Origin of the sequence: Acinetobacter sp. YH12231, assembly GCF_013417755.1 — a bacterium.
Classification (GTDB): Bacteria; Pseudomonadota; Gammaproteobacteria; order Pseudomonadales; family Moraxellaceae; genus Acinetobacter; species Acinetobacter amyesii.
This window is the reverse complement of the sequence record NZ_VPDJ01000011.1, coordinates 57672-115342: the sequence shown is the minus strand read 5'-3', so window position 1 is coordinate 115342 and position 57671 is coordinate 57672. Positions and strand designations below refer to the sequence as shown.

Annotated in this window: 50 protein-coding genes (2 of these 50 cut by a window edge); 35 read left to right on the top strand and 15 right to left on the bottom strand. The window is 41.5% G+C overall.

The features are described from left to right. The 18 genes from FTV11_RS08645 to FTV11_RS08560 all read left to right on the top strand — a co-directional run. Positions 1–81: the 3' portion of an MFS transporter gene (locus FTV11_RS08645; RefSeq protein WP_180009439.1), read on the top strand. The gene continues 1269 nt to the left of window position 1, outside the view; 81 of the gene's 1350 nt are visible here — the last part of the coding sequence; its start codon lies beyond the left edge, outside the window; it ends in the stop codon at positions 79–81. Between the two features lie 66 nt (positions 82–147). After that, positions 148–2694: a nitrite reductase large subunit NirB gene (gene nirB / locus FTV11_RS08640; protein WP_218950117.1), complete on the top strand. Its 2547-nt coding sequence runs from the start codon at positions 148–150 to the stop codon at positions 2692–2694. Positions 2695–2807: 113 nt separating this feature from the next. Beyond that, complete coding sequence (gene nirD, locus FTV11_RS08635; protein WP_180027000.1) at positions 2808–4418, top strand: nitrite reductase small subunit NirD; 1611 nt, start codon at positions 2808–2810, stop codon at positions 4416–4418. 291 nt (positions 4419–4709) lie between these two features. Next, complete coding sequence (locus FTV11_RS08630) at positions 4710–7502, top strand: nitrate reductase (RefSeq protein ID WP_180073832.1); 2793 nt, start codon at positions 4710–4712, stop codon at positions 7500–7502. Beyond that, complete coding sequence (locus FTV11_RS08625) at positions 7502–8125, top strand: molybdenum cofactor guanylyltransferase (RefSeq protein ID WP_373683881.1); 624 nt, start codon at positions 7502–7504, stop codon at positions 8123–8125. The genes FTV11_RS08630 and FTV11_RS08625 overlap by 1 nt, the downstream gene beginning before the upstream one ends. Before the next feature lie 356 nt (positions 8126–8481). Beyond that, the gene (gene moaA, locus FTV11_RS08620; protein WP_180073831.1) at positions 8482–9519 is read left to right on the top strand and encodes a GTP 3',8-cyclase MoaA; all 1038 of its coding nucleotides are present in this window, start codon (positions 8482–8484) and stop codon (positions 9517–9519) included. 2 nt (positions 9520–9521) lie between these two features. Next, complete coding sequence (locus FTV11_RS08615; RefSeq protein ID WP_180073830.1) at positions 9522–9773, top strand: MoaD/ThiS family protein; 252 nt, start codon at positions 9522–9524, stop codon at positions 9771–9773. A 2-nt stretch (positions 9774–9775) separates the two neighbouring features. Next, positions 9776–10342, top strand: a complete 567-nt coding sequence (locus FTV11_RS08610; RefSeq protein WP_180073829.1) for a molybdenum cofactor biosynthesis protein MoaE — start codon at positions 9776–9778, stop codon at positions 10340–10342. Positions 10343–10393: 51 nt separating this feature from the next. Beyond that, positions 10394–11317 carry a bifunctional molybdenum cofactor biosynthesis protein MoaC/MoaB gene (gene moaCB / locus FTV11_RS08605; protein ID WP_180073828.1) on the top strand — a complete coding sequence of 308 codons (924 nt, stop codon included), beginning with the start codon at positions 10394–10396 and terminating at the stop codon, positions 11315–11317. Next, positions 11314–12564 (top strand): molybdopterin molybdotransferase MoeA, encoded by a 1251-nt coding sequence (locus tag FTV11_RS08600; protein ID WP_180073827.1) that lies wholly within the window; start codon positions 11314–11316, stop codon positions 12562–12564. Before moaCB ends, FTV11_RS08600 begins: the two co-directional genes overlap by 4 nt. 9 nt (positions 12565–12573) lie before the next feature. Next, positions 12574–13335, top strand: a complete 762-nt coding sequence (gene modA / locus FTV11_RS08595) for a molybdate ABC transporter substrate-binding protein (protein WP_180073826.1) — start codon at positions 12574–12576, stop codon at positions 13333–13335. A gap of 3 nt (positions 13336–13338) precedes the next feature. Further along, positions 13339–14037: a molybdate ABC transporter permease subunit gene (modB, locus tag FTV11_RS08590; RefSeq protein WP_180073825.1), complete on the top strand. Its 699-nt coding sequence runs from the start codon at positions 13339–13341 to the stop codon at positions 14035–14037. Beyond that, positions 14024–14662 (top strand): ATP-binding cassette domain-containing protein, encoded by a 639-nt coding sequence (locus FTV11_RS08585; RefSeq protein WP_180073824.1) that lies wholly within the window; start codon positions 14024–14026, stop codon positions 14660–14662. Before modB ends, FTV11_RS08585 begins: the two co-directional genes overlap by 14 nt. A gap of 213 nt (positions 14663–14875) precedes the next feature. Then, positions 14876–16279, top strand: a complete 1404-nt coding sequence (locus tag FTV11_RS08580) for an amino acid permease (RefSeq protein WP_078190870.1) — start codon at positions 14876–14878, stop codon at positions 16277–16279. 198 nt (positions 16280–16477) lie between these two features. After that, positions 16478–16906 (top strand): cation efflux protein, CzcI-like, encoded by a 429-nt coding sequence (locus tag FTV11_RS08575; protein WP_218945786.1) that lies wholly within the window; start codon positions 16478–16480, stop codon positions 16904–16906. A 47-nt stretch (positions 16907–16953) separates the two neighbouring features. Then, the gene (locus tag FTV11_RS08570; RefSeq protein ID WP_180073823.1) at positions 16954–18276 is read left to right on the top strand and encodes a TolC family protein; all 1323 of its coding nucleotides are present in this window, start codon (positions 16954–16956) and stop codon (positions 18274–18276) included. Positions 18277–18289: 13 nt separating this feature from the next. Further along, on the top strand, positions 18290–19516 hold the full coding sequence (locus FTV11_RS08565; RefSeq protein WP_180004434.1) for an efflux RND transporter periplasmic adaptor subunit: 1227 nt from the start codon (positions 18290–18292) through the stop codon (positions 19514–19516). Next, positions 19506–22661: an efflux RND transporter permease subunit gene (locus FTV11_RS08560; protein WP_180073822.1), complete on the top strand. Its 3156-nt coding sequence runs from the start codon at positions 19506–19508 to the stop codon at positions 22659–22661. Before FTV11_RS08565 ends, FTV11_RS08560 begins: the two co-directional genes overlap by 11 nt. A gap of 114 nt (positions 22662–22775) precedes the next feature. Here the strand turns inward: FTV11_RS08560 and FTV11_RS08555 are convergent, their stop codons facing one another. Both FTV11_RS08555 and FTV11_RS08550 read right to left on the bottom strand, forming a co-directional pair. Beyond that, positions 22776–23474 carry a DUF1826 domain-containing protein gene (locus FTV11_RS08555; RefSeq protein ID WP_180073821.1) on the bottom strand — a complete coding sequence of 233 codons (699 nt, stop codon included), beginning with the start codon at positions 23472–23474 and terminating at the stop codon, positions 22776–22778. 128 nt (positions 23475–23602) lie between these two features. Continuing rightward, positions 23603–23839, bottom strand: a complete 237-nt coding sequence (locus FTV11_RS08550) for a VF530 family DNA-binding protein (protein WP_078193741.1) — start codon at positions 23837–23839, stop codon at positions 23603–23605. A 516-nt stretch (positions 23840–24355) separates the two neighbouring features. Between FTV11_RS08550 and FTV11_RS08545 the strand changes: the two genes are divergently transcribed. Genes FTV11_RS08545 through FTV11_RS08510 form a run of 8 tightly spaced genes read left to right on the top strand, consistent with a single transcriptional unit; the run spans position 24356 to position 31637 of the window. Then, entirely contained in the window at positions 24356–25096 is a 741-nt protein-coding gene (locus FTV11_RS08545) for a GntR family transcriptional regulator (RefSeq protein WP_180073820.1), read from the top strand. A gap of 19 nt (positions 25097–25115) precedes the next feature. Then, the gene (locus FTV11_RS08540; RefSeq protein WP_180073819.1) at positions 25116–26852 is read left to right on the top strand and encodes a fumarate reductase/succinate dehydrogenase flavoprotein subunit; all 1737 of its coding nucleotides are present in this window, start codon (positions 25116–25118) and stop codon (positions 26850–26852) included. Positions 26853–26885: 33 nt separating this feature from the next. Beyond that, on the top strand, positions 26886–27131 hold the full coding sequence (locus FTV11_RS08535; protein ID WP_180073818.1) for a ferredoxin family protein: 246 nt from the start codon (positions 26886–26888) through the stop codon (positions 27129–27131). 13 nt (positions 27132–27144) lie between these two features. Then, positions 27145–28608 carry an ABC transporter substrate-binding protein gene (locus tag FTV11_RS08530; RefSeq protein ID WP_180073817.1) on the top strand — a complete coding sequence of 488 codons (1464 nt, stop codon included), beginning with the start codon at positions 27145–27147 and terminating at the stop codon, positions 28606–28608. A gap of 48 nt (positions 28609–28656) precedes the next feature. Then, on the top strand, positions 28657–29505 hold the full coding sequence (locus tag FTV11_RS08525; RefSeq protein WP_180073816.1) for an ABC transporter permease: 849 nt from the start codon (positions 28657–28659) through the stop codon (positions 29503–29505). Continuing rightward, positions 29505–30356 carry an ABC transporter ATP-binding protein gene (locus tag FTV11_RS08520; RefSeq protein ID WP_180073815.1) on the top strand — a complete coding sequence of 284 codons (852 nt, stop codon included), beginning with the start codon at positions 29505–29507 and terminating at the stop codon, positions 30354–30356. Before FTV11_RS08525 ends, FTV11_RS08520 begins: the two co-directional genes overlap by 1 nt. A gap of 5 nt (positions 30357–30361) precedes the next feature. Then, positions 30362–31354 carry a HEAT repeat domain-containing protein gene (locus FTV11_RS08515; protein ID WP_180073814.1) on the top strand — a complete coding sequence of 331 codons (993 nt, stop codon included), beginning with the start codon at positions 30362–30364 and terminating at the stop codon, positions 31352–31354. A 1-nt stretch (position 31355) separates the two neighbouring features. Beyond that, positions 31356–31637: a DUF971 domain-containing protein gene (locus tag FTV11_RS08510; protein WP_078190861.1), complete on the top strand. Its 282-nt coding sequence runs from the start codon at positions 31356–31358 to the stop codon at positions 31635–31637. Between the two features lie 737 nt (positions 31638–32374). Here FTV11_RS08510 and FTV11_RS08505 read toward each other — a convergent pair. The 7 genes from FTV11_RS08505 to FTV11_RS08475 all read right to left on the bottom strand — a co-directional run bounded on the left by FTV11_RS08505 (position 32375) and on the right by FTV11_RS08475 (position 41238). Then, positions 32375–33712 carry an MFS transporter gene (locus FTV11_RS08505; RefSeq protein WP_180008152.1) on the bottom strand — a complete coding sequence of 446 codons (1338 nt, stop codon included), beginning with the start codon at positions 33710–33712 and terminating at the stop codon, positions 32375–32377. A gap of 202 nt (positions 33713–33914) precedes the next feature. Continuing rightward, positions 33915–34940, bottom strand: a complete 1026-nt coding sequence (locus FTV11_RS08500; protein ID WP_180073813.1) for an enoyl-CoA hydratase/isomerase family protein — start codon at positions 34938–34940, stop codon at positions 33915–33917. 23 nt (positions 34941–34963) lie between these two features. Then, positions 34964–35737 carry an enoyl-CoA hydratase gene (locus FTV11_RS08495; protein WP_180073812.1) on the bottom strand — a complete coding sequence of 258 codons (774 nt, stop codon included), beginning with the start codon at positions 35735–35737 and terminating at the stop codon, positions 34964–34966. A gap of 81 nt (positions 35738–35818) precedes the next feature. Further along, a complete protein-coding gene (locus FTV11_RS08490) occupies positions 35819–36946 on the bottom strand; it encodes an acyl-CoA dehydrogenase family protein (protein ID WP_180059943.1) in 1128 nt (375 codons plus the stop codon). A gap of 120 nt (positions 36947–37066) precedes the next feature. Then, positions 37067–38722, bottom strand: a complete 1656-nt coding sequence (locus tag FTV11_RS08485) for an AMP-binding protein (RefSeq protein WP_180073811.1) — start codon at positions 38720–38722, stop codon at positions 37067–37069. Positions 38723–38811: 89 nt separating this feature from the next. Beyond that, positions 38812–39705, bottom strand: coding sequence for a 3-hydroxyisobutyrate dehydrogenase (mmsB, locus tag FTV11_RS08480; RefSeq protein WP_180051036.1), 894 nt, complete (start codon positions 39703–39705; stop codon positions 38812–38814). Positions 39706–39720: 15 nt separating this feature from the next. Then, positions 39721–41238, bottom strand: coding sequence for a CoA-acylating methylmalonate-semialdehyde dehydrogenase (locus FTV11_RS08475; protein ID WP_180073810.1), 1518 nt, complete (start codon positions 41236–41238; stop codon positions 39721–39723). 163 nt (positions 41239–41401) lie between these two features. On the opposite strand from FTV11_RS08475, the gene FTV11_RS08470 reads away from it, so the two are divergent. Both FTV11_RS08470 and FTV11_RS08465 read left to right on the top strand, forming a co-directional pair. Continuing rightward, positions 41402–42283, top strand: a complete 882-nt coding sequence (locus FTV11_RS08470) for a LysR family transcriptional regulator (RefSeq protein ID WP_078190721.1) — start codon at positions 41402–41404, stop codon at positions 42281–42283. 121 nt (positions 42284–42404) lie between these two features. Beyond that, a complete protein-coding gene (locus FTV11_RS08465) occupies positions 42405–42563 on the top strand; it encodes a hypothetical protein (RefSeq protein ID WP_180073809.1) in 159 nt (52 codons plus the stop codon). 215 nt (positions 42564–42778) lie between these two features. Here the strand turns inward: FTV11_RS08465 and FTV11_RS08460 are convergent, their stop codons facing one another. Continuing rightward, entirely contained in the window at positions 42779–43594 is an 816-nt protein-coding gene (locus tag FTV11_RS08460; RefSeq protein ID WP_180073808.1) for a hypothetical protein, read from the bottom strand. A gap of 197 nt (positions 43595–43791) precedes the next feature. On the opposite strand from FTV11_RS08460, the gene FTV11_RS08455 reads away from it, so the two are divergent. Then, a complete protein-coding gene (locus tag FTV11_RS08455; RefSeq protein WP_180073844.1) occupies positions 43792–45216 on the top strand; it encodes a PLP-dependent aminotransferase family protein in 1425 nt (474 codons plus the stop codon). A 120-nt stretch (positions 45217–45336) separates the two neighbouring features. Further along, on the top strand, positions 45337–46773 hold the full coding sequence (locus FTV11_RS08450) for an amidase (protein ID WP_180073807.1): 1437 nt from the start codon (positions 45337–45339) through the stop codon (positions 46771–46773). Between the two features lie 108 nt (positions 46774–46881). On the opposite strand, the gene FTV11_RS17105 is transcribed toward FTV11_RS08450, so the two are convergent. The 5 genes from FTV11_RS17105 to FTV11_RS08430 form a co-directional block, all read right to left on the bottom strand. Then, a complete protein-coding gene (locus FTV11_RS17105; RefSeq protein ID WP_373685423.1) occupies positions 46882–48585 on the bottom strand; it encodes a TonB-dependent receptor family protein in 1704 nt (567 codons plus the stop codon). Beyond that, positions 48543–49010, bottom strand: coding sequence for a Plug domain-containing protein (locus FTV11_RS17100; RefSeq protein WP_257223212.1), 468 nt, complete (start codon positions 49008–49010; stop codon positions 48543–48545). Before FTV11_RS17100 ends, FTV11_RS17105 begins: the two co-directional genes overlap by 43 nt. A gap of 369 nt (positions 49011–49379) precedes the next feature. After that, a complete protein-coding gene (locus FTV11_RS08440; protein ID WP_180073806.1) occupies positions 49380–50693 on the bottom strand; it encodes a DcaP family trimeric outer membrane transporter in 1314 nt (437 codons plus the stop codon). Between the two features lie 126 nt (positions 50694–50819). Next, the gene (locus FTV11_RS08435) at positions 50820–52193 is read right to left on the bottom strand and encodes an MFS transporter (protein ID WP_180073805.1); all 1374 of its coding nucleotides are present in this window, start codon (positions 52191–52193) and stop codon (positions 50820–50822) included. A 191-nt stretch (positions 52194–52384) separates the two neighbouring features. Then, a complete protein-coding gene (locus tag FTV11_RS08430) occupies positions 52385–53299 on the bottom strand; it encodes a LysR family transcriptional regulator (protein WP_180073804.1) in 915 nt (304 codons plus the stop codon). Positions 53300–53580: 281 nt separating this feature from the next. Here FTV11_RS08430 and catA point away from each other — a divergent pair, with 281 nt between their 5' ends. The 5 genes from catA to benD form a co-directional block, all read left to right on the top strand. Continuing rightward, positions 53581–54501: a catechol 1,2-dioxygenase gene (gene catA / locus FTV11_RS08425; RefSeq protein ID WP_078193335.1), complete on the top strand. Its 921-nt coding sequence runs from the start codon at positions 53581–53583 to the stop codon at positions 54499–54501. Between the two features lie 85 nt (positions 54502–54586). Further along, positions 54587–55984, top strand: a complete 1398-nt coding sequence (gene benA, locus FTV11_RS08420) for a benzoate 1,2-dioxygenase large subunit (protein ID WP_180073803.1) — start codon at positions 54587–54589, stop codon at positions 55982–55984. Beyond that, positions 55981–56490 (top strand): benzoate 1,2-dioxygenase small subunit, encoded by a 510-nt coding sequence (benB, locus tag FTV11_RS08415; RefSeq protein WP_180022864.1) that lies wholly within the window; start codon positions 55981–55983, stop codon positions 56488–56490. The genes benA and benB overlap by 4 nt, the downstream gene beginning before the upstream one ends. A 94-nt stretch (positions 56491–56584) precedes the next feature. Further along, the gene (gene benC, locus FTV11_RS08410) at positions 56585–57601 is read left to right on the top strand and encodes a benzoate 1,2-dioxygenase electron transfer component BenC (protein ID WP_180073802.1); all 1017 of its coding nucleotides are present in this window, start codon (positions 56585–56587) and stop codon (positions 57599–57601) included. 14 nt (positions 57602–57615) lie between these two features. Continuing rightward, positions 57616–57671: the 5' end (the start) of a benzoate diol dehydrogenase BenD gene (benD, locus tag FTV11_RS08405; RefSeq protein ID WP_180073801.1), read on the top strand. 730 nt of this gene lie beyond the right edge of the window; the window shows 56 of its 786 coding nt (coding positions 1–56); it begins with the start codon at positions 57616–57618; the stop codon falls past the right edge of the window.

Below are 57671 nucleotides of genomic sequence, written 5' to 3'. Positions count from 1 at the left end.
TCTGTAGAGCATAAAGAAAAAGAACAGCGCCTATTTGAACAAGCTGTAAATGAACGAAATTTAGCTGAAGCTCAAAACTAATACTGAAAAGTTGCCTCTAAACATCGCGATTTAGGGGTAAATAAAAAAATCTTGCGGAGAAAGAATATGAAAATCATCATGATTGGACATGGCATGGTTGGCCATAAATTTATCGAATCTGTACTGGAACACGCAGGTGATGATGTTGAATTAACCATTTTGGCTGAAGAGCCGCGTTTAGCCTATGACCGTGTGCATTTAACTGAATATTTCAGCGGTAAATCGGCTAAAGATTTAACCCTATGCCGCAGCGACTTTGCCGATGCATACGGTATAGATTTACGCCTTAGCACCAAAGCGGTTGAAATTGATCAGCGCAATAAAACGGTCACAACCAATCACGGTGATATTCTTTCTTTTGACAAGCTAGTGCTCGCAACAGGTTCATACGCTTTTGTGCCACCAATTCCAGGCAATGAACGTGAAAACTGCTTTGTGTACCGTACCATTGAAGACTTGGATGCCATCCGTGCCGCAAGCTTGAATGCTAAAACAGGTGTGGTGATCGGCGGCGGTTTATTGGGTCTGGAAGCAGCAAAAGCGCTGCGTGATTTAAACTTAGAAACCCATGTTGTTGAATTTGCACCACGCTTAATGGCAGTTCAGATTGATGATCTAGGCGGTAAAGTTTTACGCTCAAAAATTGAAAATCTAGGTGTTAAAGTCCATACGCAAAAAGCAACATCTTGCATTGAAGACGGTGCAAATACGAAGCATGTAATGAAGTTTGGTGATGGTTCTGAACTGGAAACCGACATCATCTTATTCTCTGCAGGTATCCGCCCACGCGATGAATTAGCGCGCCAAAGCGGTTTAGCCATTGGTGAGCGTGGCGGAATTGCGATTAATGACTATTGCCAAACTTCAAACCCTGACATTTATGCCATTGGTGAATGTGCGCTTTGGCAAAATAAAATTTATGGCCTGGTTGCGCCGGGCTATGACATGGCGCGTATTGCAGCAAAGCATGTGATGGAACAAAACTGCACGCTTTTCGCTGGTGCAGATATGAGCACCAAGCTGAAACTGATGGGAGTTGATGTTGCATCTGTAGGCGATGCGCATGCAATGACACCAAATTCTTTAAGCTATTTCTATGCAGATGAAGCAGCTCAGGTTTATAAAAAAATTGTCGTGAATGCAGAGAAAACTAAGCTGCTAGGTGCAGTATTGGTGGGCTGTGCTAAAGAATACAATGACCTGCTGCAAATGATGCTGAATGGCTTAGACGTTCCTGAAAGCCCAGAAAGCCTAATCATGCCTGGCTATGCACAATCTGCAGGTAAATCGGGCGGCAGCGGTGTCGATCTGTTGCCAGACAGCGCAACGATTTGTTCATGTAACAACGTCTCTAAAGCAGACATTTGTTCAGCCATTGCTGACGGATCGACTTCTTTAGGCGCATTGAAAAAATGCACCAAAGCTGCAACAGCTTGCGGCGGCTGTGCACCATTAGTCACTCAAGTACTTAAATCGGAGCTTCAGCGTCAAGGTGTAACTGTAAATAACCATTTATGTGAACACTTTGCTTATTCACGCCAAGAGCTCTATCACTTGGTACGTGTGAACGAAATCAAAACCTTTGATGACCTGATTCAACAGCATGGCCATGGTTTAGGCTGTGACATCTGTAAACCGACGGCAGCCAATATCCTAGCGTCATGCTGGAATGACTTTGTACTTAAACCAAGCCATGCGGGCCTGCAAGACAGTAATGACTACTACCTCGGCAATATCCAAAAAGATGGTTCATATTCAGTAGTACCGCGTATGGCTGGCGGTGAAGTTACTCCGGACGGATTAATTGCCGTGGGTCAAATTGCTAAAGAATATGGTCTATATACCAAACTTACAGGCGGTCAGCGTGTTGATATGTTTGGTGCACAAGTGCATCAACTGCCTGAAATTTGGGAAAAATTGATTGCTGCTGGTTTTGAGTCTGGCCATGCCTACGGCAAATCACTGCGTACGGTGAAATCTTGTGTCGGCAGTACTTGGTGCCGTTATGGCGTGGACGATTCAGTCGGCTTGGCGATTTTTTTAGAGAACCGCTACAAAGGCCTTCGCTCACCGCACAAACTGAAAATGGCTGTGTCGGGCTGTACCCGTGAATGTGCTGAGGCGCAAAGTAAAGATGTAGGCGTGATTGCGACAGAAAAAGGCTGGAACCTTTATGTATGCGGCAATGGCGGCATGAAGCCGCGTCACGCAGAGCTTTTGGCATCAGACCTAGATACCCATACTTTGATTAAATACATTGACCGTTTCTTTATGTTCTACATTCAAACAGCTGACCGTTTGCAGCGTACTTCTGTATGGCGTGACAACATGGAAGGTGGTTTAGATTACCTGAAAGATGTCGTTGTGAATGATTCGCTTGGCGTAGCTGCTGAACTTGAACGCCGTATGAGCCATGTTGTGGGTACATATCAAGATGAATGGCGTACCGCTGTAGAAGATCCTGAAGTACGTAAACGCTTTGTCACTTTCGTGAATGCAAAAGCAGAACAGCAAAATGATCCGCATATTCAGTTTGCATCCGTTCGCGGTCAAATCAGACCCAAAACAGAAGCTGAACGCGATACGACACGCATTCCAGTGGTTGAAGCTTAAGAGAATAACGAATTTAAAACTTCTTTTATTTGATTTACATCCTTATTCGGTTTCTCGCTAAGGCGAAAATGAAAAGATAGTGATCTAAAAGAAGTTTAAAAAGGATCAAGAATATGACAATTTTAAAAGAAATAAATGATTTAGACTGGTTTGATGTTTGTGCATTAGATGATATTACGCCAAATACAGGTGTGGGCGCACTGATTGAAAATCAGCAAATTGCGATATTCCGTGTCGGTGAAGAAAAGCGGGTTTATGCGCTGAGCAATCAGGACCCATTTAGCCAAGCCTATGTTATGTCCCGCGGTATTATTGGTGATTTGCAGGGTGAGCGTGTTGTGGCATCACCCATTTATAAACAGCATTTCAGCCTTGCTACTGGACGCTGCTTAGAAGATAAAGACCAAAAACTCTTGGTTTTTCCAAGCAAAATTGAAAATGGTCGTGTGCTGATTAGTCCAACTGCTCAAAAAACCTATATTACCAATAACGCGCCATCGTCTGAGTTGATGAAACTGGTTTTGGTCGGCAATGGCTTAGCAGGTATGCGTTGCTTAGAAGATCTGCTGGATATGGCGCCAGAGCGTTATGAAATTACGGTCATTGGTGAAGAACCTTGGGGTAATTACAACCGAATTATGCTTTCACCTGTGCTTTCAGGTGATAAAACCATTGAAGATATCATGCTGCATTCACATGCTTGGTATAAAGACAAAAATATCCGTTTTGTAGCAGGTGATGCGGCGGTACGCATAGACCGTCCGCGCAAGCAGGTATACACAGAAAAAGGCTTGGTCATCGATTATGACCGTCTGATTTTAGCAACAGGTTCTAAGCCGTTTATTCCACCAATACCGGGAACTGACTTCAAAGGCGTTTTAAGCTTCCGTGATATTTATGATGTCAACAAAATGCTGGACTACTGCAAAACGAAGAAAAATGCAGTGGTGATTGGCGGCGGTTTATTAGGGCTAGAAGCAGCTTATGGCCTGAAACAGCGTGGCATGAATGTTACTGTACTGCATTTGATGGACCGTATTATGGACCGTCAGCTGGATGAAAAAGCCAGCCTGATGCTGAAATCAGCGATTGAGCAAAAAGGCATTCGTATTTTGACTGCAGCGAATACCCAAGAGTTGATTGGGCAAGATGGTCATGTGACACAATTACGTTTGCAGGATGGCACGGTATTAGCTGCAGATCTTGTCGTGTTTGCAGTCGGTATTCGCCCAAATATTGCATTGGCACAAAGTGCAGGACTGCGCTGCGGCCGCGGTGTGATGGTGAATGACACCATGCAAACCTTTGACCCGAGTATTTATGCGGTGGGTGAATGCATAGAACACCGCAGCCAAACTTTCGGTTTAGTTGAACCGCTTTGGGGACAGGCATTCATTTGTGCATCGCATCTGGCCGAACATGGCAGTTTAACCTTCAAAGCGCCCACGGTTCCGACGCAGTTAAAAGTCAGCGGCTGTGATGTATTTTCAGCTGGCAACTTTGAACCGCAGGATGATTTTGAAGACATTATTTTGAATGATGAAAAGCGTCAGATTTATAAACGCATTATTATTCAAAAAGATAGAGTGATTGGCGCTGTGCTGTTTGGCGATACTGAAGACGGTGCATGGTATGCAGAATTGATTTCAGATCAAACTCCAATTTCAAGCATCCGAAACAAATTGCTGTTTGGTAAGGATTTTGCATTAAAGAAAGCAGGGTAACGGAATCGCCCTGATAAAAAAAGATACAAGATTTAAATCGTCATTGGATACGCGATAACGTCATCCGCTGTTGTTTAAGGCAGGATTGCAGATGAATAGTCATGTATTTGCAATACATCTGTTAGAAGCCGGTAGTGGACGAGTTCAGCGGATGACAATGGTTTTGCCTACTTTTCCCGAAAGAAAAGTAGGTCGAACCGAATGTTGACCTTTAAATATAAACGTAAATGAAAAGACACCGATTCGAGCGTGTTAAGTGTTTAAAAAAGTTTGGAAAAGGAGCCAGCAGAAGTGAATAGCATCCCGATAGTGGAACTGCATAGCTCCACAGAAAATAAAATTAAAACAACGCAAACCACTTGTCCATATTGCGGTGTCGGCTGCGGCGTGAGCGCAACAGTTGAACAGACAGCTTTAGGGCAAAAAGTGAGCGTGACTGGCGATGCGAACCATCCATCAAACTATGGCAAGCTGTGCATTAAAGGCAGTAACTTAGCCGATACGATTGGATTAGAAACACGTGTTTTACAGCCAATGCTTGGGCGTCAAACATCACCATTTCATACTCGTCAGGCTACAGATTGGAACACAGCAACAGCACTGATTGCCGAAAAATTTCAGCAATGTATAGATCTTTACGGACGTGAAAGCATCGCTTTTTATGTGTCGGGCCAACTGCTGACGGAGGATTACTATGCCGTTAACAAATTTGTCAAAGGCTATTTAGGTACTGCAAATATTGACACCAATTCACGGCTTTGCATGTCATCGGCTGTGGCGGCACATAAGCGTGCATTTGGTGAAGACCTTGTACCAGCAAGCTATGAAGACTTTGAGCATACAGATATGGTGGTGCTGGTCGGATCCAATACAGCATGGTGCCATCCCGTGCTGTATCAGCGCATTATGAAAGCCAAAGAAGAACGTGATTTGTTCGTGGTGGTCATTGATCCGCGCTTTACCAGTACCTGTGAGGCTGCAGATTTGCATTTGCCAATTTTACCGGGGCAAGATGTCGCACTGTTCAACGGTTTGCTGCAGTATTTAGTACAAAATAATCATAGTGATGTAGATTTTATCACCAAACATACTCAAGGTTTGGCGCAAGCGCTGGAGCAAAGTAAAACAGAAGCTTCTATGACAGCAGTTGCTGAGCGTACAGGTATTTCTTTAGAAAAATTACAGCTATTTTTTGAAAAATTTGCGCAAACTGACAAAGTTATGTCGCTATTTTCGATGGGGGTTAATCAGTCTTCGCGCGGTGTAGACAAAGCCAACAGTATTATTAACTGCCATTTGCTGACTGGCAAAATCGGAAAATTAGGCGCAGCGCCTTTTTCTATGACAGGTCAGCCCAATGCAATGGGTGGCCGCGAGGTTGGCGGCTTAGCCAATATGCTGGCTGCGCACTTAGATGTCGATAACACAGCGCATCAGGCATTAGTACAAGAGTTTTGGCAAAGTCCATTTATTGCCAATAAAGCGGGATTAAAAGCGGTTGATCTGTTTCAGGCGGTTGAAAGCGGCAAAATAAAAGTCATCTGGATTATGGCTACTAATCCTGTAGTTAGCTTGCCAGATGCAGATCAAGTCAAACGTGCCTTAGAGCAATGCGAGTTTGTAGTGGTGTCGGATATTTGCAAAGACACAGACACAGCAATATATGCAGATGTGCTTTTACCTGCATTGGGCTGGGGTGAAAAAGACGGAACCGTTACCAATTCTGAACGCCGTATTTCACGTCAAACTGCTTTTTTAGATGCACCGGGTGAAGCCAGAGCAGACTGGTGGTCTATTGCACAAGTTGCGAAAAAGATGGGTTATAGCGGTTTTGACTACAGCAGCAGCTATGACATATTTATTGAACATGCAAAATTATCTGCTTATCAAAATGCGCCTTTAGATCAACGTGATACCACTGAGTCTTTTCGCTACTTTAACTTGCAGGGTTTAAGTAAGTTATCTGCACAAGATTATGCTGAATTAAAGCCCGTGCAATGGCCAGTTTGGCAGTTAGATCAGAGCGCTGATGCAGTCAGCCGTTTGTTTGCAGCAGGCCAATTCAGCCATGCCGATGCCAAAGCTAAGTTTGTAGCAACAACCGCTATTGACCCTTTGAACAAGATTTGCGGCGAATATCCGCTGGTTTTAAATACTGGCCGTATCCGTGATCAATGGCACACCATGAGCCGTACGGGTTTATCTGCAAACTTGAGTACACATATCGCCGAACCATTTTGTGAAATACACCCGCAAGATGCACTGAAGTTTGGTGTTAAAGATGGTGAACTGGTTGAGGTGAAATCTAACTGGGGCTTATGTATTTTACGTGCACAGGTCAGCAGTAAAATTCGACGCGGTCAAATTTTTGCGCCAATTCATTGGAATGACCAAGTCGCATCGGATGCGCGTATTGGCAAAGTGGTGAATCCTGTGGTCGATGCACTATCTGGTGAGCCTGAATTTAAACATACACCTGTATTTGTACAGCCGTTTTATACACAGTGGCAAGGTGTACTGTATGTACGTGACGGCTTTGAGGAAATGGTGCAAAACACCATTCAAAACACGGTGTGGTGGACCAAAATTAAAACAGCGAAAGCGACACGTTTTGAGTTGGCAGATCGTAAAAAATTTAGAAACACGGTTCAGCAGCTGAAAACATTACTGCCATTTACCGATGAAAGCTTTGAATGGCTGAATTTGGAAGATCAAACTGCCGATTTGAGTCATACCGTGGTGCTGCAAGATGGGCATTTAATTGCCAGTCTATATATTGCGCAACGCTCTATGCTGCCAGACCGTGATTGGATTGCTGGCATGTTTAAGCGTGAACGACTAAGCGCAATGCACCGCAAAGCGCTGCTTGCAGGTCAGCCGATGAACATGACCAACAGTGCAGGTCCGCTGGTGTGCAGCTGCTTTAAAGTCGGTAAAAATACCATTATCGAAACCATTAAAGAAAAGAATATTAGCCATGAAAAACAAGTCACAGCATGTTTAAAAGCCGGCGGTAATTGCGGTTCGTGCTTAGCAGAAATACGGGGTTTGATTAAAGCCTGTCAGACGGAGTACGCAGAATGATGAAGAAAATCACCAAATCAGTAGGCTATCCAGAAACAGACTTGGTTATTTTGGCGGGTGGTCAGGCCCGCAGAATGAACGGAATGAATAAAGTGCTGCAAAAATTTGATAATGAAATTCAGCTGATTAAGATCCATCAGCAGTTGAAATCACGGGTTGAAAATGTCTGGATCAACAGCCATCGTGACCATTCGATTTATAAACGGCTCATTCCCTCGATCCGCTTTTATCAAGATGATGAAGCCGGATTTTTAGGGCCATTGATAGGGATGAAAAGCGCGTGGTCACATGTTGAGTCTGATTATGTTTTGTTTGTCCCGTGCGATGTGACCTATATCCCGAAGAAAGTGCTTTCGAGATTGCATCAGGCCATGCAGCGGGATCCCTTGTGTGAAGTAGCTGTAGTGGAAATTAATGGCAAAGCGCTGTATCCATTTTGTTTGCTGAAACGAAGCAGTCTCACAATGCTGCAGGTGCATCTTGATCAAAAACAGCGCAGTTTGAAGGGGTGTTTTAGTAAAATGCACATGCAAGTTGCACGTTTTCAAAATAATGCACTCTTTTTTCACAGCATTAACTCTCTAGATGAGCTGCAGCAGCACCGTCAGCTGAATTTTCTCTAAAAGCTGTACCTTTTGCGGAGCTTTCATTTCAAATAATGAGCCTAATGTGCTGTTTTTGAACCCAGAGAGAAAATCTACAGCCAATATGAAGCTTTTGAGCATGATATCTAGAGATAAAACAGACTGCTTTTATACCTTAGATAATGGGCTTAACGGCAATTTATATTTTTAATTGCTATTAGTTATTTATAAGTTATTGATTTTGTGTGTCAAAAAAACAAACCAAATCCTCTGAAATAAATATTCAAAAAAGCGCAAAGTTGGAACACTTATTGCAATTTTTACTGCAAGAAAAGAGGGCGCAAAATTTGTACTGAGCTAAGACAGGGCAAATGACAGCACCATGGAAGATAAACATGAACAGCATGACACAATTACAGCCAGCGACCATTTTTAAGGATCAGTTTGGCCGTGAAAAACGCAAATTGCGCATTTCAGTGACAGACCGCTGTAATTTTAAATGTGTCTATTGCATGCCTGAACATCCTGAATGGATGAAAAAACATAATCTTCTTAGTTTTGAATCACTTTACAATTTTTGTGAGTTTATGGTACTGCGCGGGATTGATCAAATCCGGATCACCGGCGGTGAACCTCTTATGCGTCAAGGCGTTGTACATTTTATTGAACAGCTGCAGCACCTCAGAAAGCTAGGCCTTAAACGTATTTCCATGACAACCAATGGACATTATCTGAAGCAATATGCACAGGCCCTAAAACAAGCTGGCCTAGATGGCATAAATATCAGCTTGGACAGTTTGGATGAAGCGCAATTTTTCCAGCTGACACAAAAACAATTACAGCCTGTATTAGACGGGATTGAAGCAGCTCAGCAAGCGGGCTTTGAAATCAAAATCAATTCCGTGTTAATCAAAGGTCTAAATGAACGGCAAATCATTCCATTAACAAAATGGGCGCTGCAACAAGGTTTCGAACTGCGGTTTATCGAGTTTATGCCGTTGGATGGCGATCAAAACTGGTCTAAAGCTGCGGTTGTTACCGAACAAGACATACTGGATAAATTAAAGACTGTTTTTGAAGTGCAAACACTGCACGGTCAAGGTGCGTCACCAGCCAGATCATACTTAATCAACGGCTTGCCTATAGGTATTATTTCAACCATCAGCAATTCTTTTTGCGGCAGCTGCGACCGTTTGAGACTGAATGCGCAAGGCGAGTTTTTTAACTGCCTGTTTGCCCGAAAAGGTTTAAATCTCAGCCATGAAATTCAGCAGCTGAAAAGCAGTAAAACAACAGAGTTAATGCCGCTCGATGCAATGGCTTTGCAGCAAAAATTAGGCGGTTACATTTGGCAGAAGGAACAAGGCTTTCATGCCATAACTACCCAATCCAGCCCATCTAGAAAAATCAGCATGCATATGATTGGAGGTTAAAGATGACTCATATCACCATCAAAATAGAATCTTTTGGCGCTATTGAACGCCTGCTGCCAGAGAATTTGAGTCTGACTTGCTTCGCACAGCAGTCGATTGCAGAGGTTTTGCAGCAAGTTACAGATCAATTTCCGGAGTCGTTCAGCATACTTGAACGCTGCGCCTGTGCCATTGGGGAAGATATTGTACCAAGACAAACCGCATTGGTGCAGGACAGCACCGTTGTGCTGCTGTCACCTGTAGCGGGAGGCTGAATATGGAGCTCAAGCATATTTCACGCATACAAGATACGGTATTCAGCCAAGCTGATTTTGACAGCATTGAGGCATTTCCTGAATGTGGCGGTATAGGTGTATTTATTGGCGCGGTGCGTAATCACCATGAAGGCAAATCTGTAAAAGCTTTGAAATATACCGCTTATGCGCCTGTGGCTGAAAAAATGATCCGTCAAATTGAGCAGGAAATTCAAGCCAAATACGGCGTGTCTTATGTCCGTGTTGTACACCGTATTGGCGCGCTGCAGGTCGGTGATATGGCCATTATCGCAATGGCCTATGCGCCGCACCGCCGTGAGGCTTTTGCAGCCTGTGAAGAAGCGGTTGAGCGGGTTAAGCATGAAGTACCGGTGTGGAAAGAAGAGTTTTATATGGATGGCAGCAGTCAATATGTAGAGGGCTGCTGTATTCGTAAGGATCACGCGCCTGAAGTGGCAGATCACGAAACGAAGCATACACATATCCATGGCGAGTCATGTGAACATTCACACCAAAGCAGCCATCAGACTATGCATTTGAATGCCAATATTTATCAATGGCATCTATAAAACCTCAAATTTAATACTGCACATGCAAATGAATAAGATAAGGACAAAGCAATGAAAAATGTGGGCATGAAAGCGGAAAGTTACCGTACAGCCATTGCAACTGGAATACTGCATGCACCGCCACATTGCATTGAACTGCTGCGTAATGGCAATACAGAAAAAGGCGACGCGCTGAAAACCGCACGTATTGCAGGTATTTTGGGCGCTAAACGTACAGATGAACTTATTCCGCTCTGTCATCCGCTGCCGATCTACCGTGCAGATGTGGAGTATGAATTATTTGAGGCGCATGTCGAAATTAGTGCAGTGGTTGAAACCATTGGTCCAACGGGTGTGGAAATGGAAGCTTTGACTGCGGTCAGTCTTGCCGGTTTAACGCTGTATGACATGCTGAAACCGCATTGTGAACCTGAAGATTTATGCTTAGATCAAGTGAAACTGCAAAAGAAAAAAGGCGGTAAATCACATTTTACTCGTGTGCTTAAAGAAAGCTTATCGGCATCAATTATTGTGCTTTCAGATACAGTTGCTGCCGGTAAAAAACCAGATACTGCGGGGCAAAATGTCCTCGAAATTTTAGAAGAAGCAAACTTCAGCAACATCAGCTATCAAGTGATACCAGACAGTCCTGAACAGCTGCTTACCTTGATTGAGCAGCAAAAAAATCAATACCCGCTGATATTGACGGTTGGCGGTACGGGTTTAGGGCCAAAAGATTTAACTGTAGAAACGATACAGCCACTGCTAAAACGTGAAATTCCGGGCTTGATGGAGGCTTCACGCAGTTTTGGTCAAAAACGCACGCCTTATGCGGCACTTAGCCGCGGTGTTGCGGGCTATATTGATAACAGCCTTGTGATTACATTGCCGGGCAGCAGACAAGGTGCAAAAGAATCCTTAATTGCAATTTTACCAGCGCTCATTCATCTCTTTGATGTACAAAAAAATATACCGCATGCTGGAGGTTATCAATGAACCAAGCTGTTATGCATACAGGCTGCGGTGCTGAAGCAGGATTAATTTCTGTGGATGAGGCATTGGCTTTGATTGCTGAACGTACTCAAAGTTTAGGCACTGAAACTTTACCGCTTCAGCACGCTTTAGGCCGTTATTTGGCGGCAGATGTGCATTCACCAATTCAGCTGCCTTTATTTGCGCAAAGCGCAGTGGATGGCTATGCCATTTGCGCAGCGGGTGAAATTAAACCCGGCGCGCAATTTAAGCTGATTGGAGAAATCCGCGCAGGGCAAACGGCTGAAATAAGCTTAAAAGCAGGGCAAGCTGTCCGCATATTTACCGGCGCGCCGATACCTGAAGGCACGGCAACTATAGCCCGGCAAGAAATTGTAAAGGCGGATAGACAGCAGATTGAACTGACTGCAGCCTTAAGCCCGCATGCAGATATTCGAGATGCAGGTGAGGAAATTTCATTTGGACAATGTTTAGCAGCGCGTGGTCAAAAGCTGACGGTTGGATCAATTGCAGCGCTCAGTATGGCTGGTATTTCACACTGCGAAGTTTTTGCCTATCCGAAAATTGCGGTCGTAATTACAGGTGATGAAGTTGCGCAAAATATAGAAGATTACCGTGCTGGTAAAATATTTGATGCCAATGCGCCGCTGATTTTAGTATGGTTTCAGTCGCAGCACGTCCAAGTTGAAGTGATTCATATTGCAGATGAAAAACAGGCGGTTTTAGATTTATTCAACCGTTTAAAAGACAGCTTTGATTTAATTTTAACGACTGGCGGCGTATCTGTCGGTGATTATGATTTTGTTCGGCCGGCAGCCTTGGACATCGGTTTTCAGCAAATTTTCTGGAAAGTGAAACAAAAACCCGGCAAACCGATGCTGTTTGCACAATATCGACGTCCTGACAGCAGTTCCTGTTATTTACTCGGACTGCCGGGCAACCCCGCTGCAGTCTATGTCGGCATGCAAATTTATACAGATAGATTATTGAAAGCCCTACAAGGTCAAACACCTGCGCTGGACTGGTTCAGCGCAGTCATGACACATGACCTAAAAGCAGATGCACGTGAGCGGTTTTTAAGAATGTCGGCGCACTTTGATAAGCAAGGCAAGCTTCAACTAACCAGCCTGTCTAAACAGCAGTCACATATGCTAAGCAATTTAATGCAAGCCAATTGCATTGTTCGGATTCCTGCAGGGCGACCAGTGCAAGCAGGACAAGTCCTTCAAGGCTTATTTATTCAGGATTAGGAGTTTGCTATGCATTTCAAATACATCTTAGCAGCAGGACTAAGCTTAATTGCTGGCGCATCACAGGCGGAAACGGTAAAAATTTATGCTGCAGCCAGTTTAAGCAATGCTATTGCCGATATTGCAATGCAATATCAGGCACAGAATCCAGACATCAAAATTGTACCGGTATTTGGTGCATCTTCTGCTTTAGCCAAGCAAATTGAAGCCGGTGCACCAAGTGATTTGTATTTTTCAGCAGATGTGGACTGGATGAATTATTTGGTGCAAAAACAGAAAATACCTGCAAAGCAAGTATTCAACATGCTAAGCAATGATTTGGTGCTGATTACGCCTAAAGCGGTGAATATGCAATTTAAAGCCGTGCCGCAGTTTAATTTTGCCAAGGCATTCAAAGGTCACTTATGTACAGGGCAAATGGAGTCTGTACCTGCTGGAAAATATGCCAAACAAAGCCTAACCAAGTTGGGCTGGCTATCAAGTTTGAATGGAAGGATTGTCGGGACAGATGATGTACGATCGGCTTTGGCTTTTGTTGAACGCGGTGAGTGCCAAGCGGGGATTGTTTACCGTACCGATGCGCTGATCAGTTCTAAAGTTAAAATAGCCGGGATTTTTCCAAACCATACCCATCAACCCATCATTTACCCATTGGCTTTAACACAGCAAGGCGCAGCTAAACCTGAGGCCGTGAAGTTTTACCGTTATCTTAAAGGCCATGCGCAAAGCAAAATGCTGTTTAAGAATTATGGCTTTGGTGTGAAGGGCTAAAGCATGCTAAGCCCTGAAGAGTGGAGCGCCTTGTATCTGTCGGCTAAGGTTGCCATTTGCGCCACTGTATTTTGCTTACCATTTGCTATAGGGCTGGCATGGGTTTTGGCGCGCTATGAGTTTCATTTAAAATTTTTGGTCGAAGCACTTTTACAAATGCCAATGGTGCTGCCGCCGGTGGTTCTAGGATATTTGCTATTGGTGCTGTTTGGTTCAAATGGCTGGATCGGCAAGATGCTAATTGAATGGGGAATTCAGCTTGTTTTTAATTGGAAAGGCGCCGTTTTAGCATCGATGATTGTGTCATTTCCGCTGATTGTGCAGCCGATCCGTTTGTCTTTTCAAATGATCAATCAACAGCTTGAGCAGGTTGCAGGCTCACTAGGCGCACATCCTTTACGGGTATTTGTCTCAATCAGCCTGCCGCTGGCTTTACCAGGGATTTTAATTGGCAGCATTTTAGGATTTAGCCGAAGTTTAGGCGAATTTGGCGCGACCATTACTTTTGTGGGTAATATTCCTGATGAAACCCGAACCATTCCAATTGCTATCTATTCGCTGATACAGCAGCCCAATGGCGAAGAATCCGCAATGCGTTTAGTGATCCTTTCACTGCTGGCGGCTTTTGGCGCATTGATTGCCAATTATTATATTTTACAGCGCTATCAGCGAAAACTCGGAGCCGGCCATGCTTCAGTGTAATTTTCAGTTTCAATATGCAGATTTTCAATTGCAGGCTCGGCTGCAGATGCAAGAACAGCTGCTTGGCATTATGGGGCCATCAGGCAGCGGCAAGTCTACGCTGCTGAAAAATTTGGTTGGTTTGCTGCAGCCGCAGCAAGGTTATATATCGCTGAATCAGCGTGATGTGTTCGATACGGCGCAGAAGATTAACGTGCCGATGCATCAACGCAGTATTGCGCTGATTTTTCAAAAAGCATGGATTTTTCCGCATATGAATGTGCAGCAAAATCTGCAATATGCGGAGAACTTAGGCGCTCAGGAAAATGCGAAATTTAAATTTGAGCAAGTGACTAATCTGCTTGAGTTACAGCCACTGCTCAAACGGCGGGCGCATGAACTTTCTGGCGGTGAGGCGCAGCGCGTTTCCATAGGACGCGCATTGCTGTCACAGCCTGACTTACTGCTGTTAGATGAACCGCTGACAGGACTGGACCGCAGGCTGAAAGATCAAATATTGCCATTTTTAAACACGGTGAAAGAACAGTTGGCGCTGCCGATGATATATGTTACGCATCATGGCGATGAGTTAGATTATTTAAAAGCCCATATTTTGTATCTAGAAAATGGTCAAATAAGTTTTTAAATAAATATAAATTATATAAGTAATAACAGTGAATTAGATGAAAAAATGGTATTAAGCTGCATCTTAAAGTTTTGATTAGAACTATGAAAAACTCATTTTCTAGATTAAATTGTTACAAAACAAGGGAGAACACAGCGTTTTCCCTTTTTTATTCCTAATGATCTTGGAAATAATGATTTGTACGACTGACCGTGCAAACAGGGAATCTAATCGATGCATGATGATAGCTTAGCCACACATAATTCAACTGCAAAACTGGGTGCAGGGCTATCTAATCGGCATATTACAATGATCAGTATTGGTGGTGTAATTGGTGCTGGACTGTTTGTTGGATCATCTGCTGCGATTGCAAAAGCAGGGCCTGCCGCCGTTCTTGCTTATATAATTACCAGTATATTGGTTTTTTTAGTCATGCGAATGTTGGGAGAAATGGCTGTAGCTCAACCTGACACCGGCTCATTTTCAACCTATGCAAGAAAAGCCATAGGGCCATGGGCTGGCTTTACTATCGGATGGTTATATTGGTGGTTTTGGGTTTTAGTTATTCCAATTGAAGCAATTGCCGGTGCAGAAATTTTGCATGCATGGTTTCCATCAATATCCAGTGCTGTATTTGCAACATTCTTCATTGTGCTTCTCAGTTTAGCCAACTTTTTTAGTACTCGAAGTTTTGGTGAGTTTGAATTTTGGTTTTCTCTGATAAAAGTCTTGGCTATTGTGATTTTTATCGCCATTGGACTCACCGCAATATTTGGATTTTGGCCCTTAGCACCTGACGTGAGTGGTGTAGAAAATCTGTTCAAAAATGATGGATTTATGCCAAATGGCCTGGGTGGTGTACTTTCAGCAATATTGATTTCAGCATTTTCATTCTTTGGTGTAGAAATACTATCGATCGCTGCAGCAGAATCAAAAGATCCTGAACAAAAAATTAAACGTGCAACCAATTTAGTATTGTATCGGGTCATCTTATTTTTTGTGGTTTCAATTTTTATAACGGTTGCACTGGTAGATTGGCGTTCACCGCAATTACAACAATTAGGCACCTTCCAATATGTCTTGGTCAGTTTAAATGTCCCTCAATCAAAATTGATTATTGATAGTGTGGTATTTATTGCAGTTGCAAGTTGTATGAATGCAGCACTTTATAGTTCATCAAGGATGCTATTTTCATTGGGGACACGCAAAGAAGCACCTCAATGGGTCACATCTATTAATGCCTCTGGTGTACCTGCTATTGCTGTATTTGCATCGTCTGTAGTGGGCTTAATTTGCTGTGCAGTCAATTATTTATTTCCAGGCCAAGTATTTGGATTTTTACTGTCTACAACAGGTTCAATTGCCTTATTGGTTTATTTAGTGATTGCATTTTCACAGCTTAAATTGAGAACACAAATCGAAAAAAATGGAACTGAGGTTGCGTTTAAAATGTGGCTATTTCCATGGCTGACATGGGCAGTCATTTTGGTGATCTTAAGTGTGCTGATCTATATGTTTTTATCTCCAGCCTACAGTTATGAAACTTCATTATCTTTAGGTGTTACGACATTGGTGGTTCTCTGCGGCTTAGTTGTGACAAGAAAAGCTAAGTTGAAGAATGATTCCGAACTGAATTAAAAATAAAGGTTTCGCCGATAAAAATCGTAATCATGAACCAATGGATTGTCTTTAGCATGTGCCGTGTCAGGGGATTAAAGCGAATGCCTTACGTTATATCTCTATGGCAATCCATTTTTAAGACAAATTCAAAGATTCACTTGACCTTCGACCGACTCCAAGCTTTATAATCGTTAAAATTTTCTTGATTGATGCAATATGCGTTCTGCGACATGGATAACAGTCTTAGTTGGATTGTTCATGTTCCAAAGCCTTTGGAACGTGGCAGCCGCTTTCTGTGTGCATGAAGAGCAAACTCAAGTTGTTCAAAGCTATCATTTTGGTCATCATCAAAATACCTTATGCGTCAGCAGTGAAACCAATCCACAGCATTCGTTGCATCAAGCATCTGAATCCAGTAGCAAACCAGTCAAAAATACCGCTAACGATCTGCAACTCGGTGAAGATCATCAAGACCATTTACCGTCTATGACGCATTTGATTGTACAAAACCAACAATCGATTCTTTTTATTGCACATCAGAGCTTTGAATATTCGCCAAAATTTGTTTGGAAGAATCTTTATCAAGCCCCTGATTTATTACTGCAAACACCTCCTCCTGTTTATGCCCCGCTAATGGCGGGGTAGCCTAAAACATTCCCGCCACTTTTTTTAATAAATGAGTGGGAAAAATCATGTCTTTATATTTTATGGCGTTTATACGTCTAGGCTTAGCTGTCGGTATTTCGACGGCCTTACAAAGTACTTTTGCGGAAAATGTCAGTAGTTTTGAATCTGCATTTGCCAAAGTACAAAACTACCAAGCCCAAACTGATATTTGGCAACAACAACAGCAAATCTCTGATTTTAATCTGCGTCAAAGCAAGCTATGGCAAAACCCAAGTCTATCGATTGAACAAAATGGTTTTGGTAAAAATCAAGATCAAGAGCTCAGTATCGCAATCAGCCAGCCACTGGATGTATTCGGTCAGCGTAAAATCAATCAAGCACTCGCGAGTACCTCAGCACAGCAAATACAGTTGCAACAGCAAATTTGGAATGCGCAAAGTCAGTTGATTGTGAAGTTTGCATGGTCACAGCTAGCCATCGCTCAAAATGAGCAATCGATTTACGCTACACAGCTCAAACTCAGTAAATCTAATTTGGACAGCGCGCAAAAACGCTATCAGGCAGGCAGTATTGCTTTGGTGGATGTAGAGCGCGCTCAAATTGAAGCTTTGGAAATACAGCGTCTATACCAACAGGCGCTTTTAAAACAGCAAACTGTGGCGCGTCAGCTTTCTAATTTATGGGGTGAAACTACGTCGCAAATTGCGTTGAATAACAGCGTTACGCCTTGGCCTGAACAGAGCCAAAGTTTAGTTGAGCGTAATTTATCGGAAGGTTGGCTACAAAAATTGTATGCCTTGAATGTTCAGCAGGCAAATCAGCAAATTGAACATTTAAAAGTACAGGCACGTCCAAACCCAACCCTAAATATGGGCATGTCACGTACCAAGTCTCCAACTGACGCCAATGATACGGCCTTGGTACTTGGTGTGGATATTCCGCTCAATATTTTTAACCGCCAGCAATATGCCATTCCAATGGCGCAAAAACAGCAAATTTTATTAAATCATCAGCAACAGCGCGAGTTAAAACAGCAAGTTTTGGACATTGCCAATAGCATTCACCAGCTTAAAGGTCTGCGTATGCAGTTTGATGCCACAGGCAATCAGATTGGTTTGGCTGAAAAGGTTCAAAACCGAACTTTGCAAGGTTTTCAGGCAGGTAAATTTGCTATTACAGACGTACAGCAAACCACAAAACAACTCCAAGACCTTCGACTTAGCCAAATGCAAATTTTGGCGCAGGCTTGGCAAAGCGCACTCAGTGCTGAAGCCTTAAGTATTGGAACCAGTTATGAAGAAATCAGCCGTTCAGATGCTTATAGCCAATTGAATAAAAAAGCCATTGAGGCATCCCAAAATCTCATCAACAGCGCATCAGCACAATAAGGCAGTTAATCACATGAAAATTAAACAAGATGGAAAAATTTCACAGCCTTTGATGATTGCAGTTTTGGTTGGCCTAACGCTGATGCTGTGTACTGCTATTTGGTTAAGTACAAATAAATCCGATGCGGATAAAACTGAGTCGGAAGGTGAAAATAGCGAAGCCAAAAAGAGTGATACTGAAGCAGAACATGCGGAAGAAGGTGAACTGCAACTCACCACTCAACAAATGGTGGAACAAGGAATTAAAATTGCGACTGTAGAAAATGGTCTGGTCGAAAATATTATTCAATTGCCGGGTAAATTGGCGGTCAATACAGATCAGCAGGCACATATTTCCCCAAACTTCAGCGGTCATGTCGAACAAGTCAGTGTAGCACTCGGTCAAACTGTACAAAAAGGTCAAACTTTAGCTGTGCTGTCAGTACCTGAATTGATTGATCAGCAAGCCAATTTACGTATGGCAGAAGCCAATTTAGATTTAGCCCGTCAAGATTATCAGCGTGAGCAAAAGCTATGGTCTCAAGGAATTTCTGCCAAACAGGACTTCCAGCGTGCTGAAAATGCCTATCGTCAGGCTCAAATTAGCGTACAGTCAGCACAATCGCGCTTACAAGCTTTGGGCGCGAATAGCGGTCAAAACGGACGATTTATTATTCGTGCGCCAATCGCTGGCGTGATTAGTCAAAAAGATATTGTGGTGGGTGAAAATGTGCAATTGGCAGATCAATTGTTCACCATTGAACAGCTAAAAGATTTGTGGCTAGAATTTAACTTAACTCATCAATATTCCGCACAATTACAAACGGGTCAAAACGTCTCTTTCAAAATCAATGGCTCAGATCAGCTCTATAGCGCAGAGGTACAAAGCCTGACGTCAAAGGCAGATGTGCAAACGGGACGCTTGGTGGTACGTGCCAAATTAAAACAACAATCTGCTGAGCTTCGCCCGAATGTGATGGTCAACGTGCTATTGGCTGATTCAGGTACTAAAAAAGCATTACGGGTGCAAAAGTCCGCCGTGCAAATTATTGAGGGTCAAGACAGTATTTTTATTGTTGAATCTGAGCTAAAAGGCCAAGTGCATTTAAAAGCACAAGCGCTAAAACTTGGACAAGCATCCAGTGATGGGCAATGGCTAGAAGTGATTTCGGGTCTTGAGGCAGGGCAAAAGTATATTTCCCAAGGCAGTTTTTTACTGAAATCTGAACTGGAAAAAGACGAGGCTGGCCATGAACACTAATTCAGAGAACCCGAACACAGATTTACCAAAGCCAGAAGGTCTATTCGAACGCATTATTCAGTTTTCAATTCAAAATGCAATTTGGGTGATGCTGTTTGTCTGCACATGGATTGCCGTCGGGATTTACAGTTATCAAAAACTGCCGATTGATGCAGTACCTGATATTACCAACACCCAAGTGCAAATTAATACGCAGGCCAATGGCTTTACAGCGTTAGAAGTTGAACAGCGGATTACTTATCCGATTGAAAATGCGATGGCAGGTATTCCAGATTTGGAGTTGACCCGTTCTATTTCCCGTTATGGCCTGTCACAAGTCACGATTGTCTTTAAAGACGGTACGGATATTTACTGGGCACGTCAGCAAATTAATCAGCGGGTACAGGAAGTTCAGTCGTCATTGCCAGCTCAGGTTTCTCCGACGATGTCGCCAGTTTCGACAGGTTTGGGCGAGATTTATCAATGGGTGCTGAAAGCAGAACCCAATGCAAAAAAAGCAGATGGTACGGCATATAGCGCGATGGATTTGCGTGAAATTCAGGACTGGATTGTGCGTCCGCAATTACAGCGTGTACAAGGTGTTGCCGAGGTCAACAGTATTGGTGGTTTTAATAAAACCTACGTGGTTTCACCTGATTTAAACCGCATGCAACAGCTGAACCTGTCATTAGAACAATTACAGCAAGCGCTTACAGAAAATAATGAAAACCGTGGTGCAGGATTTATTGAGGAAAATGGTCAGCAGTTAACAGTTCGAGTGCCGGGAACCTTAAACACCATTTCAGATATTGAAAACACCATGATTGACAGCCCAAATGGCAGTCCAATTCGGGTGGGTGATATTGCGCAAGTCTCCATTGGGCATGATTTGCGCACAGGTGGTGCAACCTATAACGGAGAAGAAACGGTTTTAGGTATTGCCATGATGGCTATGGGACAAAATAGCCGAACTGTCTCGAAAGCTGTAGATTCCAAAATTAAAGACATTCAAGCCAGCTTACCCAAAGGGGTAAAAATTGAAACAGTGTATGACCGTACCACATTGGTGGAGAAAGCGATTAAAACCGTTCAAAAGAACTTGGTTGAAGGCGCAATTCTAGTCATCATCATTTTATTTATCTTTTTAGGCAATATCCGTGCAGCACTCATTACGGCCTGTGTTATTCCGCTGTCAATGCTGTTTACCTTAACCGGCATGGCACAAAAGAATATCAGCGCGAACCTAATGAGCTTAGGCGCATTGGATTTCGGTATTATTGTTGATGGTGCAGTGGTGATTGTTGAAAACTGTATACGACGTTTAGCCCATGCACAGCAAATTTTGAAACGCCCATTAACGCAAAATGAACGCTTTAAAGAAGTCTTTTTGGCTGCACGTCAGGCACGCCGTCCGCTGATATTTGGACAATTAATTATTTTAGTGGTGTATTTGCCAATTTTTGCTTTAAGCGGTGTAGAAGCAAAAATGTTCCATCCGATGGCATTAACCGTAGTATTGGCGCTTGTTGCGGCGATCATTCTGTCTATTACATTTGTACCTGCAGCTGTAGCGCTTTGGGTGAAAGGTGAAATTAAAGAAACAGAAAGCCGTTGGATGACTTGGCTGAAAAAGCAGTATCTTCGAATATTAAATACAGCTTTTCATTACAAGGCTGTGGTGATGACTTTTGCACTGTGTTTACTGCTCATTACTGGGCTTTTAAGCACTAAAATTGGCAGTGAGTTTGCACCACAGCTGAGTGAAGGTGATTTTGCAGTTCAATTGATGCGCTCTCCTAGCACTGGTTTAGAAGAATCATTAAAAATGCAGGAAAACGCTGAGAAACTGCTGTTGAAAAAATTCCCAGAGATTCAGGCTGTATTTGCTCGTACAGGTACGGCAGAAGTGGCAACTGATGTAATGCCTCCGAACATTTCCGATGGTTATATTATGCTCAAACCTCGAAATGAATGGCCGAACCCTAAAGAAAGTGTGGATGAACTGCGTGGCCGTATGGTGGCTTATGTGGCTACGATTCCTGGCAATAACAGTGAGTTTTCTCAACCGATTGAACTGCGCTTTAATGAGTTGATCTCAGGTGTGCGTAGTGATGTGGGCGTTAAAATATTTGGCGATGATATGCAAGTGCTCAACACAGAAGCCACTAAAATCGCCAAAATTATGCAGCAAGTTGCGGGGAGCAGCGCCGTAAAAGTTGAACAAACTTCAGGTTTACCTTTATTAAATATTGAAATAGATAAGGCTTTGGCTGCGCAATATGGTTTAAGCGTTAAATCTATACAGGATACTGTGGCAGCCAGTGTCAGTGGACAAAGTGTAGGAGAGATTTTAGAAGGTGATCGCCGTTTTGATTTTGTTATTCGTTTAAATGATCAAGATCGTAATGTAAGTACGATTTCACAACTACCGTTAAAGTTGCCAAATGGTGGCAGTATTGTACTCTCAAATGTTGCCACAGTCTCTAATGTAGATGGGATCAATCAAGTCAGCCGTGAGAATGGTAAACGCCGTATTGTAGTAACTGCCAATGTTGAAGGCCGTGATTTAGGTTCTTTTGTGGCGGATATGCAGACTCAGCTGAAACAATATGCATTACCAAGCGGTTATTGGATTGAATATGGCGGTCAATTTGAAAACCTTGCATCTGCCAAAGCAAGAATGCAAATTGTCATTCCTTTAGCACTACTGACCATCTTTATTTTATTAATGGCAGTATTTCATAATGTGAAAGAAAGTCTGCTGGTCTTTACTGGCGTACCCTTTGCCTTAACGGGCGGTGTATTGTTTCTTTGGTTAAGAGATATTCCGCTTTCGATGTCTGCAGGGATTGGATTTATTGCACTCTTAGGTGTTGCTGTGCTGAATGGCCTGGTCATGCTGACCTTCATTAAAGAACTGGGGGACAAATATCCATTGCATGAAGCCGTATGGCAGGGCGCTGTACTTCGATTACGCCCAGTACTCATGACTGCCTGTGTTGCCTCTTTAGGTTTTGTACCAATGGCTTTGGCAACAGGTACAGGTGCGGAAGTGCAACGGCCTTTAGCCACGGTTGTGATCGGCGGTATTCTTTCTTCCACCTTGCTGACCTTGGTGCTATTGCCAGTGCTCTACCGCTGGCTTAATACAGCTCGATCTCAATAATCTAGACTAAGCAATTTTGATTAAAACGATATTGCATTAACCCATACGGTTCATTCATTAGACAGAATGGATCGTATGGACTTACGATTTATCAATATTTAAACACAGCTAAAATCAGCAAATCAGTATAAGCCGATATTCTCCTACATTTTCTACAGGTGCGCGGTGTACACAAGGCAAAACTTGCTGTGTAGGATGATCCACCGCTAAACGCCAAAGATGACCATTGCCTAGATTTACAGGCACAGCATTTTCTTTGAGCTGATAATGTAAATCAAAAAAATATTCCGCTAAAAAATCATCAAATTCTGAGGTAGGGCCATCGTACAAATCTTTAAGTTGTTCTCGTATTTTAGGAATTAAGATTCTTTGTGTCACTTGATCATTTGGCACAATATCACTGGAAGCACCATAATATGTACATAAAAAGGTATCGGTAGCGATAGGTGATCGATCGACATGAAAAGAATAAACATCGGTTGAGATGAAATCGAATTCATCATCTCGTTCATAACATTTGAGTAAATTCAGCGAGGGTGATGCACCAAATGCTGTTAATTGTTGCATGTCATTTAAAATAATTTCTCTGGCTAAATGACCTTGCGCTGAAAGCGTTAATTTCTTCAGATCATCTATGGAAACTTCAGTAATATTTTCAATCAGTTCTAGTTTTTCGACTATTTCTTTAAAGTCGCCTTGTAAGTTGCGTTGCCAGCAAAGCGCGTTCATTTGACCTTCAAAATGACTATGAATCAATTCAGAAAATGTAGTGACTACACCAATTTGAGGATGCTGGAAAAAAGTATTGCTCATAATAGGGATCAAATTAAATCTGAGACGAAGATACTGCGTGCAAGGAATAGCTAGAAGGGTTCAGCAGTTTTATTTTATCTTAAAACATAAACTGCTATACAAGATTATTTGAGCGTAGGTATTAATCGTTACGCTTTCTGTTTGGCTTTTTGGCGTAAAACATACAAATATAAGCTTTCTACTTTTTCACGTGCCCAAGGTGTAGTACGTAAGAATCGTAGTGACGATTTAACGCTTGGATCTATGCAAAAACATCTAATTTCAATTTTACGACTTAAGCCTTCAAAACCACCATAGTAATCCAATAATTCATCCAAGATGTCAGCAAGTTTTTTGCCGTGTAAAGGGTCATTGGAGGTGCTCATATTAGATCAATCATATTTTGGGAGACCATTATTATAACCTGAGCGAGTTGAAAAATGAGAGGGTTTCAAATTAAACCTTTTGAACATAGGAAATTGCAGTTTATTTAAAAGTTAAAATTATTTGAAATTAGGATACTTCACTGAAGAAATAAACCTTGGCTCGATTCTCTCCAGTGAAGTTGCGCCAATGTGTCAGCGGATCTAGGGCGCAATCTTGGATAACTTATTTAACTTTTGTTCACCTAAAGTCAGATTCATAAGATAAATTTCAATATTTATATTTATATATCAGTGAATTATATATTTTTACTCACGGGTTTTAATATCAATAATTCATGAACCATTATTTAGATTGTCTATCTTATATTTTTTTAATAAAAATAAATTCTTTTTAAGAATAATAGCTTACTGAGCTTATTCAGCTTTATTTTTCATAAATAAATCAAATCTTAATATTTCAATTTCTAGATCTAATTAATTATTGTTTGCTCAAGTTGTTATAACAAGTTGAATGCGATGTCGGAACCAACAAGCAAAACGAGCCAGTTGCCTTTGTATGAACAAGTCAAAGGGCAGTTACAGCAAAAAATTCACTCAGGTGAATACCCGGCATTGAGTCAATTGCCATCGGAAAATGAGCTTTCAGAGTTGTTTTCTGTGAGCCGTATTACCATTCGTCAGGCGCTGCATAAGCTTTCACAGGATGGGTTGATTTTTAAAGTGCATGGCAAAGGTACTTTTGTCAGTAAGCCGAAAGCCTATCAAAACATCACACAGCTTCAAGGTTTCGCAGAAGCCATGTCATCGAGTGGGCATCACATTTTAAATGAAGTGTTGTCGATCGAATTCATTGAAGCACCGCTCAAAGTCGCCTCCAAATTGAAATTGGCTGTGCGTAGTCAAGTGGCTGAAATTAAACGGGTACGTTTGCTGAATAACGAACCTGTGTCTTATGAGTTGACTTATTTACCTGTAGAAATTGGCTTACAACTTCAAAACAAACAGGTGGATTTACGTGTTAGCGATATTTTCACCGCCATTGAACAAGACTTATCTATACCACTGGGTTATGCCGACTTAAACATTGATGCCATACAGGCAGATGATGAATTAGCACAGCTACTTTCAGTGGACATTCATACACCTATTTTACGTGTGGAACGACTCACACACGATGCTAATGAATATCCGATTGACTACGAATATTTGTACTTCTCAGGCGAAAGCTTCCAGTACCAATTACGCATTTTTCGTTAATCAGGATCAAGGAAATATCATGGAAACCAAACATTTAGAATATGACATTGTAGTCATCGGCGGTGGAACCGCAGGGCCAATGGCTGCGATCAAAGCTAAACAAGCCAATCCTGATTTAAAGGTATTACTGATTGAAAAAGCCAATGTAAAGCGCAGTGGTGCAATTTCAATGGGGATGGACGGTTTAAATAATGCGGTGATTCCAGGTTATGCCACGCCTGAGCAATATACCAAGGAAATTACCATCGCCAATGATGGTGTGGTCAATCAAACGGCCATTTATGCCTATGCACAAAATAGTTTTAAAACCATTCAACAGTTGGATCAATGGGGCATCAAATTTGAAAAAGATGAAACAGGTGAATTTGCTGTAAAAAAAGTTCATCACATGGGTGCTTATGTGTTGCCGATGCCTGAAGGACATGATGTTAAAAAAGTCCTGTACCGTCAAATGAAGCGTGCGCAGGTCAAAATTAATAACCGTATCGTGACCACCAAACTGCTTAAAAACGAACAAGGTGCAATCAATGGTGTACTTGGTTTTGACTGTCGTAGCGGTGATTTTTATGTCATTAAAACCAAAGCTGCCATTTTATGTTGTGGTGCTGCGGGACGTTTAGGTTTGCCATCTTCAGGTTATTTGATGGGAACCTATGAAAATCCAACCAATGCTGGCGATGGCTATGCCATGGCTTACCATGCAGGTGCTGAACTTGCCAATTTGGAATGTTTTCAAATTAATCCTTTGATTAAAGATTATAACGGGCCTGCTTGTGCTTATGTGACAGGACCACTGGGTGGTTATACCGCAAATAGTAAAGGTGAACGTTTCATTGAATGTGATTACTGGAGTGGTCAGATGATGTGGGAGTTTTACCAAGAACTTGAAAGCGGTAATGGCCCCGTATTCTTAAAAGTTGATCATTTAGCAGAAGAAACCATTCAAACCATTGAAGAAATTTTACATACCAATGAGCGACCAAGCCGTGGCCGTTTTCATGAAGGGCGTGGCACCAACTATCGTTCTGACATGGTGGAAATGCATATTTCAGAAATTGGTTTCTGTAGTGGTCATAGTGCGTCAGGTGTGTGGGTCAATGAAAAAGCTGAAACTTCTGTGAAAGGTCTATATAGCGCAGGCGATATGGCGGCTGTACCACACAACTATATGTTGGGTGCATTTACTTATGGCTGGTTTGCAGGTGAAAATTCTGCGGAATATGTCGTAGATGTTGCAGATTCAGAGCTCAATCAAGCAGAAATTGATGCAGAACGTGAACGGATTTTTGCACCATTAACCCGTAAACAGGGCTTACCCTCAGACCAAGTGGAATACAAGTTACGCCGCTTTGTAAATGACTATTTGCAACCGCCAAAAACACGTCAAAAAATGGAAATTGGTTTACGTCGTTTTGAAGAAATTAAGCAGGATATTGCTCAAATTTCTGCTTCAAACCCACATGAACTCATGCGTGCTGCCGAAGTGTCTGTGATTCGGGACTGCGCAGAAATGGCGGCTCGGGCATCTTTATATCGGACGGAAAGCCGTTGGGGACTGTATCACTACCGTGCCGATTTCCCAGAAAAAAATAATGATGATTGGTTCTGTCATGCACATTTGAAAAAAGATGCACAGGGCAATATGACGAGCTTTAAAAAGCCGATTGAACCCTATGTGGTCGCGATTGAAAAAGCAGAACAAAACTCATATGACCAACTGCGTATTCAAAAACAGCAATTGGCGCTTGCAGAATAAATTTTAAAATATTCAAGATACGGAAATATAAAAATGGCACTGATATTTAAAGAAGTTTCACATCGAACTGTAGCTCCAGTCTTGGTCGATGAAGATAAATGTATTGCGGATAAAGGCTGTACGGTCTGTGTAGATGTTTGTCCGATGGATTTGTTGGCGATTGATCCTGAAACCAATAAAGCCTTTATGCAATTTGATGAATGCTGGTACTGCATGCCTTGTGAAAAGGACTGCCCAACCGATGCAATACACGTCAATATCCCGTATTTATTAAAATAAAAGAGACTCATCCATGCGTAAATTAACAACACAAAAAGCGCTAATCAGTACCATCGTCGGTCTAGCCGTTGTAGGGGGGCTAAGCGCTTGTGACAGTAAAAATACTGATAAAACCAATACAAATAGCACATCAGCAAAAGCTGAAACAGTTCGCATCGCCATTGGTACACAAGATACAACCATTAACTGTGCAACGGGTGGTTTACTGATCCGTGAACTGAATTTACTCGATAAATATTTGCCCAAAGATGGTGAATATAAGAATGTGAAATATGACATTCAATGGAAAAACTTTACTTCAGGTGCTCCATTAACCAGTGAAATGGTGGCAGACCGATTGGATATTGGCGCAATGGCAGATTTTCCTGCGGTCAATAATTTGGTGGCTTTTCAAAAGGCAGGTAAACAAAGTCTATTTTTAAATCCTCTATCAGGGAGTACTACGGGCAGTGGTAACGCAATCGTTGTGCCGACAGACTCTCAAGTGAATTCGATTGCAGAACTGAAAGGGCAAACGATTTCTGTACCTTTTGCTTCGACTGCACACGGCTTATTGCTGCGAGTTGCCAAAGAACAAGGTTGGGAGCTGGATAAAGACATTAAAATTATCGCGCAAGCACCTGAAGTTGCAGGTCCTGCATTAAAGAGCAATAAGATTGCCGCACATGCAGACTTTGTGCCTTTTGGTGAGTTGTTTGCATATCAAGGTATTGCTCGAAAAATTTATGATGGCTCGCAGGCCAATGTACCGACTTTTCATGGTTCGATTGTTGCTAAAGACTATGCCGAAAAACACCCTGAAGTGATTAAAGCCTATCTGCAAGCGACCATCGAGGCAAATCAATTGCTACAAAAAGAACCTGAAAAATATAGTCAGCTCATTGCTGATAAAACCGGTATTCCTGCCGAAGTCGTATATTTGTTTCATGGGCCATTGGGTTTACAAACCCGAGATTTAACATGGAAACCTGAATATCGCCAAGCGACGCAAACCGCAGTCGATACCTTAAAAATATTAGGTAAAAATGACGGAAAAATTGATGTAAATCAATTTATTTCAGAGCAATACATTAAAGATGCATTTTCAGCATCCAAGCTCGATTATGCCAAGTCATTAGCCAATTATGGCAAATCACCTTTGATTGCCAAGGATGCCTTAACAGGTGAGCCAATTCAAACCTTTAAGCATGTGACGCAAATTTGGGTCAAAGGTGAAAACCAAGTGCGTAGTTATGAAACGGCTGAACATGCATTCCAAGATTTAAAGAAAATTCAGCAAGCTGGTCAGCAAACCCGTGTGGTGTATAGCCAAGATTTCCAAAGTGATATCAAGCTGCTGTCAAATTTAGCATGGTTCGCAACCAATCAAACGGGACAGATTCAGGCATTTTTACTCAAAGATGATGCCACTAAGTTTGCGCAAACCCACAGCGGTAAAGTCTATGATTTTAAAGCCGTTCAACAACTCGTGAAATAAAGGCAATCACATTGTCTAGCCTAATCGCCAACAATGAGGAAACGCATTATGGGAAGTTTAGTTGAAAATCAGGAAAAGGGGCTGCATCCAGCCATTTCCGTAAAATGGGATGCACTTAAAAATCCAAAATTGAGTCAATTTATATTGGGTAGTGTTTCGCTAGTGTTGTGCTTATTGCTTTGGCAAGCGTTGGCTCAATTTAAAATTAATCTGGGTATTGTGAATTTTAGCAATGTACCGACACCTGTTGAAGTCGTTCAAGCCATTATTCAATTTTTCCAACTGCCGACGGCTTTGGCACATTTAAAAGCCAGCATGTTACGGGTGCTGATTGGTTTTGCTTTAGCGGGGGTGATTGGCGTGGCATTAGGCTTGCTGATTGGTCAATATAAGAAAATGGCAACTTTTTTTCTGACACCACTTGAGGTCTTGCGTCCAATTCCTGCGGTGGCTTGGATTCCATTGGCGATTTTGATTTTTCCATCGTCTGAAGCTTCCATGATTTACATCACTTTTATTGGAGCACTCTTTCCAATTTTATTGAATACCATTCATGGGGTGGAAGCAGTTGATCCTCGACTGATTGCATCTGCAAAAAGTCTCGGTGCATCTGAATTTGCCATTGTACGTGAAGTGGTCATACCGGGGGCTTTACCAAATATCACTACAGGTCTATCCATTGGTATGGGGACATGCTGGTTTTGTTTAGTTACGGCTGAAATGATTTCAGGTCAGTTAGGCATTGGTTATTTCACTTGGGAGTCTTTCACGCTACAGAATTACAGCAGCATCGTGGTCGGAATGTTACTGATTGGTGCCTTGGGCATGATGAGTAGTGCCTTAGTACGTTGGATTGGTAAGAAATTTACTCCCTGGTATCAATTGAGGAAAGCCTAATGACTGAGCATGTGAACCCATCTCTGAAAAAACTCGGTGAAATTGACATCCGCAATTTGTCTTTACATTTAGGACAAGGCCAGCAGCGTTTTCAAGCTTTAAATCAAGTCGATATGCATATTCAAGCGGGCGAGTTTGTGTGCTTACTTGGACCTTCGGGTTGTGGTAAATCCACACTACTTGGCGCATTGGCTGGGCATTTGGCGTATAGCGCTGGTGAATTGCTGGTCGATACTGAAACAGTGTCTAAACCGCATCCTGATCGTGGCTTGGTATTCCAGCATCACACATTATTTCCTTGGAAAAGCGTCATTGAAAATGTTGCTTTTGGCTTAAAAATGAAAGGTATTTCACCAACTGAGCGCCTAAAACAAGCACAGCACATGATCGACTTGGTGGGACTAACGGGTTTTGAACAAAAATTTCCAGCAGAACTCTCAGGGGGGATGCAGCAACGCGTGGAAATTGCCCGTGTACTGATTAATCAGCCTAAAGTTTTACTGATGGATGAACCCTTTGGTGCTTTGGATGCCCAAACTCGCATTCGTATGCAGCAACTCCTACTTGATATTTGGCAAGATATTCAAACCACAGTGCTGTTTATTACCCATGACATTGATGAAGCGCTGTTTTTGGCGGATCGGGTGCTGATCATGAGCCATCGTCCAGGGCGAATTATTGAGGAAATTCCACTGAATTTTGCCCGTCCTAGAGACATTGACATTGTTACATCGCCAGAATTTACCGAATTAAAGAAACATTGTATGCATGCTTTAAAGCGTGAAATTTTAGAAGATATGAATCGATTAAATCCTTTGGGGATTCCCAAAAAAGCAGTTGTAGAAGGATAAACCCCATGCAGTTCCAATACCCCGAATTAAAAAATATAGATGAAGATGATTTAGATTTTCTTGAGCAACTCAATCAAGAGGATGAAAAAAGACGGTTTATCGCATTAATGAATATTGCTGATGAAGAGCGGGAAGATTTATTACCTTGGTTGCATTATGCATTGGCACATGATCCAGCATCTTTAGTACGTTTAGAATCGGCAAAACGACTTGAAGGTTGGGAAGATCCACACAGTTTAAATGCTTTGGCTGGAGCATTATTAGATCCAGATGCTGAAGTGGTTGCAGCAGCGACGCAAAGTTTAAGTGAAGTTAAACAAGCTCAATCTGCAGAGGTTTTAGCAGGATATTTGGCTAAAGAAGAAACTGCGGTCAAAGTTGCCATTTTAAGAGCCTTAAAACCTTTACGTGATCTTAGTTTTTATCAAGAAATTGAAAATCATATTCATCACACAGATGTATTAGTACGCCGTGAAGCGGTGAGTACATTGAGTTGGTTACAGCAAGAACAAGCCGTTAGTAGTTTAAGTCAAATTGCACGCAACGACCCAGATTTAGAGACTCGTCGTATTGCAACAGGTGGGTTAGGTTATGTAAAACAGGCACATCCTGAAGTTATAGATGCTTTAGCCTATGGTTTAGCCTCACAAGATTGGCAATTGCGCGTTGAATCTGCATTAACCATTGGAAAATTAAAATTAGCCTCACTTGAAGAAAATTTAGTTGAATTGTTGTATGACACCTATTGGCAAGTGCGTATTGCAGTGGTGCGTAGTTTAGGACTCATTAAATCCAAGCAAGCTTTGGATGGCTTAGCACATAATTTTGACTTTGAGATTAGCAACCTCCGTAAAGAGGTTGCTTTGGCTTTGGGTGAAATAGGTGGCAACCAAGCTAAACAACTTTTACAAAATCACGCCGATGATCCAGACCCTGAAGTGCGTAAAGCGATTCGTATTGGTTTAGGGTTAATTTTGGAGCAAGCCAGTGCAGAATAATTTGCAAACAAAACCAACAGATATTCAGTTTGATGTTGAGCGAAATCTTATACATTTTATTTGGTCGGAAGAAAAGATCGTCACTTTAAGTCATGATCAACTACGAAATGCATGTCCTTGTGCATTTTGTCGTTATAACAAGATTAAGAAGTTACCGGTTTCATTGGTCGAACATGTACAGGTTACCGAATTAAATAGTCAAGGTTATGGTGTACAGATCTGTTTCAGTGATGGTCACAATCAAGGTATTTTTCCTTGGGAATATTTAAAAAATATTTTATAAAACAATTTAAGATGAATATTTATTAAATATTCATCTTTTTATCCGTAATAAATCATTAAGTAACTTAAAAAACAATAATTAAAAGAATATTTAATAAATGCATTAGATGTAAGAAGAACAACAACAATAAAAATTACATGAAAGTGTTAATGCAGCAAAATTACATGGTTAAACCAATGTGATAGCTGACGTAATAGTGCATGAGAAATTTAATCTGAAGAAAAGAAAATATGAGATTAACTTCATAGAGGTGTTGAGTTATACCTCTAAAAAAAAAATGATCTTTTGATACTAAAAGCCAATAAAGCTAAAAATGAAATTTTCCATAGTGGGTTTTATTTCATAATTAGCTTTATTTTTTTTGATTTCATTTTTAGCTTTAATTTCCGCTGAAAATTTCAAAATTAACTTTTATGGACATGTCAGCGGATCTAGGGCGCAATCTTTGATATCTTATTTAACATAATATACATTATACGAAATAGTATAATTAAGACTTTGATATTTAATATTTTTTAATTTATTGGTGCTTAAATCTTTCATTTGTGTAACAAACTTGATTTGTTGCTCTTACACATCAAACATATTTTGTGCCGCCAAGATCCTACGCAATACTGACAATATTATTTGTCCTGCTACAATCCTCAGACAAGAAAAAAGCCATAACAACGATTGCTATGGCTAATTCACATTAATTTCTATATTTAAATCAGCCTACTGTTTACCTGATTTTTGATTTATGAAGATTTAATTTCTTTACTGCTAAATGCTTTTGTTTTTTGCTCTATTTGATCCGGCTTTAAAAATGACGACGCAATAATCGCAATCACTGCAAAGCCTGAAATATAGGCAATAATTAAATTGGGGCTTCCATCACCAATACTCAACAATTTCGTCGCGATTAATGGAGCTAAACCACCACCTAGCACGCCTGCAAATTGAACTGAGATTGAAATACCGCTATAACGTATTTCTGCTGGAAATTGGCGTGAAAATAACTGTGACTGCGGCGCATACATCAAAGGAAAAACTACGCCAATACCAATCACAATGGCCGTCCAAACCAATACAGGATCCTTGGTATTTAACATTGCAAAAAATGGATAGCTGTATAAAGCCAGTACGCATAAACCAAATCTAAACATGTTTTTTTGCCCAACTTTATCAGACAAATGCCCAAAAATTGGCGTAATGACCATGATGACCGCAGCACCACAAATCGTTGCAAACAAAATGTCTTGTCTAGGAATATTTAGCTGTGTGGTTGTATAGGCTAAAGCAAATGTCGATGCTAAATAGAACCAAGCATTTTCAGCAGCTCGAGATAAAATAATCGTAATCAACTGCTTAGGATGATTTTTAAACACTTGTTTTGCTGGAACTTTAATTGTTTCGGTTTGCGCTTTAACTTTTTCAAAGTCTGGCGACTCAGGCACTTTCACACGAATATACCAACCTACAGCCAGTAAAATAATGCTGGCTAAAAATGGTAGACGCCAACCCCAGCTAAATAACGCTTCTTCAGGTAACATTGAGACTAGACCTAAAGCCACGGAAGCGAGCAATAAACCACCACCTGTACTGGCTTGCGGCAAACTTCCCCAAAAGCCTTTTTTACCCGCTGGCGCATGCTCTACCGCCATGAGGACTGCTCCGCCCCATTCTCCACCCATGGCCATGCCTTGTATAAATCTTAAAATAATTAAACAAACCGTTGCCCAATAACCAATGGTTTCAAATGTCGGTAACAACCCAATCATCACTGTGGGAATACCCATCAACATTAATGTGACCAATAACATTGATTTACGACCAATTTTATCGCCAAAATGGCCAAAAACAATGCCACCGAGTGGACGACCAATAAAGCCTACAGCATAGGTAGCAAATGCTGCCAACACGCCAGTTAAGGGATCAAGATTTGGGAAAAAAAGTCGATTGAAAATGAGTGCTGCGGCAGCACCATAGATAAAAAAGTCATACCATTCGATGGTTGTACCCACCATGCTGGAAATACCCGCTAAACGATGCGAGGACTTAGCTGGTGGAGCTGTGTTTCCCTGTACATTTTGCATTGTTATCTTCCTTATTCTGCAAGATATTTCTATGTTGTATTTTCACGATGCTTGATTTATGTGATGATTTTCTTCTTGAAAATCAATTTTTTAGATCTTATATGTGTTTAATTTACGCTGAGTCACTTGTTCATATCGAATAAGAAATTAAGTATGAATATTGACCAATGGTTTGAACCGTTAAAGTTTTTTAAATCACTGATTAAATAGATATTTCCTCCATTATTTTGTCTAAAGTCGGACTAGACTGTTGCCACTTTGGCTGCTTGTCTTTATCCACAATTAATGCGCGCACACCTTCGACAATATCGCCATGTTGAAACCAAACGTCTTGTAAATGTCGTTCAATTTGCATGCATTGCTTCAGTGAAAGCCCACGACCTAAATGCTGGAGTTGTAAACTGATTCTTTTCGCGATTGGAGATCGTTGTTTCAAGGTATTCCGTATTTTTAACGCCCACGGCTGAGCATCATTATGCTGTTCATTTTCAAGACTATTTTCAATGGCATCAATGCTCTCAAAACCAAAATGCTTACGAATTAAATCTGCATTTTGACTAAGTTCACTTTCCGCTGGTCGAGTAATATATTTCGCAATCAATTGTTCAATATTTTCTTTGCTGAGATGATTGGAATTTCTTAATTCTTCTTCTAATTGAACAAGTTGCTCACTCGGAACATGGTAGTCAATCAAATCTAGATACAACGCATCACTGGCACTGATTTGATCGCCTGTAGTTGCCATGTACACACCAATATCATCTAAACGGGATAAAAAGTGTGTCGCAGCCACATCTGGGAAAAATCCAATGGCAGTTTCGGGCATGGCAAATCTAGATTTTTCGCTGCTGACAAGCACATGACATGCTTGCGCTAAGCCAAATCCACCGCCAAGTACATAGCCATCGAGTATGACAATAATGGGTTTTTCATACGCACGAATGCTATTCAGCATTTCATACTCAGCTTGAAAATAAGCTTGATGATCTTCTTTACCATTCATGTAACTATCATAGAGATAGCGAATATCTCCACCTGCACAAAATGCTTTGGGACTATTTGAGCGAATAAGTACGGCATGAATATTGGTTTGATCAGCCCATAGTGCTAATTGCTGCTGAATGCCTTGGATCATTTCTAAAGACAAGGCATTTAAACTTGCCACGCGATCTAAACTGATTTGGCCTAAATGTCCATATTCTTCAATCATTAAGTTATTTGTACTCATATCCATATAATCCTTTTTTATTTTTAATTGTCTTTAAAATTGGCTTGGCGCTTTTCAACAAATGCTTGCATGCCTTCTTTTTGGTCTTGAGTTGCAAAAATCGAATGGAATGTTCTGCGTTCAAAACGCAAACCTTCTTGCAAACTGACTTCAAATGCACGGTTAATTGACTCTTTGATCATCATGGTTGCCACCACAGATTTTTCCGCTATTTTTTCAGCAGCTTTTAAGGTCTTTTCGACTAACTCCTCTTTAGGGAAGACTTGAGCAACTAAACCACTCTGCTCTGCTTCTACTGCGCCCATTTGTCTGGCAGTCAGACACATTTCCATGGCTTTGGCCTTACCAATAGCAAGCGTTAAACGCTGTGTCCCACCTATCCCCGGGATTACACCCAAAGTTACTTCTGGTAAACCAAATTTTGCATTGTCGGCACAGTAAATAAAGTCACACATGAGCGCTAACTCACAGCCTCCACCTAACGCATAACCACTGACAGCTGCGATTAGAGGTTTACGGCGCTGAGCAATTCGATCTGCCAGATGAAAAAAATCATCCAAATAAATATTCGGAAAACTCAGTTCAGCCATTTCTTTAATATCTGCACCAGCGGCAAAGGCTTTTTCTGAACCTGTAATAACCATACAACCGATGGTTGGATCTCGATCTAAATCATCTAAGGCTAAATTAAGGTCTTGAATTAATGTGCTATTCAACGCATTTAAGGCCTGAGGACGATTTAAAGTAATAAGTCCAACACCATTGTTCTTTTCGAGCAGAATCGTTTCAAATTGCATGTGAGATCCCTATATATGTTCAATATTTATGAGTAGGCTTCATATCTGAAGCCTTGTCGTTTAAATGTCTTAATGACAACGTTATAAGCTACGGGCAATTACTAAACGTTGAATATCACTCGTACCTTCATAGATTTGGCAAATACGCGCATCACGATATATACGTTCTATCGGGAAATCTTTGAGATAGCCATAACCACCAAAGACTTGTAATGCTGCGGAGCAAACACGCTCAGCCATTTCAGACGAAAAAAGCTTGGCCATAGACGCTTCATTTAAGCAAGGTTGCCCTGCTTCTTTTAAACGTGCCGCGTGATAGACCAATTGGCGTGCGGCTTCTATTTCTGTTGCCATACTTGCCAATCGGAACGCAACTGCCTGATGTTCAAAGATCGGCTTTCCAAAAGTAATACGCTCTTTGGCATATCGCGTTGCTTCTTCTAATGCTGCTCGTGCAAGACCAACTGCTTGCGCCGCTATACCAATACGACCGCCTTCTAGATTTGATAAGGCGATTTTCAAACCTTCACCTTCTTTTCCTAACATTAGGCTTTCATGCACTCGCACGTCTGTGAGTGCGATTTGGCAGGTATCTGAGGCATGTAATCCAAGCTTTTCTTCAGTACGAATCACTTCATAGCCAGCTGTTTCACGAGGGACAATAAAAGCACTCAAGCCTTTTTTCCCTGCACTTGGGTCAGTCACAGCAAAGACAATAATGACCCCTGCATTATGTCCAGAGGTAATAAACTGCTTAGCACCATTAATCACCCATTCATTGCCATCTTTGACTGCACGAGTTTTAATGGCAGCAGCATCTGAACCCGTATGCGGCTCAGTTAATGCAAATGCACCGATCATTTTGCCTTGTGCTAAAGGCACTAAATATTTCTGCTTTTGTTCTTCTGTGCCAAATTTAGCAATAGGAACACAGCCTACCGAGTTATGTACACTCATAATGGTTGAGGTTGCCCCATCGGCCGCGGCAATCTCTTCTAAAGCCATAACATAGGCAAGATTACCTGTATCTGAACCACCCCATTCATCTGATACCAACATACCCAATAAACCCAGTTCTCCCATCTGCGCTAAAGCCGCTTTGGGAAAGGTTCCGTGTTTATCCCATTCAGCCGCTTGAGGTTTAATTTGTTCCTGCGCGAAACTGCGTGCCATGTCCTGAATTAATAATTGTTCTTCGGTAAATTGCATCTTATCTTCCTGTACATCAATCAAATGCTTCCATCCAGTTTGAAAATGACTAGAACTGAATGAATGCTTGATTTTGATCCTGATTGTTCGGCATTCATTTAGAGTTAATCGTTACGTCATTTAACTTGCATGCTGCGTGGATTGTTTCGCAATCTCTTGATTTCTTAATAAGAAACGCTGAATTTTTCCACTTGGAGTTTTCGGCAGTTCTTGAACAAACTCCACCAATCGTGGATAAGCATGTGCAGATAGGCGCTTTTTCACAAATTGCCCTAGCTGCTCTGCTAACTCTTCTGACGCTGTGACATGCTCAGCTAAAATTACAAAAGCTTTTACGATTTCTGTCCGATCTGGATCAGGTACACCAATGACCGCTGCTTCAATCACTGCATCATGCTCAAGTAAAGCGCTTTCTACATCGAATGGCCCGATACGATAACCTGATGTGGTAATCACATCATCATTACGACCAACGAAGCTCATACTGCCATCTGCGTGTAATTCTGCGGTATCACCCGTGAGGTAATAATGCTTTACAAAGGGTGACTTACGACTTTCTTTATAGCCACCAAACCACATCATCGGTGATTGACTGATATCAACAGCCAGTACTCCTGGCGTTCCTGCATCTAGCTCTTGCCCTTGTTCATCAACAACCGCCACGCGATATCCCGGACTGGCATAACCTGCGACACCTGCGCGAATATCATGTTGTAAACCATGGTGATTACACACCACCATACCAACTTCAGTCTGACCATAATGGTCAAAGATCGGTGCATCTAGGACTTGTTTAAACCAGCGGAACACTTCAGGATTAAGCGGCTCTCCAGCACTACTCACGACTCTAAATTTACCTTTGAGTTTTGCCATTTGTTCAGGATCAGCTGCCATCATCATCCGATACGCTGTCGGTGCGCCTGCAAGGTTCGTCACTTTGTAGTCATCTACGATCTGACACAAACTATCAATGCTAAAACCACCTTCGTAAAAGAGTGTTGCATGTCCAAGTAAAAGTGGCCCAGTAATTCCGTAATACAAACCATAAGCCCAACCCGGATCGGCAATATTCCAAAACGAATCATCTTCACGTAGCCCTACCGCATTTTTCATATATTGACCAAAAGCGATCAAAGCTTTAAGCGGGACTTCTAAGGGCTTTGCAGGACCTGTAGTACCAGAGGTAAACATTAGAAGAAATGGATCATTGATGCTCTGTAAGACAAATTCACAATCTGTAGACTGTGCGTTTACTTCATCCCAAAAGTTTAAATCTCCCTGTTGTATCCCTTGACCCGCTGGATCTGCAACAGTAACGATTTGAGGACAATGTGCAACTTCATCTAATTTACTGCGATTACCAACATCGCTAATCACCAATTTGCTTTGTGCAAGGTGTAAACGATGTTCAATGGCTTTGGGGCCAAAGGCGGTAAACAGCGGTTGATATACAGCACCTATTCGCCAAGCCCCTAAAATCACCACAAGTAATTCAACTGTACGAGGTAATAAACCCGATACACGATCACCTTTTTGCACACCCTGTGACTTTAAAAAATTGGCAAATTGGCTCGACCACTGTTGTAGCTCTGCAAAGGTATATTGTTCTTTCCGCCCATCTTTGCCTTGCCAATATAGTGCAACCTTATTTTGATCAATCGCATGACGGTCGCAGCATTCATAACATGCATTTAATTGCTCTAAAGAGCCTGATAACATTTCTTTGGCAGCATAATTTAAGTCAAATGCCTTTGAAACATCTTGATAATTCGACATCTTCTCTACCTCAGTCTCAATTTATTGTTATTCCGACACGAGTGTTTGTATTGTTAGCCATCCCTAGGCCTGATTGGTGTTCAATGCGATTATTCAGCATCCTTAGGTAAATATTGCTGCACGATGCTTGAAAAATCTAAGTGTGCATTACCTTGTAAACACAGCTGTTGATACATCTGCTGAACCAGTCCGCCTAAAATAATCGGCTGTTTGACTTGTCCTGCGGCTTCTACAGCTAATCCTAGATCTTTCAACATCAACTGCGTTGCAAAACCATCGGTATAGCCACGTCCCGCAGGTGCATTTGCTGAGATACCCGGCCATGGATTACATACATCCGAACTCCAGCAACGTCCGCTCGAACTATTCACCACACCTGCTAAGGCTTGAGGATCAATCCCTAGACGCGCACCGAGCGCCATACCTTCAGCAACGGCTGCCATGGAAATACCAAGAATCAAGTTATTGCAAATTTTCGCAATTTGACCTGCACCCACATCACCACAATGCACAATGTTTTTACCCATGTGGCCCAATACCGCTTTGGTTTTTTCAAAGGTTTGATCATCCGAACCGACCATAAAGGTTAATGTACCTGCCTGAGCACCAATAGTTCCGCCTGAAACAGGTGCATCACAGATTTTTATCTGATGTGCAGCACCCGCCTCGGCTATATCCTTAATGGTTTGCGGATCAATGGTACTGCTATCGATACATAAGCTTCCTGCTTTCATTACCGCCAATACACCATTTTCTCCCAAGTACACCTCTTTGACATGCTTGGCAGCAGGCAACATGCTAATCAAGACATCTGCTTGTTTCGCGGCATCTTGTGGGCTGTGGCAAACGATGCCACCTGCTTCAGTAAAATGCTGAATCGCAATTTCACTTAAGTCGAAACCGTAAACCGTAAAACCTGCTTTGAGTAGGTTTTGGGCCATTTTTCCGCCCATGTTTCCTAAACCGATAAAGGCAATATTCATCCTTGAACTCCTAAATTAACGTAGGTTAATGGTGGTATTCACTTCACCTTTTTCTTGTGTATCTTCGAACCAACGACTGGTGATGGTTTTAGTTTGTGTATAGAACTGAACTGCTTGCTTACCATATGGACCTAAGTCACCCAGTTTTGAACCACGCGATCCTGTAAAACTAAAGAAAGGTACAGGTACAGGAATTGGAATATTGATACCCACTTGACCAATATCGATATCACTTTGGAATGTACGAGCAACTGCACCACTTTGTGTAAACAGTCCAACACCGTTGCCGAATGGATTAGCATTAATCAATTCAATCGCCTGCTCCAAAGTATCGACATGAATAATGGCTAAAACGGGCCCAAAGATCTCTTCGGTATAGATGCGCATATCGGTTGAAACTTGATTAAAAATCGTCGCTCCGACAAAGTTTCCTTGCTCATAGCCAATGACTTGAACATCACGACCATCCAGCAACAGTTCTGCGCCTTGTTCTACACCGCTTTGAATTAAATCCAATACACGTGCTTTTGCGCGAGGTGAAATGACTGGGCCAATATCGGTATTCGGTTCATGGCCTGCATTGACCTTCAGAGTTTTGGCTTTTTCAACCAGTTCATTAACCCATTCTTTACTTTCACCAACCATGACAGCAACAGACAAAGCCATACAACGCTGACCTGCTGCACCAAATGCTGCACCAACGAGAGCATTTAAGGTTTGTTCTTTATTGGCATCTGGCATCACCACCACATGGTTTTTGGCCCCCATCATCGACTGCACACGTTTTCCATGCTGTCCTGCAAGGTTATATACATGTGTACCAACGGCTGTAGAGCCTACAAATGAAATGGCCTTAATAGCTTGATGTGTGCATAAACGATCAACAACGTCTTTACCACCATGCACTACGTTTAATACACCTGCTGGAATACCGGCTTCAATCGCAAGTTCGACAAGCATCATGGTCGATAATGGATCTTGTTCAGATGGCTTTAAAACAAAGGTATTTCCACAGACGATGGCCATTGGGAACATCCACAGTGGAATCATCGCAGGAAAGTTAAATGGCGTAATTCCTGCACATACACCCAAAGGTTGCTGCAAGGTATAGGTATCCACACCACGTGCAACACCTTCTATATATTCGCCCATTTGAAGTGTGCCAACCGAACACGCATGCTCAACGACTTCTAAACCACGTTGAATATCACCTTCAGCATCTGCTAGCGTCTTTCCTTGCTCAGCAGTCAGTACACGGGCAATGTCTTTCATATTGCTACGGATCAGATCTTGTAGTTTCAGCATAATACGCATACGTGCTTGAACGGGGGTTAAGCGCCAAGTTTTAAACGCCTCTTGCGCTGAAGCAATCGCTGCATCCACTTCTTCCATAGTCGCCATTGGAACACGACCCAAAACCTCTTGAGTTGCTGGATTTAGAATGTCTTGCCACTTTGTAGTGTTTGACTCTACAAATTTACCGTTAATTAATAATTTAGCCGTCGCTGACTGAATATTTGACATTGTGTTCATGACCTCTCCATAGGCACTTATTGTTTTGTACTGACTTAGAAAATATCCAAAAGCCTTATATTTATATTTTCCAATTCACTTCAAACTAGCAAAGAAAATTTTGACTACCAATAGAGATTCACGCACGATTGATGTGCAAATATGCACAGGGATGACAATAACAATGAAAGTAGATTGGGATCATTTACAGTATTTTTTGGTTTTGGCTCGTGCGAAAACCCTAACCAATACCGCACGTATTATCGGTGTTGAGCACAGTACGGTTTCTCGACGTATACATGCGCTAGAACTGGCTTTAGGCACGCCATTATTTAAACGTGAAGCCACAGGTTATGAGCTCACTCTAGACGGTTTGGCACTGGTTCCTCGCGTTGAACAAATGGAACAGGCATTTTTACAAATCGAAAAACCCAACCAACCTATGCAAGGTCGTGTGCGAATTGGCACACCCGAAGGGTTTGGAACGGCATTTTTGACACAGCTCTTGGCAGAATTGTCCAAAAAATACCCTCTGCTGACTATCGACCTTATTCCTGTACCGAAAATGATCAAGCTTTCACATCGTGAAGCAGATATTGTTATTTCCATCGATCGACCGAAATCAGGCCCCTATATCATTACTCGACTAGCAGACTATTGTTTAAAGATTTATGGCAGTAAAGAATACTTAAAAAACACGCAACCCATTCATACATTAGAAGATTTAAAATCACACACTTTTGTGAACTATATAGATGATCTAGTCTATAGCCCAGAACTGTATTGTTTAGAACGTTTACCTATTCAGCTCAATGCAAACTTTAGAAGTAGTAGTATTTTGGCTCAACAAATTGCTGTGAGTGCGGGTGCAGGATTGGCAATATTGCCCAAGTTTTTGGCCGAGGAAAAACCCGAATTAGAACAAGTCTTGGCGCAAGATGTTCGTTTTGTGCATACCTTTTGGATGCTGACCTTAGTCGATTTACAGCATGAGCCGCGTATTAAACTGGTTTGGGACTTTTTGAGAAAAAGAACTGACCAATATCATAGTTTATTAATGGATTAAGTCAGGATGGCTTCTTCCAAACTATAACTGTTATAGAAATTTAGATGAATGTTGTATCTATGCTTTCAGGCGATATACCCCAATAATCACCTATAACCACTAGGGATTTAGAGTACATCTTATGAGCAATCAAGAGCCTAAAAAACCGCAAAAATATGCAGACAGTGAAATTTCAGATAAGGCCTTTAAACGTGCCATTATTTGGTTCTCGATCTATGTGCTTTTATTCTGTATTGGTGTAGCGTTTGTCGTTGGTGCAGATAATTCCTATCTAACTTAAGCGACAGTATTATTCACTTATTGCAACTCGCTATTGCATGTATATCTTACATTTCATGTTTGCTAGTGATCAGATCATATTGAATTGATCATTAGGCCAAATAAATTGGTTTAAATTTGAATTTAAAAAAAGCTTGTAAGTCTAGATTTACAAGCTTTTTGCATTTTTAAAGTGATCAATTCACAGCTATAAACTTAATTAGTCATCTTTATCGCTTATGCAGGACTCTGTTTTTTAACTTGGTGCTGAAGATGCGTTTGAATGTATTCACCGTAGACCGACATTTTTTCAAAGATATGCTCTGAATAAAACATGTCTTCTACCAAGACTTGCGCACGGTCAAACTCATATAAACCTAATCGATGTAAAATTTTCGCATTGATAAACGAAAACTTTTGGCATAAATCGATATATTGCTGATCTTTGTCTTTAAATAGCAGCTTTAACATATTGATTTTATTTAGATCAAAATCAATCGGTTCAACTTTATCCGCCAAGACATGGATTTCAACATCTAAAAATTCAGCGAGCTGTTTTAATTTTTCTAAGTCGATATCTAGATGTGTAATACAAATGATTTTGGAAACTTTCGGATTACATAAGCTATTGATCAAACTAAAATAGAAGTATTCTGCTGGCGATAGTTGTTCATTATGTAGCTCAATGTAGACATTGAGTCCCAATAAAACATCATCAACTTTAAATGCGCTAAGTTTAGCCTCCGCTTGATAATAACGATTTAATATCGCAACATTTTCAGGGCTTTGTGGTGTAGCGTAGATCACCTTCTGATTCAAATTCGCTAAGATAAAGGGTGCAAATAAAAAAGCCGCATTTTCAGCCTTGGCATTCATATGCTCCTGACAAATACTGACATAGCCCACTTGCTGTACTTGACGCAAAATTCGACTGCGTAACAGCACCGCTTCTAAATTAGTATGCTGTTGTTGCAGCAGATGCAGCGTTGAATCTGTCAATGGAACATCCACCAGTAAATGTTGTAACAGTTCTAATTCACTGGCTTTAAACATACTCAACTCCCTAACTTCCATACCATTTGACGCCACAAATGTTGTGGTCAATGCACCTTATAAAAAATTCAAGCTTAAAACTAGATACAGTGAATTTGAAAAAACATATAACAGTACAGCCTCATCTGTTATAAAAATATAATGCATAATTAATTTTACTGATATATTTATAACAGAATCTTGTCTTGTTGATGACTATGTATAAATCGGAACAGCTTGCTCAGCACCTACGTCAACTGATTGAAAATGGCACTTTAAAAGCGCACGAAAAGCTCCCGTCTTTGCGTGAACAAGTGCAGTTGTCCGGTTTTAGTTTGATCACGGTCATGAATGCCTATCAGGAGTTGGAATCGCGTGGCTTAATCTATGCACGTGAAAAATCAGGCTACTATGTGGCGCAAGGCTTAGTCGAAATAGAGGCTGAACACGCTCAAATCGTGTCCTTAAACACGCCGGTTGAAATTAACTCTCTGGTCTTTAAGTATTTAAAATCAATACAAGATGAAAAAATCGTTCCATTGGGATCAGCTTTTCCAGCTCAAGACATTGTTTTTTCTAAAAAGTTAACCCAAATCATGGGGCAAATTTCCCGAAATCCCAAAAGTTACGATGCCATTGATAATCTTCCACCCGGTAATTTAGCCCTTCGTAAGTTGATTGCACAGCGTTATTGCATGCAAGGCATAGCCACTGATCCAGAGGATATTGTGATTACCTCAGGCTGTATGGATGCACTGAATCTTTCCTTACAGGCCATAGCCTCACCGGGTGACTATATCGTGTTACAGCAAAATATTTTCTATGGCGCCTTGCAAGCTGCAGAGCGCTTAGGCCTTAAAGTGGTGACCTTACCGGAACATCCACAAGACGGTTTTGATTTAACCGCGTTTGAATATATTCTAAAAACTTATCCCGTCAAGATCTGTTGGTTGATGCTGAATTCGCATAATCCTGTGGGCTTTACAGTCAGCGATGAAATCAAGCAAAAAATTGCCGTGTTATTACACCAATATCATGTGCATTTAATTGAGGACGATGTGTATGAGGAAATGCATTATGCATCCAAGAAACCCGTTTCAATGAAATACTTTGACCAAAATAATATGGTCTTACATTGCTCATCTTTTTCTAAAACGTTAGGTGCTGCATTTCGGGTTGGTTGGGTGCACGCCGGTAAATACTCTCAAGCGATTCAACACTTACAACTCATGAGTACTATTTCCGTCAATACCTTATTGCAAAATGCCTTGGTGGAATTTATTTCAAATTATCATTATGAAAAACATTTACGGGTCCTAAGAAAAAGTCTACAGCAACACAAATTACAGTTTTACCGTTATTTAGAAAGCTGTCTACCGACTGGATGCAAATTACAATATCATCCAAGTGGTTATTTTCTTTGGTTAAAATTACCAGAACATGTTGAAAGTATGACGGTCTATGAAGCCTTAATTCAACAGCAGATCGGTGTTGCTCCAGGCCGTTTATTTAATGTTGCGGAAGCCAAAACTCAATATATCCGTTTAAATTGTTCCTTTGCATGGAAGGATGAGATTCAACAGGCTTTAGATGCCCTCCTTAGTACAATCTCTGCACTTTCCTCAGATCAGACGAATATTTGACAATTTTTATTGTCATTATTATGCTCAAAGCAATACAGTTCAAATACATATATTTGTTGTTGAGATAACAACGAATTCATTCAACATTTACCAAAATTCAAAAAACAAATAGGTTCGTTCATGGAAGATCAAAAACACAGTCAACGCATACATGCCTTTAGTTCGGATGTACTCACAGATCTGGATGCTGTGGGGATTGCACAGCTCATCAAATCTAAAGAAGCCTCTGTACAGGAAATAACACAAGCGGCCATTGCACGTGCGGAACAAGTGAACCCGCATCTAAATGCCATTGAATTGGACTGTTTTCAGCGTGCTTTAGAGCAAAATCAATATGTTGAACATGGTCTATTCGCGGGCGTCCCTTTTTTCTTTAAAGATAATCTAGATTATCAAGGATTGCCCTCACGCCATGGTTCAAAGGCCATAGGTTTAAAACCAGCCGATCGTAATCCTCAAATTAGCCAACAAATCTTAGATCAAGGGTTTGTCGTATTAGGAAAATCCAAGCTCCCTGAATTTGGTCTAAATGCCAGCACCGAATATAAAGATGGATCAGCCACCTATAACCCTTGGCATTTAGGTTATTCCTGCGGTGCATCTTCAGGGGGTTCCGCAGCTCTCGTTGCAGCCGGTGTAGTGCCGATTGCCCATGCCAATGATGGCGGTGGTTCGATTCGTATCCCTGCTGCATGCTGCGGTTTGATTGGATTAAAGCCTAGCCGTGGCCGTACTTATGACAGTGAAGCAGCAGGCTCTCTTCCGATTAATATCATCAGTGAAGGTGTCCTAACCCGTAGCATACGAGATACTGCTCATTTCTATGCAGGAATGGAATCAAGTTATTACAATAAAAAGCTGCCACGCATAGGCATGATTCATGGGCCTTCTAAACGTCGATTACGCATCGGTTTAGTCCCGCAATCGATTACAGGGCAAATAGATAGCGAAACAACTGCAACCTTAATGCATAGTGCAGCACTCTTAGAAAAATTAGGCCATCATGTTGAAGAACTTCAGTTACCTTTTTCCTTAAGCTTTGTTGAAGATTTTAGTGAATATTGGGGGATGTTATCCTTTTTACTGAGTACCTTTGGCAAGAAAATCTTTGGCGCTGACTTTAATCCAAAAGAGTTAGATCACTTAACCGTTGGTTTATCGAAGTTGTATAAAAAGAACTTTTATAAAACCCCGCTATTTCTGTATCGATTAAAGAAAATGCAGCAACAATATCGTGAAATCTTTAAGCATTATGACGTTTTGCTATCGCCTGTACTTGCACATACCACACCTAAAATTGGCTATTTGTCACCTCAATTACCGTTTGACCAGTTATTTGAGCGTATACAGAACTATGTGACATTTACACCTATCCAAAATGTGGTGGGTGCGCCGGGTATGTCGATTCCTATGGGAGAAACGCAAAACGACGGACTACCGATCAGTATGCAAATTTCAGCCGATGTCGGTGATGAAAAAACCTTGATCGAACTAGCGTATGAAATTGAAGAAGCTCAGCCATGGCGACGTATTCAAGATATGCCTCGTACTGCTTAACAACTCAATCAAAGATTTAAAAAAAGGGAGCTGATTGGCTCCCTTTTTTATTTTTAAATCCGCAGAATAAGGCTTTTTAAGGGATCACTGTATTTGAATACAAGATGCTTAATTAAAATGATACGTCAGTCCTGCATATACCGCCCGACCTTCACCCGGTGTTAAACGAGCAGGATCTTTGCCGGCATCGTTATAACCCGGTGTGACGGTAGATGCATATTTTTTATTAGCTATATTTCTGAAATCCAACCACGCCATATACTGTTTTTGCGGTTGTATATAACCGAACGATGCTCCCCAAATTTGCCAATCTTTTGTATAGACACTATTGGCATAGTCAGTTGCGACCTTTGTGGCATAAAGTGTATTCACCGCAGTATAAAAGCCTAAAGGATGTTCGTATTTGAGTTCAGCCTGATAGATGTGTTTTGGTATACCTGCCAGCTCATTTTTTCCAAATACCGCATCATTTTTATACCGAAAATCATTCAAGGTATAGGCTTGTTTCAGTTGAACTTGTCCATATACATCATTTTGCCAAAGTAAACTGTTTAAACCGACTTCAATCCCTTGATGAATGGTGTCTGAAGCATTCGATTCGGCAATAATCTTTTTAGGCTCTGATTGGATTTCAACAGCCAACAGTTCATTTTTAACCTGTGAATAGTAATATGCAATATTCCACTCACCTAGTGCATGTTGACCACGCCCACCTAGTTCAAGAGTGTTCGCTGTCTGACTATTCAAATGAATCGGAGCACTTTGGCGTCCCGTTGCTGCGCCACTACCATCGGGGAAGTATTGATCCGAACCCCAAATTAAAGCCCAAGGATGTGGTGCTTCTAAGCTTCGACTGACATTGGCAAAGAGCTGAGTTTCAGGTTGGATTTGATATCGAAAACCAAGCGATGGCAGGACATTCCATTCACGAATATTTTCTTTATGACTTTGCACAGGCCATGTCACTTCACTTTCACGATGGGTGTACGCCAATGCAACTCGACTATCGAGCCAAAACTGTGGGTGTAGTGCCAAGGCATTGGCATAATGTAAAACATAGTCACCACCTTGGTAGGTATAATGCCGCGTTTCTGTATCCGCAGCATAGGCGCCTTGCGCTACACGCAAGCGTTCAACGACCTGACCATCTGGCAAATGCGTGGTACTACGAAAACCTAAAGTATTTTGGCTTTCATGCCCCCATAGCGTTCGGTCAAATTGGTAGTTAAATAAGGTAATGATATCGTCATAGTCAACATCGGTACTATACAAACCTTCTTGCAAATCCATCGGATAATGATGATAGGCCAGCCCCAACTGTAAACGATCGCCCGAGTCCAAAGTCATATTGGTTTTATTCGCCAACCAAAGACTTCCCGGCTGCGGACGATTATTATTCAGCGAGATATTTAGGGCTAATGCTTGTTTTGGATCTTGTTCAATCTGTTGTTGGGTTAGTCGTCCCGGTGTTTGGTGTTCAGTCTCTCGGTAACGCAGATAAAATCGTGTATCTAGGTGAGGATTTAATTGATATCCCACATTGGCCGATATACCTTTACTCTGGCTTGAGGAATGATCTTGAAAACCATCATCATCACTTTGCGTTAATGAAACATAATAGTCTAAGTCACCGATTTGTTGTCCTGAGCTGATTTCACTTTTCTGATAACCGTGGCTACCCATTTCATGATGCACTGACAGTTTTGCTGCATTTTTTCCAGTTGGGCTGGCATAGTTAATTAGACCACCCAAGCTTAATGCGCCACGTGTTAAACCATTAGCCCCCGTAAAACCTCTATATGGTCTACCCACAGCGGCTCAAGCAGTTCATAAGGTGTTCCTCCTGGCCCTGTAAATGGCAAATCATCTAAGGTTACATACAACCCTGAAGCATGCGCCCCCGGTGCACGATTGATCCCCGAGCCACGTATCGACAGTTTCACCCCTTCATTTCCTGAAGATGCCGCGTATATCCCCGGTTGATTTTTAAATAAATCAGCATTTGTTCGCTTGGGTACATCTTGAATGTCTGCTGCAACGATCGCATTGGTTGCACCATTTACTTTGGTCAGTGCTTTTTTTATTTGATCATCCATTGAACTTTGTTCAACGTTGATCGTGATTTCAGGTAATACATTGCTATCTGCAACACTATATGGTGCCATCGCGGTGAGCATCATCAGGCTTAAAAGCTTAAGTGACGTGTTGTTATATTTGGAAAATTGAGGGACATCCATGATTGCGTCTTCTAAGTGAAACGAAATTGACGGCAAGGATTGTAGTATGTTTTATCGTCATGTATGTATCAAAATATTTCAAAATTCATGATTTTTATCAATATCCTTCTTCGTATTTTTATATTCAAATGATTTGTTAAATGAAATAAAACAGATAATTATATTTTTTAGTCAAAAAATAAAAGTTTCTAAATAAGATAAAAGCCCTCAATCGATAAAGATCAAGGGCATGTATGGATTGAGAGCACGAATTGAAAGATTGTCGGAAAGTTAGATGTCAAATCCTGAACATACTTTCAATCACGCTCTCGTTAAATTGATATTGAAATTTCTAAGCCAATTTAAATTAAACAATTCTCTGTAACGACATTAGAAGTTATACATCGCGACTGCATTGATTCTGTTATCTTCACCCTTGGTACTGCCATTTGGTGCAGCGCCAAAAGCTTCACGTTCACCATAGGCATATTCCAGACCTAAACAAATCGGCTTAACAGGGCTATAAAATAAATTTGCCCAAGCTTGCCACAAGTTTTTATTGGTCTTGGTTTTATCGACTAATGAGTTGACATAATCTGCATTATTATCTGCTTTCATATAACCATAGCCCAATGTTCCGCGCCATTGTGCTGAAATTTGTTGAGTTAAACCTACTGTAATCGAGTCAAATTCATTGGTGGCGATGATGTCTTTATCCGCATTGGTCACAAAACCTTGGTTGGTCCATGACACAAAACTACTGTCGCCTTTGACATGGTAATAATCCGCTTTGAGCACTGTTTTATCCGTCAAATCTAGCTTTGCGCCCAGACCAAGTCCCCATGCGGTTTCTGTATCCGTATCCGTTTTCTTTTCAGCACCCATCGCACGTGCGCTCAACATGAGTGTATCTGTCATTTTATGGTTTAACCGCGCTGTTAATGCAGGCAAACGCATATTTGAACTGTCATCCTTAGAATCTTCTGCAGCGAGTACAAGATTTGTCTCTGGACTAAATTTGTGACTATAGCGAACTTGCGGTGTACGTTTAACAGCACCACCGACATAGCCCAATGCATCAATGGTTTCAGGCATATAATCAGGTACAGCAAAGTTAGACCATGTTTGCCCCACCAACCAATCACCATAGGTTAAATAGGCATGACGAATACGTAGTCCATCATTTGCACCCAAAAAGTCGACTTCAATTTTACCACCTACATCTCCCACTTGAGTCGGCGTTTTAAAGTCTAGTCCTAAACGTGTGGCAGCAAGTGTTGCTTTTAAACGATCTGAACTTTCAGCATTCCCTTCTAGCGGAACACTATTCATTTGGTTATACAGGCGAGATAAGCTGCCGCCTTCTGTCTGATAAGATGCATCTGCTCGCACATTGCCATACAAGCTAAACTCAGCGCCCGATTTGGTATTTAAACTCAGGCTCGGTGTTTGAGTCGGTTTTTGATTCTGCGCAGCAACTACAGATCCTTGTTTTACGTCTTTGATTTCACTCGACAAAGTGTTTTGCTGCTGAACATATTGCTGCATCATGGCTTTTAATGCTTTGACTTCATCACGCAACTGTTCAACTTCAGCTTCGCTGACTGCCGCATGTGTCCACATGGGGAACGCGACTGCACAAGCTAGTATCATCGGTTTAATTTTAAAGGTTTTTTTGACTAAATTTAGCTTTTGAGTTTTCATCCTGACCTCGATTTGGGCAATGCCCTTTCCTTATTTTTTGTCACAATTTCCCACTAGCCCTCATGCTGTGCATCAGGGCCTGGAAACTTAAAATTTTGGGGTAATGTTAAATCTTTAAATATCGGCTTAATTCGCTGGATTTTTGATAGCTTGCGTATTGAGTTTTGGCGATTGACCTTGAGTAGATGCCTCTACAGACGCTTGCAAATTCACCATAAAGATCGCCAATGCAGCAATAACACCGGGAATGGCTATCACCAAGAAGTTCATTTGATGCGGCAAATTCATCGTTAACAGTGCCCCTGTAAGCACAGGTCCAACGATTGCACCAATTCGTCCAATACCCGATGCCCAGCCCATACCTGTAGAACGTACCGTGGTTGGGTAGTATTGTGCGACAAAGGTATAAAGTAGGATTTGCGAACCGATGGTAGCTGCGCCTGCTACAGCAATTAAGGTATACAGAACCATTTGCGGACTGTTAAAGCCCAGTAAGATTAAAGCCAATGCGCCACACATGAACATGATGCTTAGTACTTTCTTGATATGGAATCGGTCTGCCAAAGCACCACCACCAATAGCACCTACCATTCCACCAATATTCAGTGCAAAGAGGAAAATCATACTTGCACCTAGCGAATAGCCAGCTTGAATCATCAATTTTGGTAACCAACTTCCAAGTGCATAAACCATCAATAAGCACATGAAAAATGCAATCCAGAACATAAACGTACTGAAACTACGGCCTTGTTGAAATAATGCTTTTAACGGAGCTTTGTCTTCTTCAGAAACCTCATTGAGTACAAATTGAGTATCTGTTGTGAGGACTTGTTCAGGGGCAATTTTAGAGACAATTGTTCGAGTCGTATCTGTTTGATGCTTAGAGGCTAAATACATCAATGATTCAGGGAGGAATTTCCAAATTAAAGGCAGTGCAAGACATGGAATAATCGCAATATAAAACATGATTTTCCAGCCATATACTGGCACTAACCAAGCACCCAATAATGCTGAAGCCATACCACCAATGGCATAACCACTAAACATTAGTGCAACCAAGGTGCTACGTATACGTTTTGGCGCGTATTCTGTCATTAACGCGACCACGTTCGGCATAACGCCACCGATGCCTAGACCGGCAAGAAAGCGTAAAATACCAAACTCAACGGGAGTACTTGCAAAAGCGCCGCAAAAGGTAAAACCACTAAAAATACCGACGCAGATCATAATGGTTTTTTTACGACCAATTTTATCGGACAGTGTGCCAAAACACATGGCACCAAACATCATGCCAAATAAAGCCGTACTTGCCAGTAAGCCGGCTTGTACCGCAGATAATGACCACTCTTGCATCAACAAAGGTAAGGCAACGCCATAGATCACCAAGTCATAACCGTCAAAAATAATAATCAAAAGACACCAAATCAAAACACCCCAATGAAATGGCGTAAATTTGGCTTCATCAACCAAGGTATTAATATTAATTTTCTGGTTTTGCATAGCCCACCTCCTAATTGTGAAGCTTGTAAAATTCGCTTTTCACAATGAATAAGTTGGTGCTTAATGTCCAAAACCGATTAGGCATGTTTGTATACCTAAAAAGTTAAATACAAATTAATCCCTTGATTCCGCTTTATTTAAATAGATCATTTCATAACTGCAGTTCATCTGAACGTCTATCAACACATTACTTAAAACACAGCACGATCATATGGAATCGCTTCTAAATCATACACTTGATAAACACTATCAAATAAACCACGAATATCTTCGCTTTCATCCATATTACGCACAGCCATAAATACAGGGCTAATCGCGGCTTCGTCTAAGATAGGAACAAAGGTTAAATGTGTTAATTGCACACTTTGGGCACTCATTGGGGTGATACAAACCCCTTCGTTCGCCGCAACAAAGCCCAATGCCAGTTGTAATTCACGAACTTCACGTACTTTTTTAGGTTCCAAACCATACTCTGAAAATATGCCACGCACTTGGGTCGAAAAGTTTGGTTTGTTGTGATTTGGATAAAAAATCAATTGCTGATCGATCAGATCTGCAAGATATATACCTTCCTTTTTTTGTGCAAAAGGATGACTGGCATGTAAGGCTACCACTAAGCGTTCTTCACGCAGTAAAACCCGTTTAATTGCAGGGTCTGAAATACGTAAACGCCCAAAGCCGACATCTATACGGCCTTCTTTTAATGCTTTGATTTGTTCAGTGGTGGCCATTTCCTCCATTTCTATTTTTAAATGTGGATGTTGTTGTTTGAATAAATACAAAATATTCGAGAGTAAACCAAACAATAAAGAGCTCACAAAACCGATTGTCACTGTTCTTTCGGTCAAACCGATTCGTTTCGTCATCGATTTAATTTCTTCTGCATTAGACAAAAGTTTTAAAGCATGATGATAAAAAAATTGGCCTGCTTCCGTAGTCTTAAGCGGTCGGCTACCGCGTTCAAATAACTGAATTCCAAGCTCATGTTCCAAATTTTGAATCTGCCGACTCAAAGGTGGTTGAGCTATATATAGTTTTTCTGCCGCTTTGGTAAAACTCTGCTCTTCAACCACTGCGACAAAGTATCTTAAGTGTCTTAGTTCCATGGTTATCGATACCTATTAAGTATAATAAAATGCAAATTTGATCTTCGACGTGAAGATTTTATTCTTTTAAGGTATATCACATAGACAGGATTAAGCAAATTTAATCCCATCCAACAGATCAAAAACATCGTGCAGCCCATTCCCTGAAAGAAACTTCAGCCGCTACATGAAACAACTTAAAAAGTATTGTTAGACAACCAAACAAGGAACGTGGCAGCCAAAGACCTCTTTTATCGAGTGATAGCCACCCATACTTAAATGCATACTTAAGGAGATATAGTATGAACCGTCAAGAGATTGATGTTCTGGTTAAACAAATGAACGTAGATACAGCAACAGGGCCTGTTGACCAACGTGTACAACAAGTTGTGGTACGTTTATTGGGTGATTTATTCCAAGCGATTGAAGATCTAGATATTACTCAAACTGAACTATGGAAAGGTCTAGAGTATTTTACAGATGCGGGTCAAGCGAACGAATTAGGTCTTTTAGCCGCTGGTTTAGGTTTAGAGCACTATCTAGATTTACGTGCCGATGAAGCTGATGCGAAAGCAGGTATTACAGGTGGTACACCACGTACCATTGAAGGCCCTTTATATGTGGCTGGCGCACCTGAATCAGTGGGCTTTGCTCGTATGGATGATGGTACGGAAACCGATAAAATTCCAACTCTGTTTATTGAAGGTACAGTAACAGATACCGAAGGCAACATCATTGAAGGCGCTAAAGTTGAAATTTGGCATGCCAACAGCCTAGGTAACTATTCTTTCTTTGATAAGTCTCAATCTGACTTCAACCTTCGCCGTACCATTCTTTCTGACCAAGACGGTAAATATGTTGCACAAACTACGATGCCCGTTGGTTATGGCTGTCCTCCAGAAGGCACAACCCAATTTGTTTTAGACAAATTAGGCCGTCATGGTAACCGTCCATCACATGTACATTATTTTATCTCTGCACCGGGTTACCGCAAGTTAACCACTCAATTCAACATCGAAGGTGATAAATACCTTTGGGACGACTTTGCCTTTGCAACTCGTGATGGTCTGGTGGCAACTGCTGTTGATATCACAGACGAAGCTGAAATTGCACGTCGTGGTCTAAACCAGCCGTTTAAACACATTAGCTTTAATGTTGAGTTAGTTAAAGAACAAGCTGCAGCACCAAATACTGAAGTTGATCGTCGACGCGCTAGCGCTTAATTACCCACTCAAAGGAAGCCGAGCTGTCTCATCCAAGTTTGACAACTCGGCGACTATCCCCTCATTGGACAGTCGGAGAATGGACATGCCACGTATTCCTGTAATTAACACCAGCCATCTAGATCGTATTGATGAACTTCTTGTCGATAATTTTGACACTGGTGAATTTAAACTGCACCGCTCAGTATTTACCGATCAAGCGTTGTTTGATCTTGAAATGAAATACATTTTTGAAGGTAACTGGGTGTATTTGGCACATGAAAGCCAAATTCCAAATAACAATGATTATTACACAACTCATATTGGTCGCCAGCCGATCATCATTGCACGTAACCGTAATGGTGAACTAAATGCCATGATCAATGCCTGTTCACACCGTGGCGCACAGTTATGTCGTTATAAAAAAGGCAACAAAGCGACCTATACCTGTCCATTCCATGGTTGGACCTTTAATAACTCAGGTAAATTACTCAAAGTTAAAGACCCTGCCGAAGCGGGTTATTCAGATTGCTTTAACCAAGATGGTTCACATGACTTGAAAAAAGTCGCGCGCTTTGAAAGTTATAAAGGCTTTTTATTTGGTAGCTTAAATCCTGATGTGCCAAGCCTTGAAAAATTCTTAGGTGAAACCACCAAAATTATCGACATGATCGAAGGTCAGTCGGAAAATGGTTTAGAAGTTTTACGTGGTTCATCTACCTATACCTATGAAGGTAACTGGAAACTGACAGCTGAAAATGGCGCAGATGGCTATCACGTTTCAGCCGTGCATTGGAACTATGCAGCCACCACACAGCACCGTAAAGAAGCACAAGCAGCGGATAATATTCGTGCTATGAGTGCGGGTTCTTGGGGCAAGCAAGGCGGTGGTTCTTATGGTTTTGACAGTGGTCACATGTTGTTATGGACGCAATGGGCTAACCCAGAAGACCGTCCAAACTTTAGCAAAGCCGATGAATATACCGAAAAATTCGGCGCACCGATGTCGAAATGGATGATCGAGCGTTCACGTAACCTATGTCTTTATCCAAACGTCTATTTGATGGATCAATTCGGTTCACAAATTCGAGTTTTACGCCCGATTTCTGTCAATAAAACTGAAGTCACCATTTACTGTATTGCCCCTGTCGGTGAAGAGCCAGAAGCACGTACACGTCGTATTCGTCAATATGAAGACTTCTTTAATGCTTCAGGCATGGCAACACCTGACGATTTAGAAGAATTCCGTGCCTGCCAAGCAGGTTATGCAGGGATTGAACTGGAATGGAACGACATGTGCCGTGGTTCAAAACACTGGATTCATGGACCGGATGATGCAGCCAATGAAATTGGATTAAAACCGCTATTAAGTGGCATCAAAACCGAAGATGAAGGTCTTTACCTTGCTCAGCATCAATATTGGTTAAAAACCATGAAACATGCCATTGCTGAAGAAAAAGAATTGGCACAACAAGTCGCAAATGAACAAGGAGATGTCGCATGAATGCAACTGCATATTTAGACAGCGTAAGCATTGAAGCTGTATCTCAGTTCCTCTACCGCGAAGCGCGTTTTTTAGATGATGAACAGTGGGATGAATGGCTAGCGTGCTATGCCCCATCTGCTTCATTTTGGATGCCGGCTTGGGATGACGATGACCGCCTAACGGAAGATCCGCAGTCTGAGATTTCTTTGATTTATTATCCAGACCGCCAAGGTTTAGAAGACCGTGTCTTCCGCATTAAAACTGAGCGTTCATCTGCCACGATGCCGGATACACGAACTAGCCATAACATTAATAATGTCGAGATTATTGAACGTGATGGCAACAAAGTAACGGTGCGTTTTAACTGGAACACCTTAAGTTTCCGCTACAAAACCAACTATAGCTACTTTGGCATGTCACGTTATGAAATTGATTTTTCAGGTGAGCAGCCAAAAATCCTCAGCAAATATGTTGTTCTGAAAAACGATTATATCAACCAAGTTATTGATATTTATCACCTCTAAAAGCTTATTTCACTAAGCAAGTTTTTACTTTCAGCCAGAAGGATATTTGGCTGAAAGGACACGTTATACCAGATTTTCAAAAGGATATTCAGCCATGTCAAACCATAATGTTGCACTTCAATTTGAAGATGGCGTTACTCGTTTTATTAGTGTTGCTCAAGGTGAAACCCTATCCGACGCAGCCTATCGTCAAAAAATCAATATCCCTCTAGATTGCCGTGATGGCGCATGTGGGACATGCCGTGCATTTTGTGAGTCGGGAACTTACGACATGCCTGAAGAATCTTATATCGAAGACGCTTTAACCCCCGAAGAAGCTGAGCAAGGTTATATTTTAGCTTGCCAATGTCGTCCAAGTTCAGATGCTGTTTTCCAAATCAGTGCATCATCTGACGTGTGTAAAACTGAAATTCATGAGTTTCAAGGCACATTGTCTCGTGTTGAAAATATGTCGGATTCTACGATTACCTTTGATATTCAACTGGATGAAGGTCAACCTGACATTAACTTCTTGGCAGGTCAATACGTCAATGTCGGCATTCCGGGGACTGAAGAAACTCGTTCGTATTCGTTTAGTTCAAAGCCGGGCAATCGTTTAACAGGCTTCGTGGTTCGTAATGTCCCTGAAGGAAAAATGAGTACCTTCCTGAGTGCCGATGCGAAAGCCGGCGACAAAATGACCTTCAAAGGTCCTTTTGGTAGTTTTTATCTGCGTAATGTCGTCCGCCCTGTGGTCATGCTTGCAGGTGGTACAGGTATTGCACCGTTTATGTCCATGTTACAAGTGCTTGAAGAAAAAGGTTCTGAACAACCTGTTCGTCTTGTATTTGGCGTAACCAATGACTTTGACATCGTGGCAAAAGACAAGCTCGATGAATTACAAAGCGAACTCCCTTGGTTCGAATACCGTACTGTGGTCGCTCACCCTGAGTCACAGCATGAACGTAAAGGCTATGTGACCAGTCATGTTGAAAAAGATTGGTTAAACAACGGCGATGTAGATATTTATCTCTGTGGTCCTGTGCCGATGGTTGAAGCTGTACGTGGCTGGTTAGATACCGAAGGCGTTAAACCTGCAAACTTCTTGTTTGAAAAATTCTCAGCGAATTAAGGGAGAATAGTTTAATGTCAGAACAAGCCAGATTTAGCAATAAAGTTGTCATTGTAACCGGTGCCGCTCA

Excerpts from the sequence above, each read along its gene's own strand:
- nirB (WP_218950117.1), top strand. The coding sequence starts at position 148 with ATGAAAATCATCATGATTGGACATGGCATGGTTGGCCATAAATTTATC.
- nirD (WP_180027000.1), top strand. The coding sequence starts at position 2,808 with ATGACAATTTTAAAAGAAATAAATGATTTAGACTGGTTTGATGTTTGT.
- FTV11_RS08625 (WP_373683881.1), top strand. The coding sequence starts at position 7,502 with ATGAAGAAAATCACCAAATCAGTAGGCTATCCAGAAACAGACTTGGTT.
- moaA (WP_180073831.1), top strand. The coding sequence starts at position 8,482 with ATGAACAGCATGACACAATTACAGCCAGCGACCATTTTTAAGGATCAG.
- FTV11_RS08615 (WP_180073830.1), top strand. The coding sequence starts at position 9,522 with ATGACTCATATCACCATCAAAATAGAATCTTTTGGCGCTATTGAACGC.
- FTV11_RS08610 (WP_180073829.1), top strand. The coding sequence starts at position 9,776 with ATGGAGCTCAAGCATATTTCACGCATACAAGATACGGTATTCAGCCAA.
- moaCB (WP_180073828.1), top strand. The coding sequence starts at position 10,394 with ATGAAAAATGTGGGCATGAAAGCGGAAAGTTACCGTACAGCCATTGCA.
- FTV11_RS08600 (WP_180073827.1), top strand. The coding sequence starts at position 11,314 with ATGAACCAAGCTGTTATGCATACAGGCTGCGGTGCTGAAGCAGGATTA.
- modA (WP_180073826.1), top strand. The coding sequence starts at position 12,574 with ATGCATTTCAAATACATCTTAGCAGCAGGACTAAGCTTAATTGCTGGC.
- modB (WP_180073825.1), top strand. The coding sequence starts at position 13,339 with ATGCTAAGCCCTGAAGAGTGGAGCGCCTTGTATCTGTCGGCTAAGGTT.
- FTV11_RS08585 (WP_180073824.1), top strand. The coding sequence starts at position 14,024 with ATGCTTCAGTGTAATTTTCAGTTTCAATATGCAGATTTTCAATTGCAG.
- FTV11_RS08580 (WP_078190870.1), top strand. The coding sequence starts at position 14,876 with ATGCATGATGATAGCTTAGCCACACATAATTCAACTGCAAAACTGGGT.
- FTV11_RS08575 (WP_218945786.1), top strand. The coding sequence starts at position 16,478 with ATGCGTTCTGCGACATGGATAACAGTCTTAGTTGGATTGTTCATGTTC.
- FTV11_RS08570 (WP_180073823.1), top strand. The coding sequence starts at position 16,954 with ATGTCTTTATATTTTATGGCGTTTATACGTCTAGGCTTAGCTGTCGGT.
- FTV11_RS08565 (WP_180004434.1), top strand. The coding sequence starts at position 18,290 with ATGAAAATTAAACAAGATGGAAAAATTTCACAGCCTTTGATGATTGCA.
- FTV11_RS08560 (WP_180073822.1), top strand. The coding sequence starts at position 19,506 with ATGAACACTAATTCAGAGAACCCGAACACAGATTTACCAAAGCCAGAA.
- FTV11_RS08555 (WP_180073821.1), bottom strand. The coding sequence starts at position 23,474 with ATGAGCAATACTTTTTTCCAGCATCCTCAAATTGGTGTAGTCACTACA.
- FTV11_RS08550 (WP_078193741.1), bottom strand. The coding sequence starts at position 23,839 with ATGAGCACCTCCAATGACCCTTTACACGGCAAAAAACTTGCTGACATC.
- FTV11_RS08545 (WP_180073820.1), top strand. The coding sequence starts at position 24,356 with ATGTCGGAACCAACAAGCAAAACGAGCCAGTTGCCTTTGTATGAACAA.
- FTV11_RS08540 (WP_180073819.1), top strand. The coding sequence starts at position 25,116 with ATGGAAACCAAACATTTAGAATATGACATTGTAGTCATCGGCGGTGGA.
- FTV11_RS08535 (WP_180073818.1), top strand. The coding sequence starts at position 26,886 with ATGGCACTGATATTTAAAGAAGTTTCACATCGAACTGTAGCTCCAGTC.
- FTV11_RS08530 (WP_180073817.1), top strand. The coding sequence starts at position 27,145 with ATGCGTAAATTAACAACACAAAAAGCGCTAATCAGTACCATCGTCGGT.
- FTV11_RS08525 (WP_180073816.1), top strand. The coding sequence starts at position 28,657 with ATGGGAAGTTTAGTTGAAAATCAGGAAAAGGGGCTGCATCCAGCCATT.
- FTV11_RS08520 (WP_180073815.1), top strand. The coding sequence starts at position 29,505 with ATGACTGAGCATGTGAACCCATCTCTGAAAAAACTCGGTGAAATTGAC.
- FTV11_RS08515 (WP_180073814.1), top strand. The coding sequence starts at position 30,362 with ATGCAGTTCCAATACCCCGAATTAAAAAATATAGATGAAGATGATTTA.
- FTV11_RS08505 (WP_180008152.1), bottom strand. The coding sequence starts at position 33,712 with ATGCAAAATGTACAGGGAAACACAGCTCCACCAGCTAAGTCCTCGCAT.
- FTV11_RS08500 (WP_180073813.1), bottom strand. The coding sequence starts at position 34,940 with ATGAGTACAAATAACTTAATGATTGAAGAATATGGACATTTAGGCCAA.
- FTV11_RS08495 (WP_180073812.1), bottom strand. The coding sequence starts at position 35,737 with ATGCAATTTGAAACGATTCTGCTCGAAAAGAACAATGGTGTTGGACTT.
- FTV11_RS08490 (WP_180059943.1), bottom strand. The coding sequence starts at position 36,946 with ATGCAATTTACCGAAGAACAATTATTAATTCAGGACATGGCACGCAGT.
- FTV11_RS08485 (WP_180073811.1), bottom strand. The coding sequence starts at position 38,722 with ATGTCGAATTATCAAGATGTTTCAAAGGCATTTGACTTAAATTATGCT.
- mmsB (WP_180051036.1), bottom strand. The coding sequence starts at position 39,705 with ATGAATATTGCCTTTATCGGTTTAGGAAACATGGGCGGAAAAATGGCC.
- FTV11_RS08475 (WP_180073810.1), bottom strand. The coding sequence starts at position 41,238 with ATGAACACAATGTCAAATATTCAGTCAGCGACGGCTAAATTATTAATT.
- FTV11_RS08470 (WP_078190721.1), top strand. The coding sequence starts at position 41,402 with ATGAAAGTAGATTGGGATCATTTACAGTATTTTTTGGTTTTGGCTCGT.
- FTV11_RS08465 (WP_180073809.1), top strand. The coding sequence starts at position 42,405 with ATGAGCAATCAAGAGCCTAAAAAACCGCAAAAATATGCAGACAGTGAA.
- FTV11_RS08460 (WP_180073808.1), bottom strand. The coding sequence starts at position 43,594 with ATGTTTAAAGCCAGTGAATTAGAACTGTTACAACATTTACTGGTGGAT.
- FTV11_RS08455 (WP_180073844.1), top strand. The coding sequence starts at position 43,792 with ATGTATAAATCGGAACAGCTTGCTCAGCACCTACGTCAACTGATTGAA.
- FTV11_RS08450 (WP_180073807.1), top strand. The coding sequence starts at position 45,337 with ATGGAAGATCAAAAACACAGTCAACGCATACATGCCTTTAGTTCGGAT.
- FTV11_RS17100 (WP_257223212.1), bottom strand. The coding sequence starts at position 49,010 with ATGGATGTCCCTCAATTTTCCAAATATAACAACACGTCACTTAAGCTT.
- FTV11_RS08440 (WP_180073806.1), bottom strand. The coding sequence starts at position 50,693 with ATGAAAACTCAAAAGCTAAATTTAGTCAAAAAAACCTTTAAAATTAAA.
- FTV11_RS08435 (WP_180073805.1), bottom strand. The coding sequence starts at position 52,193 with ATGCAAAACCAGAAAATTAATATTAATACCTTGGTTGATGAAGCCAAA.
- FTV11_RS08430 (WP_180073804.1), bottom strand. The coding sequence starts at position 53,299 with ATGGAACTAAGACACTTAAGATACTTTGTCGCAGTGGTTGAAGAGCAG.
- catA (WP_078193335.1), top strand. The coding sequence starts at position 53,581 with ATGAACCGTCAAGAGATTGATGTTCTGGTTAAACAAATGAACGTAGAT.
- benA (WP_180073803.1), top strand. The coding sequence starts at position 54,587 with ATGCCACGTATTCCTGTAATTAACACCAGCCATCTAGATCGTATTGAT.
- benB (WP_180022864.1), top strand. The coding sequence starts at position 55,981 with ATGAATGCAACTGCATATTTAGACAGCGTAAGCATTGAAGCTGTATCT.
- benC (WP_180073802.1), top strand. The coding sequence starts at position 56,585 with ATGTCAAACCATAATGTTGCACTTCAATTTGAAGATGGCGTTACTCGT.